Here is a 57,671-nt window from a genome sequence, read left to right on the forward strand (position 1 = left end):
AACTCAACGATGAGAGCCTGTTGCACTTCGCCCTCGATGGCGGCGGCGCGCCCGATTTCAGCGTCGACCTGATGACCTTCGAAACCGAACGTTCGCTGGTTGCCGCGGCCGGAAGCGTTTCGCTGGGCGTTGCCGTGATTCAAAGCACGGGCCACGATGTTTTCGCCACGGCGTTCAACTCCACAAACGGCGAGACGGCATTGTGGACCTACGATTTCGACGAAGGCTTCACGCTGCTCAGCGGTGCACTCGACGTGGCCGCCGACGGTTCGGTTGTTGTGGCCGGGGCGCGCGATCCGGTCGCCGAAACGACCTTGCTTGTCGTGCTCGACGGCGCCACGGGCGTCGAATTACGTCGGCTGGAACAAGCCGCCAACATCAGCACGGTTGAGCTTTCCGATGACGGTGCGCGCGCCGTTTTCACCGAAGGCGCGACGGCAAGCGTTGTCGACATCACGAATCTCTCAATGCTCTTTTCCTTTGCGGTGAGCGGCTCCGGCGGAAGACACGGAATCTCGCGTGACGGCAACGCAGTAGCTGCCGGCGGATTCGACGCGGCGGCATACGTGGAGACCGCCAAGGGATGGGAATTGGCCTGGAGCGAAGCCGAAGCGACGCAATGGTACGGCAACGGGCTGGCATTGTCGGGAGACGGCGAGACGCTCTTCGCGGTCAGCCGTAATTACTCGAACAACCTGGATTTGACCTACCGCGTGATCGACTTGGTATCCGGCGCTGAACTCGCTCGCGCCACGACCAACGGCACGGGTTCGTTTCAGGACTCTCCCTGGCGGGCCCGGGTGTCGGCGGACGGCGCGGTGCTGGCCATCGCCTCGTGGGGATTGGAAAACAACGCTCACCCCGAGGTGCAGATATTCGATCGCGCCGCGACGGTTATCGGCGGCGTCGACATGCCCGGCTCGCCCTTCGACCTCGACCTCTCTGCCGACGGTCGCTACCTTCTGGTCGGGGGCAAAGCGGTACACGCTAACGACATGGGCAGCGGCGGCGACGTGTTTCTTTGCGATATCGAAGCCTTTCCGACGAGAAACCGCTGACAATCTCGCACAGCGAGATATTTTCGCGGATTTTCCCGTGAGCCCGTCTTGTTCTCGTGCGGCGAGGCGATATACTGAACTGGAATGCACGTTTCTAACCGCAAACCATAACGTGAGGAGAGGACTACGATGAACGCTGTTGTTTTGCTCGTGTATCTGGCGATTGTCGTTCTTTGGGTTGTCGGCCTCTGGGTCGTGTTCACGAAGGCAGGCGAACCCGGCTGGGCGGCGATTATCCCCATCTACAATCTGATCGTACTACTGAAGATTACCGGCAAACCGGTGTGGTGGGTGATTTTGATGTTCATTCCGCTGGTGAACTACATCATACTTCTGCTCGTTTCACTCGCGATGGCGCGGGTGTTCAACAAGGGCAGCGGTTTCGGTGTCGGCCTGTGGTTGCTTCCCTTCGTATTCTATCCGATGCTGGCGTTCAGCGACGCCCAATACGCGGGGCCTGAAGCGGCCGCATAGACATTCTGCGGTCATAGGCAAAAAGCCTAATGCGCTCCCGCGCGCCCTTGGGTGCGTGGGGGCGTTTGTATATTTCCTGAGGCATGGCAAGTGAGAAAAGCGTTCAAAACCGGTTGCTTGTTGACGGCCGCGCTGCTGACTATTTTCGTGGCCGTGGCGGCGGTGCTGACCGGGCGCGCCTACCTCAAACGCAGCCGGGAAGCAAACAATCCGCCACCGGTTCTCGGCTGGGATTTCATCGATTTTCGCCCCGACTTACGCTACGTGCCCGAAGACGAATCCGATAGCGACCGCCACACCCTGGATCTCTTCCTACCCCGCGAAGGCGAAGGATGGCCGCTGGCTGTCGTCGTGCACGGCGGGTCGTTTTTGTTCAACAGCAAGGCCACGTTGGCCAACGTCGGCGTCGCGCTGGCACGGCACGGCGTGGCCGCGGTGGTGGTCAACTACCGGCTGGTGCCCAGCGCCTGGCCGCCGGGGCAGATGAACGACGTCAGCCGCGCGGTGGCGTGGGCGTTCCAACATGCGGAACAATACGGCATCGACCGGCAGCGGATCTTTCTGGTGGGACACAGTGCCGGGGCCTTTCTTTCGGCTTTGGCCGTGTTTCATCCGAAAGGCCTGGGCGGCGTCGGGATCGATCCGCGCGACCTGGGCGGCGTCGTATTGATATCCGGCTTCTACGATATCTATTCCGTGCCCTTGCCGCAGCGCTTTGCCTTTGGCTTTTCCCCGCGGAGTTGGCATGAGGACTCGCCGATAAATCACCTGACGCACAACACGCCGCGCCTGGTCATTGTTTACGCACAAGACGACATCGAACGGCCCGCGCCGATCGCCGAACAGAGCAATCGTTTTTTTGAAGCCGTGCGGGAGTTGGGTATCGACGCACAACTCATCAAGATGGCGGGCGAGGATCATCAGACGATCATGGGGCGCATCGGCCGCCAGCCAAGCGAAACCCTCAACCTACTGCTGGCGATGATGAAAGAGGATCAGCCCGAGACGCCCTTGCCTTCCAAGTAGGCGGCCATCGCATCCAGGCTGTTGAAATTCTGCTCGACGACTTCGAAATGCGGCACTTTGATGCCGAAGGTGTCTTCCAGGCTGACCACCAGATCCAGAATCTCCAGCGACGAAAGCACGCCGAGCACAAACATATCCTCGTCGTCGGCGAAATTCGGTAAATCGTCGTCCGGCTTGATTTGCTCGGCAATGATGGCGCGTAAGCGATCCTGGAGGCGCATGGTTATTGGCTTCGCCCCTTCTTTTTCAGTTGCTCGATTTTTTCCAAGTCGGCCAGCGCCTCTTTCGCGCGACCCTGCGCCTCGAATACCGCCATGCGCATCTGGTACAGGGCCATCGACTCCGGATACTCGGCGATCATGTCGTTGATGATCTGCAGCGCCGCTTCCGGCTTTTTCTGGCCGAGTAAAACCTTCGCTTTGTTCAACTTCGGTTCCGGCGCCTTGGGCGCGATGGCGATCGCGTGATCGAAATCGGCGAGCGCTTCATCCAACCGGCCCTGGGCTCCGTGAAGTTGGCCGCGCAGCGTGTAGCCCTGCCATTCGTCCGGCGTGCGGCGAATCAGTTCGTTGAGCGTGGCCAGCGCCTCGGTCGGTTTTTTCAACGTGCTTTGCACGAGGCTCATCATGACGTACCAATCAGGAATATCCGCGCAAACCTTGCGGGCTTCGACAAGCACTTTTTCGGCCTCGTCGATGCGACCCAAGCCCACCAGCAAGTTGGAAATGTTGAAATACAACTCGGCAACCTGCGGTGCCAGCGCCAACGCTTTGCGGTAATCGGCGAGGGCGGCCTCGTATTCCTTGTACGCTTCACGCACCGCGGCGCGACCGAGGTAACCGTAATAAAGTTCCGGCGCGATCTGCACGGACTTATTGATGTCGCGCTTGGCGTTGACCGGGTCGCCGCGCAGCACGTACAGGCTGGCCATCTCCAGGTATGTTTTGTACGGGCGCTTGTCGTTCTCCAGCGCGATTTTGAATTCGGCCATGGCCTCGTCGTATTTGCCGCGAATGCGAAAAATCGCGCCGCGGGCCCGATGGTAGTCCGAAATTTTCGGATCGAGGGCCAGCGCGGCCTCAATATCGGTCATGGCGCTATCGACTTTTCCCTGGGCCAGAAACACAATGGCCCGCCCATAGAGCGTGGCCGCGTTTTGATTCAATTCGACCCCGCGGTCGGCGTGTTTCTTGGCCAATTCAACGGCCCTTTGGCGGGCGTACACCAACGCGAGCAACGCATGGGCTTCGGCGAGCGTTTCGTCTATCTCGAGCGCGGCTTTCAGATCCTTCTCGGCATCCAGAACCCGGCCCATTTCGAAATTGGCTTCGGCCCGTAGGTGCAGGCCGTCGACGGAGCTCGAGTCGCCTTCATTTTCAATCGTTTGCAACGCTTTGATATATTCTCGCGCCTGGATTTGCGCGCGTGCGTCTTCGATCCATCCAGCCTGCGCTGCCGTTGTCGCCGTTAGTATTAACAGCGCAACGAGCAGTCCCAGTTTGGCTTTGCGCATGGCAGTCCCTCCCGAAATTTGCCGCGAGCTTAGCACGTTTATCGCGAAAAATAACCCGCTGCCGGGAATGCTCCGGCGTGGTCGATCCGGCTCAAAAAGGTCGAACTGCGCGCTGCGGAAAAAGATTTCCCAGACTGTAGAATTCGCTGACTCGTTATCTCGGCGGCCCGTCTACGGTCGCGCGTGTCGCCGCCGTTCCCCTTTTTTACACTCATCGTCTTTCCCGCTTTGGTGCGCCGGTGTTCTTCGCGTATGCAGCGCTTGGAAGCAAATCCGCTGTTGAATCGCACCGACGAAACAGATATTATCTTTATGGTTCCCGCGCCCGAGATTTTATGCAACGAAGATTAGCGGATAGGCCAGCCGCGAAATCGACCGAGGCGAGGAGCCGCGCTGAAAAAATCTGCCTGCCTGCGACGCGGCGGGGGGGAGCCTGCAACGACTGCAAGGCTTGGCGTTATGGAACCGAGGTGTCCAATGCGCAAGCCGTTTTGTTGTATTTCTTTTCTTCTCCTCATCATGGTTTTGTTTAGCCTCCTACTCTCTGCTTGCCCGCCCGATGACGACGACGTAATCGATGACGACGACGACCTAATTGATGACGACAATAACGACGACAACGACACCGCCGATGACGACGACGACACAATTGATGACGACGACGACGATGACGACAACGACGATGATGACGACAACGACGATGATGACGATAACGATGATGATGACGATAACGATGATGACGACGACGATGATGACGACGATGATGATGACGACAACGACACCGTGGATGAAATCGTATTCGAACGTCTCTCCGGCGATCACGTCGGTTACGAAGGATTCGACGTGGCAGCCGACGACGGCGCAGCGTACGCAATCGCCACGCGCGGCGCCAATGAAGACGCGGAACTGCTGTTATTGCGCCAACCGTTGGTGGAGGGCGCTCTCGTTGAGTACCACAGTCTGACCGTCGGAGCGGCCTGGCCCCGTATCGTGGTTGTCGAGGCCGGCGAAGTGTTCATCGTTTACTACGACCCAAACACCGACGCCTTGCTCGGCGTGAGCGGCGCGCCCGGCGCTTGGTCTTTTGAAACAATCGCCTCGGCTACGGGAACGGTTTCCCACACATCGATAGCGTCGGATACCGCCGGTCGGATTCACGTCGCCGGGTACGCGGACGAAGTCGGTTTCTTTTACGCCAAGCGTGACGAACAACGCGGTTGGTCGGTGGAAACGATTGCGGACGACGATTTTGCCGGCGCGCAATGTGAAATCACGGTGACACCCGAGGGCGTGCCGGTGGTCGCCTTCCAGCGTGACATGCCCGGCTTGCTCGCCGTTGCCACGCGGAAAGCCGCCGGTTGGGAAATTGCCTTCCTGGGCCCGAATTCGACGAAAGCGAAAGAACTCAGCCTGGCGGTCGACGAATTCGGCGCGGTACACGTAGCGTTCGCTTGCGGCTCGGATATGTGCCTGGCTGACAACGCCGACGGCGAATGGCGAACCGCGGTGATCGATCGGTATATACAAATCGGCGATGAAATCTTCGAACCGGGATTTCGGCCGACGCTTATGCGAGAGTTGGATGGCTCTCTGGTACTCGATTACTACATCAGGGTGACGGAGGACCCGTGGGAACACACCCTCCGCAGACAAGGAAGATTCGAAGGCGGGCATTGGACGCTGGGCAAGCCATGGTGGGAATCGGCTCCTAACTATACGCGTCGCGTTGTATCGGGTTCCCCCGCGAGCCCGCGAATTACCGCGGCGGTGAAGCAGTTATATTCCGTGAAATTCACCAGCGTTAACGGCAGTCTCGATTTCGAAACCATCACCGCGCACTGGCAAAATCGAGACGTCGCCATCGCTCATGGACCCGATGGACGGTTGGCGGCATTAGTGAACTGTGTGACCTACATGAAACAACTCGCGCCGGGCGTTTGGACGCGAGAGGATTTGACGAGCGAATACGGTTACGCGCCGGCGCTTGCCGTTGATACCGGCGGTTTGCCGCATATCGCGTACATCATACCGACTTATGACGTTTACTATGCCCATTTCGACGGCGCGAATTGGGCGCAGACATTGATCGATTGGGTGAATGTGAACCCCGTCGCGATCGCCCTGGATCCGGCGGAGCATCCGCACCTTGTTTACAAAGAGGCGTGCGTGGCGACCTCGGAAACCAATCTCATGCACGCCACAAACACCGGGAGTGGCTGGCAAGTGGAGCAAATCGCCGATATCGGCGACTACGGCGGCGGCGCCAGCTTCGTCATCGACGGCGATGGCGTTCTCCACGCGGCGTTTATTCGCTCGATCCATTTCGATTACGATTTCATGTATGGGAAGAAGCAAGGCGACCAATGGGAGGTGGAAAAGCTGCGTGATATCGCATCCGAACACGCTGCGACCGATATTGCCGTCGACCGCCAGGGAAACGTCTACGCCACAACCTGGGACGACCCCGACCTGGTCATCCTCACCGACCGAAGCGGCGATTGGGAAACGCTGACGTATTCATTTGAGAGCGACCCCTTCGTCGTATTCCAGTCGCTGCAAGTCGACAATCAGGGCGTGATACACCTCGTCTTTTTCGAATGGCACTATCCGTATTCGGGGTCGAGAGTCGTTTACCTCACCGACGACGGCGTAGGCGTTTGGCGCACCGTGGAAATCGGGGATTATCCGGAAACCGACCGAAGCTGGGCGAATATGCTGACCCTGCATCGCGGCGTGCTGCACCTGGCTTACAACGATGATACCGCCGCCTGGCACGTGGCATGGCCCGCGGGATACGCGCCCTAACACGCGACGTGCATCACATCTTGCGAATGACCACGCAGGAATTCGTGCCGCCGAATCCGAAGGAATTTTTAAGTAGAACTTCGGTTTCCTGTTCGCGGCCTTGGTTCGGCACGAAGTCAAGATCGCACTCCGGATCAGGGTTGTCCTGATTGATGGTGGGCAACACCCAGCCGCGCTGCATCGCCGCCAAAGCCAGAACGATTTCAATCGATCCGGTCGCGCCAAACGCGTGGCCGTGCATCGACTTTGTGGCCGAAATGGGAATCTGCGGCGCGCGCTCGCCGAATACCTGCTTGATGGCGCGGTTTTCGGATAAGTCACCCGCTTGGGTAGAGGTAGCGTGGGCCGAGATGTAGTCGACTTCCTCCGGCGTCACGCCGGCGTCGTCCAACGCCAAGCTGATGCATCGTCCCCAACTCTTACCGGTCGGCTCCGGCGCGATGATGTGGTAGGCGTCGTTGGTTTGCGCGTCGCCGAGTATCTCGCCGTAGATCTTCGCGCCCCGCGCCTCGGCGTCTTCCAGCGATTCGAGAACCATGATCCCGCAGCCCTCGCCCTTGATGAGTCCGGCGCGGTCCTTGGTAAAGGGCCGACAAGCCCGGGTCGGATCGGCCGTCGGATTGATGGCTTTCGCACCCGTCAGCGAACCATACATCGCCAGCCCGATCGCCGCTTCGGTGGACCCGGCCACGGCGACCGGCGCGCGTCCGTAGCGCACGTAGTCCGCGGCGATGGACAAGGTCGTGCCGCCGGTGGCGCAGGCGTTAACCACGCCGACATTGGGCCCGCGAAACTTATGTTCGAGCGCCACGAGACCGGCGGGCATGTTCCCGGAAATTTGCATGATCATGAAGCCCGGCATTTCGTGAGCGCGTTTCTCGACGAAGGCCAGGTGCATGGCGCGGTGCCACGTGTAGCTGCCGGTTACCGCCGTGCCGACGAGCACTGCGGTGCGGTCGCGCAGTTCAGTCGTAAATTCGATGCCCGCGTCGGCGATGGCTTCCCGGGCGGCCGCGATGGCGAAGACGACCTCCGGGTCGTAGCGATCGACGAACTTTTCGGGGATGTACTGGGTCCAGTCCAAGTCTCGGACTAGGCCGCCGACCTGGATGGGGATTTTCTCGCCGTATTCGCCCCACATGTATTTGTCGAGCTTGACGATGGCGTTTTTTCCGGCGAAGGCGTTTTCAACTGCCGTCGTGACATCGTTACCCAAAGGGCACACGAGCCCCATTCCCGTAATTACGACACGTTTTTTCATAAGCGCTTCCGTCCCTTTGCCGCCGGCAGCCCGCTAGCGCGTACGCTTGGGCATCAAGGCCACGACGTACACCGTATCGGCGACAAAATGAGTTTTGTGTTCGAAGGCGGCGTCAAACTTGATGGATTGACCGTTGGTTAGTTCGATTTTCTTGCCGTGGATGTCGATCGACATTTGTCCATGGAGGACCCAGGTCACTTGGTATTCTTCCTCGTGCCGGTGCGATTGATGGGCGCGTTGCCCCGCTTTGCCTTGGGCATAGACCAATGACAGGCCGGGGTAGTCAATCTTCCGCCGCCGCACGGGATTAAGAATATCCAAGGTCTCCTCGACCTCTTGGACGATGTACGCCGTCGCCAATTCGAGCATGTTGGCCGGCGTCATGCCGAAGAAATCGGCCAACTTTTTTAAAGTCGCCAGGTTCGGTTGATTGGCGTTGGACTCGATACGGGCCAGCGTGGAGAAGCTAATCCCAGTCGCTTCGGCCAGTTTTTCCAATGTAATTTTGCGGTCGGCCCGCAACTCGCGTAACACTGAAAAATCGTAATCTTTTGCTTCCTGGGCCATGGACTCCACCCTCGTGTTGACTCATCGAAAACGTATTACTCGGTCATCATATCGAGTCTCAAGGTTTTTTCCAGTCACTAGTGAAATAAAATCCTCTGATTTGTTTCATTTGTGCTCAGTTGTTAGCGAACTTCATTAATGATATATTTTATGTCACTTTGTACATTAGCGGGTCGCACGGCGCCCGTTTTTTACCGGAGGTTAATGCAATGTTCAAACAGTGGGCCGTTGTTGTTTTTTTGGTTGCGATCGCACTGGTTTGGGGAACAACCGCCGGCGCTCCTCCTCAAGCAGCGGCGCCGATCAAAGTCGGCGTTTCGCCGGTTGTTTCATCGGCGGGTTTCTATTTGGCCAAGCTGCGCGGCTATTTTGACGAACAGGGTGTAAATGTTGAGTTGTTATCCTTTGGCGGCAGCGGTCCGGAGATTATTCCTTTTGTGGCCAGTAACCAATTCCAGGTTGGCGGCGGTTCGGTTTCGCCGGGCATGTTCAACGCCATCGCCCAAGGCAACGAGGTAAAGATCGTCGCGGACAAAGCCAAAATCGATCCCGACGACGCCCACGACGCTTTCCTAGTACGGCAGGATCACATTGATTCCGGGCGCTACCGTACGCCGGCCGATTTGAAGGGCATGACCATTGGACTGGCATCGAAGGGGCGGACCAACATCCTGGTGATCGGCCTGGAGCGGATGTTGAAAAAGCACGGGCTGACGTTGAACGACGTCGAGCTCGTGGGCGCACCGTTCCCGACCCAACTTGCCGCGTTAAACGGAAAAAGGATCGACGCCGCATGTTCCATCGAGCCTTTTGTGGCCAAAGCCGAACAGGCGAAACTGGCCAAGCGTGTCTGGGGATACGAAGAGGTGACACCGGGGTTTCAGGTCGCGGTTGTCTTCTACAGCCCGAGGTTTGCCAAGGAACGTCGCGCGGACGCCGAGAAATTCATGATCGCCTACATCAAAGGGCTGCGTGATTACATCAACGCGTTTCGTTACGGTATCGGCACAGAGTCGGTTATCGCCGATTTGGCGAAAGTGTTGAAGGTCAAGGATAAAAGCCTTTACCGGCGAATGCGGGTGACGGGATTCGATCCCAACGGTGGAGTGGACAAGCAGAGCATCGCCGAAGCACAGGATTGGTTCGCGGCGCAAGGCTTGATTCCCCACACTGTCAAAGTCGACGGCATTGTGGATGACAGTTTTTGGAAAAAGGCCGTGGAAGTTTTGGGCGACTTTCAGCCGCCAAAATGAAAGGCGTCGGTCACTCTTTCTGTCAATAAGATAGTACAAATATCTCACTACTGATAAAGATGCTTGCCAAATACGTTCAGTTATGGGATAAAATCACCCATGATTGGTTTGCGGATCTGATGAACAATCCTATTGCATGTCGACGGAGGTTGCGGATGTCGAAAACAAAAGTCGTTACCACGTTCTTGGTATTCACGCTGGCCGTAATGTTTCTCGCGGTCGCCGGATTCGTCAGCGCCCAGCAGCAACCGACGATCAAAGTGGGTGTGGCGCCTACGACGTCGTCGTCCGGTCTGTATCTGGCGAAGCTACGCGGCTACTTCGAGGAACAAGGCCTGAAGGTGGAATTGGTCGGCTTCGGCGGCAGCGGAGCGGAGATGATTGCCTTGATTGCCGCGGATCAGTTTCAAGTCGGCGGCGGCTCGTTAACACCGGGCATTTTTAACGCCGCGGCGAAAGGCATGAAGGTCAAAATCGTCGGCGACAAAGCGCGGATCATCGCCAATCCCGATGAATCACACGACGTGATCCTCGTGCGGCAAGATCATGTGGATAGCGGCCGATACAAGGGACCGAAGGATCTGAGAGGCATGAAGGTGGCGATGGGCAGCCCCGGTTACACCAATTGCATGATCATCGGTTTGGACCGCCTGCTGGTAAAGCACGGCATGTCGATCGCCGACGTGGAAGTGATCGGCGTGAAATACCCGGCGATGATCGGAGCGTTGCGGGCCAAGCAAGTCGACGCGGCTTGTGCGCTGGAGCCTTTTGTTGCCAAGGCCGAGCAAATGGGTTTGGCGAAATGTGTCCAGGGTCTCGGCGAGACGATGCCGAACTTCCAGGTGGCGGTGATCTTCTACAGCCCGGATTTTGCCGAAAAGCACCGGGCGGACGCCGAAAAGTTTATGATCGCTTACGCCAAGGGCTTGCGGGACTATAAGAACGCCTTTGAACACGGCGTGGGTACCGAGGGCGTCATCAACGACCTGGTTAAGGTTCTCAAAGTAAAGGATCGGGACCTGTACAAAAAAATGCGGGTCGTGGGTTTCCATCCGGACGCTTGTCTGGACATGGAGGACATCGCCGAAGCGCAGGAGTGGTACAACGCACACGATCAGGTTCCGAATAAAGTGAACCTCGACGAACTGGTTGACAATTCCTTTTGCGAGCACGTTCGTAAAACGTTGGGCGAGTTTAAGCCGGGCGAATAAATATTCCATGACGCTAGGCGGCTCGCGGAAGACAAGTCCGCGGGCCGTTTTTTGTTTACGAAGCCCGTTACAGGCCATGTCTTCTCTATTTGCTTCCTTTCCAAACCCTGTATAAAATGAAAATCACGGTGCATTAGCGACCATTGCTTGTATATTGTGATTTTGGGGGTGCGGGATGTTGTATCTCATTTTGGCCTTGGTGATCGTCGTGCTGACGAGCCTCGTCTACTTGTTGTTTCGCCTCAAATCGATCGGCCGGGATGTCCTGCAGCGCTCGCTGGACAGAGCGAAAAAGCTGGCCGAACAAGGGCGGGCTAACGACGCACTGGGTTTGCTGTATCGTTCGCTTCGCGCGAACGGTTGGGATTACGACGGCTATAAGTCGAGGCGCAGACCCGACCAAAAAACGACAATCAGCAACATGGAACCGACCTTCACCCAGATCGCCCGGTTGCTGCACGCCATGCCGCGCAACAATTTCCACTGGGTTGCCGAACATCTTTATTATCTGTCCGAACTCTACAAAACTCTGGACATGAAGCAGGACTTGGCTCGCTTGATGCTCGATTTGCGCTCCTTCGTGGAGAAATTCGGCAACGCCCTCAATCGTATTCACCGCGCCGACTTGCTCAGCCGCGTGAGTCACGAGCAAGCGTTGATCGAAATGGAAGAGCGAAACTTCCGCAGCGCCATCCACATGGAAGCGGCCGCGTACTTGTATCGAGTCGAGCAGTATCATCACGAGGGCGACGTCGAACGACTGCAAAAACTGGTTCCTTATAAACCAAGCCAAATCATGCAGGACGCGCTCGGCGCGATGGAGCGTCTCGATGACCTTGAGGATATCGGCAAAATCGTCGAAGGCGGCATTGTCGACAACGGCGCGCGCGTCGATGTGCCGCGGGTGTTCCGTGATTTGGACGACGCCCTCCGGGGTCGCCAGACGAAGACCTCGCGTGACCGCGAAATGGCGAAGATGATCTACCAGCGTGTGTTGGAAAAATCCGAAGGAAACTAAAGCAAGGATTTCATCGGAATCCATTCTCGATATCGACATTGTCGACAGTGTGGTAAGTTGGAACTCGACCGAGCCCGAACGGTGGCATGGGCTCGGCGCTTCAAATCAAAACTCGTAAGAAACAAACAGTCGATGGGGAGGCCAATATGGGAAACATAGACCTCGAAAAAGCGTTTTCGCACGCGTGGGAAACTTTCGCCAAACATCCGGTGCCGATGATCGTAGGTGGGTTGCTGATGATGCTTGTCAGCGCCGTGAGCGCGTTTTTGCTCTACGGCGTGATGGCGGGCGGTATGTTCCTGATCATCAAGAAAGCCTTTGAGGGGCAGGAACCGCAAATCGGCGACGTGTTCGGCGGTTTCTCTTTGTTCGGCAACTTGTTTCTGGCGTATCTGTTCGCCGCGCTGGTGGGAATTGTCGGCTTGTTGCTCTGCTGCGTCGGCGTGATATTCACGATTCCACTCGTCGTGTTTTTGTTCCCGTTGATCATCAACGGTTTCACTACCGGCGAAGCAATCAGCAAGAGCTGGGAAGGTTACAAGAAAAACTTCGTCGGCTGGTTCGTCGTTTCGTTGATCAGCGGCGTATTGGTCAGCGTCGGCAATATGATCGCTATTGGATGGATTTTCACCATCCCCTTCTCGATGTGCTTCACCTACGCCTGTTTCCTCCAGGTTTTTGCCGAACCGGAAGCGGCGGCCATGCCACCTGAAGCGCCCGCGCAACCGGCGCCCCCAGTGGCCGAAGAGATGGCGGCCCCGGTAGAGCCGGCGGCGCCCGTTGTCGAGCCGACGACGGAAGAACCCGCGGGCGAAGACGAAAAGCCAAGCGAATAATTCGACATTGTTTCGGGGCCGGGTTTCCCGGCCCCGAAACTTTCTAACAGCCGTCGCTGCGAGTGAGCGGACCTCTCGTGGCGGCCGGACGTGTCGGGTTGAAACGCGTGAGCGAGTTTCGCTTATCGCGATGCTAAGTCTGTTAGCTTTATGGACCGAATGACTCAACCAAACGATATGCTTCAACCGACAACGGGGCGTCTGGATCTGCATGCCGCCGCCGGTGACGCGCTTGTCGTGTTTTTCGCCCGCGGCTGGGTACTTTGGGCGGCATCGTTGATTGTCGTGTTGTTGGGCGTGCCAAGCATGGGAATCCTCTTCGGCCCGTTGTTTGGAGGCTTGTTTTTGATGGCCGCCGCGGCGCTCGATGGGAAGCGGCCCCGCGTTCGAGACGTATTCGGCGGCTTTCGTCATTTCGTCCGGTTCTTTGCCGTGGCGGCGATATGGTCGATCGCGCTCATACTCGGCACGATGGCTTATGAAATCGGTGCGGTGTTGTCCAACGCGCTCACCTTGTTGTTGTTTCCGGCGATTGTCGACGAATGCGGCCCCGCTCTCGCGTGGAAACGCAATTGGCGGGCCTTCGTCGCGCACCCGGTCGTGTTTTTGTTCGTCTGGCTTTTGGAGTGCGGTTTGATTGTGCTGATCAACCTCACCGCGCGCTCGACGTGGATTTTCCCGGTCCTGTTGTTCGCGATTGTCTTGCCGCCCTTGGCATTATTCAAAATTGGGTTATATCGACTGCTCTATCCGAGCAACGGGGCACCGGCATGAACCGTATCGATATCAGTGAGGCGATGGCGAACGCATGGCGCGTGTTCACGCGGAACTTAACACCGCTCGTGATCGGTATGTTGATCTCCGGCGTGGTAACGCTGATTAGTTTGGGGCTCTTATTCGGTGTGATGAGCGCCGGATTCTACGTCATTGTTCGCAAATCGTTCGCCGGGCAAGAGGCGAGCGTCGGCGACGTGTTCGCCGGCTTTCAGGATTTCTGGCGCTATTTTTGGGGCGGCTGGCTCGCCGCACTGCTTGGAGTGGCGGGGCTGTTTATGTGTTGCGTGGGCGTGTTTCTCACCGCGCCGATCATCCAGTTCATGTACGCATTGCTGGTGCACGGATGCGGCCCAACCGAAGCTGTCAGCCTGAGTTGGAGCAAGTTCAAGACGCACACCGGCGGATTCTTCGCCTTGTTTTTCCTCTGCTACGCGCTGAATGTCGTCGGCGGATTCGTGCCGCTGGCCGCGTTTTTCACGGCGCCGCTTGGCGTTTGTTTGACTTACGCCGGATACGTGCAACTTTTCGGGGTGGGCGACCCGCATCTGCCGCCCGCGGTTTTGATCCCAACTGTCGCGGAGGCGCCGCAGTACCCGTCGTCGACTTCGTCGCCAGAGTAAGCAAGCTTACACGCCAACACCGGCGCGCAACATAAGTCGGTCGCGGCGACGTCTTTTATTTTGTAGGATTCACGCATCATGCAACTAGGCAAAATCGGCCCGTATCGCTTGCTTAAGTCGCTGGGCAGAGGCGGCATGGCCGAGGTGTTTGTTGCGCGTAAAGTTGGGTCGCTTGGCGCCAGCCAGCCGGCGGTGATCAAACGCATCTTGCCGCATGAAGCGAAAAACCGCGATTTTGTCATCGCCTTCATCGACGAAGCGCGTCTCGCCAGTCGCCTCACGCATCCGAACATCGCGCGGGTGTTAGATGTGGGCGAGCACGAGGGCCAGCCGTACATCGCCATGGAATTAGTAGACGGCGTCGATTTGGAACGGTTGCTCGACAACCTCGCCGAGCAATCGCGCCGGTTGCCCGCGCCGTTGGTTGCCTATCTCGGCGCGGAGACGCTGCGCGGTTTGGCTCACACGCACGACTTGCGCGACGAAAGCAATCAACCTTTGGAGGTCGTGCATCGCGACGTGAGCCCGCCCAATATTTTGATCGACCGGCACGGCGCGGTGAAATTAACCGACTTCGGTATCGCCAAGGCGCGGGGGCGGTTGACGCGAACGCGCGTCGGTTTACTCAAAGGCAAGCCGCCCTATTTGAGCCCCGAGCAAGCGCGCGGTGAATCGTTGGACCACCGTTCGGATCTGTTCAGTCTCGGCGTCGTGCTTTGGGAGTGCCTGGTCGGCCGCCGTTTGTTCGACACCGGCGACGACTTGCGCAACCTGGAACTGATTCGTGAAGGGCGCATCGATCCGCCCAGTAAGCACCACGCGGAGGTACAGAGTGACTTCGAACGCGTCGTGTTGAAGCTGCTGGCCCGCGACCCTAACGAACGCTACGGCGACGCACGCGAAGCGCTCGATGACCTTGAGGCGACCGAAGCCTGGCGCCTGGCGCGAGCCGACGAACTCGGGGCGCTGGTGGAGGAAGTCGAGCCGGAAGAACTCAGCCGTTTGCCGCTACCGACAACGGAACTCGAACTCACGTTTCCGCTTCGGCCGGCGCGCAAATGGCCGCGGCTTGCGGCGGGAATCGCCTTTCTGCTGGTGGCGGTCCTCGTCTCTTGGGCGTGGCGAACCGCCGACCGACCGTTGCGACTGCCCTCGGCGGCGGCTTTTGGCGGCAACGTGGAGGGGGCGACGTTGATCCTGCAGCCGGAGCGGGCGGGAACGGTCGCGTTCTGGGACGGTCGGGCGATCGGCGCTACACCTTTGTGGCGGGAATTTCCGCTGGACGGCAAACGGCACGAGTTGGCGTTGACGGCGCCCGGCTACGAGCCGCTGCGCAAGTCCGTAACGTTTTACAAAACCCGCTCGTTTGACAAAAGGACGGGCCAACCGGCGTGGTCCGGATTGTATACCGTGCCGGCGGAGTTCGGCGAGGGTCTGACGATTGCGGGCAGCCGGTGGCAAGCGGGGCAGCAAATCCATTTGCCCGCCGGGCGTCATTTGGGCACAACCTCGGATGGACGGCGTGTGTGGATCACCACACGGCCGCGCTGAGGCGATCTAACTAATAATTCACGTAACTGGATATTGTTTCATGTTGACAGGCCTTGAGTTCGGACGCTAATCTCACGGCACGAAACGCCGGTAACTGTTCGAAAAGGGGCGAGTTTGCCGGATACGCCTACCAAAATAAGACATCGAGTCGCCTTCGCGCTTCCCTCATTCACTATAAGGAGAACGTGACATGTATCGTTCCGTCGATGAGTTCATGGGCAATTATGTCATCAAGAAAAATCCTTCGGAGCCGGAATTTCACCAAGCCGTTCACGAAGTGATGGAGTCGATATGGCCGGTGCTCGAAGCCAACCCCAAATACCAGGCCGCCAACATTCTCGACCGGATTGTTGAGCCCGAGCGCGTGATTATGTTCCGCGTGCCGTGGGTCGACGACCAAGGTACGGTACACGTTCAAAAAGGTTTTCGCATTGAAATGAACTCCGCCATCGGCCCCTATAAAGGAGGCCTGCGCTTCCACCCCAGCGTGAACCTGGGCATTCTTAAATTCCTGGCTTTCGAACAGGTTTTCAAAAACAGCCTGACCACGTTGCCCATGGGCGGCGGTAAAGGCGGCAGCGATTTCGACCCGAAAGGCAAGAGCGACGGCGAAGTGTGGCGTTTCTGTCAAGCGTTCATGATGGAACTTTTCCGGCACATCGGCCCGAACACCGACGTGCCCGCCGGGGACATCGGCGTGGGCGGCCGCGAAATCGGCTTCCTGTACGGCACGTACAAAAAACTGCGCAATGAGTTCACCGGCGTGCTGACCGGCAAGGGTATCAATTGGGGCGGCAGCTTGGTTCGGCCCGAGGCGACCGGTTACGGCTGTGTCTATTTCGCCCAGGAAATGCTTGCGACGCGCGGTGAGTCGTTCAAGGGCAAGAAGGTCGCCATTTCGGGTTCGGGCAACGTGGCGCAATACGCGGCGCAGAAAGTCATCGAACTCGGCGGCATCGTCGTCACACTTTCGGATTCCAACGGCTCGATCCACGATCCCGACGGCATCGACGCGGCCAAGCTCGCGTGGATCATGGAACTCAAGAACGTGCGCCGCGGCCGCATCAAGACCTACGTCGAACAGTATCCCAACGCCGAGTACATGGAAGGTCAACGGCCGTGGAGCGTGCCGGTCGACATCGCGCTGCCGTGCGCGACGGAAAATGAGATCAGCGCCGACGAGGCGAAAACCCTCGTCGCCAACGACTGCTTCTGCGTGACCGAAGGCGCCAACATGCCCTCGATGCCCGAAGCGATTGACGTATGGATGGAAAGCAAGATTCTCTACGGTCCGGGTAAAGCTGCCAACGCCGGCGGCGTCGCGGTGTCCGGTTTGGAAATGTCGCAAAACAGCATGCGCCTGAATTGGCCGCGGGCCGAGGTCGACGGGCGGCTGCACGAAATCATGAAAGCGATCCACCAAATGTGCGTCCGGTACGGCAAGGATGGTGACTTCATCAACTACGTCGACGGCGCCAACATCGCCGGCTTCATCAAGGTGGCCGACGCGATGATCGACCAGGGCGTCTATTAAGCGCCATTCCTATCGACAAGCGGGCGGGGGTGTCGTTAAGATACTCCTGCCACTTTTTAGGGAACCGTGAATGACACCGCAGCAAAAACGACGCGTCTTGAAATTTCGGCGCTATCACAACCTGATGCCGCACCGGGTACGGGAAGTGTTGCTCGTGTCTTCACTGTACGACGCGTTCATTCTGCAGGAAGACGGTCACCTGACCGAGCAAATCTTCTTGGAGTACAAGTCGCTGGCGCTTTCCAGCGCGCCGCGTTTTACGCACGTGACCGGTTCCCAAGCTGCGTTGGACGCGATGGAATCGCGGCGCTTCGACGTCGTGCTGGTGATGCCGCGCATTCAAAACCTGGACTTGATCGATTTCGGAAGACAGGTCAAGGAGAAGCGGCCGGGTCGTCCCGTCGTCGTGCTGGCCTTCGACAATCACGAATTGGACGAACTGCGGGTGCTGAACGAGTCGCCGTATATCGACGCCGTGTTCAGTTGGAACGGCGACGCAACGATTCTTCTCGCGATCATCAAATACATCGAAGACCGGGAAAACATCGATCACGACATCGCCGTGGCCGACGTGCGTGTGATCTTGCTGGTGGAGGATTCGATTCGCTTTTACTCGGAATATTTCGCCCGCTTGTACCCGGAACTCATGCGGCAATCCCAGCGACTTTTTTCCGAGGGCCTCAACCGACTTCAGAAACTACTGCGCATGCGCACGCGGCCGAAAATCCTCCATACGACGACCTATGAAGGCGCCGTCGAGTTATTTGAGAAATATCGCGACAACCTGGTCGCGGTGATTGCCGACGCGGGCTTTTATCGCCACGGCCGGCATGACAAACGCTGCGGCTTGGACCTAGTCCGCGAATTCCGCAAACATGTGCCGAGCTTGCCCATCCTATTTCAAACCGCCAACGAAGAGATGCGCGGCGAAGTGGGCGAGCTGGGAGTCCGTTTCCTCAATAAAACCTCGCCGCAGTTGCTGAACGATTTGCAAACCTTCTTGGAAGAGAACGTCGGCTTCGGCGACTTCGTGTTTCGCATGCCGTCGGGGGAGGAAATCGCTCGGGCTACCGACATTCGGGCGTTGGAACAATGTCTCGTGACGATTCCGGCCGCGTCGTTGGAGTATCACGCGGGACAAAACCACATTTCCAACTGGTTGATGGCGCGAAGCGAATTCGAGCTCGCCGCGAAAATCGGTTCGAAGAAAGTCAGCGACTTCAAATCGGTTGAAGACGTGCGCCGCTACTTGCTCACGGAATTGCGCCGGTTACGCAAGGGCACCCGCGAGGGGATCATCAGCGATTTCTCGGTAGAGAATTTCGACCCCGACAGCCTCTTTCAGCGCATCGGCGCCGGGTCATTGGGCGGCAAGGCGCGCGGCCTCGCGTTCATGAACTTGTTACTTACCTCGCACCAATACCGCGGCATGGTCGGCGGCATGCCGGCGCAGATTCCGCAGACCTTTGTTCTGTCCACCGAAAATTTCGACCGCTTCATCGAAGAGAACGACTTGCATCACTTCGCGTTCGCGCCGACCGAAGATGAGGAAGTTAATCGCCGTTTTTTGCGGGCCCGTCTGCCGCATCAGGTTGTCGAGGCGCTGGAAAAAATCATCGAGTTCCTAGACTGCCCGCTGGCGGTGCGCAGTTCGAGTTTGCTCGAGGACGACATGTCGCACCCCTTCGCGGGGATCTACCGCACGATCATGCTGGCCAACAACGCGCTGTTCACACAGACCCGCCTGGACCATTTGTGCGATGCGGTGAAGCTCGTGTACGCCTCGACCTTTCACAACAATGCCAAGGCCTATATCGAAAACACGAGTCACCGCGTCGAACAGGAAAAGATGGCGGTGGTCATCCAGCGGGTCGTCGGGCAACGCTACGAAAAACGCTTTTATCCGCATTTCGCCGGTGTCGCCCAATCCTACAACTACTACCCCGTCGGACCGCAAAACGCCGAGGACGGCGTCGTACAAATGGCCCTGGGGTTGGGGCGGATGGTTGTTGAAGGCGGGCACATCTATCGATTCAGCCCGCATTATCCGAAGCTCGCGCCCCAGTATCCTTCGCCCGCGATGATGCTGAAAAATTCGCAAAACCGTTTCTACTCCCTGGACCTCACACTCGGCGAAGAAGAAACGCAGCATTTCGAAGACGCGCTCGGGGATATCCAAGCCTACGATCTGACGGCCGCCGAACAAGACGGCACGCTGCAAATGGTCGGCAGCCGCTACGACGCCGATAACGACCGCTTAACCGAAGGCCCCGAAGCCGTCGGCCCCTGGGTGGTCACGTTTAGCAACATCCTCAAGTACAGCAGCGTGCCGCTGCCCGACGCGCTCTGCGACATACTCGATCTCATGGCCGACGGTATGGGTTGCGCGGTAGAGGTCGAATTTGCCTGCGACATGGGCGACTACGGCCGGAGGTTGGAACGCGGTCGTAAACGCCGCGCGCCGCCCACAATGTATGCGTTGCAGCTACGGCCGATTGTCACGTTGTCGGAACTGACGATGGTGGAAAACGGCACCTTCACCGACCAGGAAATTATCTGCCGGTCGATCCAAGCTTTGGGACACGGCAGCTATGAAAATCTGTTCGACGTGGTCTACGTCAAGCAAGAACGATTCAAAGCCGCGGAATCGACACAGATTGCCAAGGAAGTCGGTGACATCAATCGCAAGCTGCATGCCGAAGGACGACCGTACATTTTGATCGGCCCCGGGCGATGGGGATCCAGCGATCATTGGCTTGGCATTCCGGTCGCCTGGTCGCAAATCTCGGGGGCGCAGATCATCATCGAGGCGTCGCCCAAAGACTTCCACGTCGACCCGTCGCAGGGGTCGCACTTCTTTCACAACATCACATCATTGGGTTTGGGGTATTTCACGGTGCCGCCGGGCGCTACCGCGCCGCAAGACGACGACGCCGCTTTCCTTGACTGGGCGTGGCTTGATTCCCGCCCGGCATGCGAAGAAACCCAGTACTTGCGGCACGTGCGGTTGGATCGTTCGCTGACGGCCATGATTGACGGTCGCAAGGGGCTGGGCGTGATTGCCTGCTGTCAGGGCGGGTGCGTGTGACAGCGAATTTCATTTTTCGCGGCTTGACGAATCTAGGCGGTCGGCGACGTCGTCGGAACGCTCTCGGCCAATACAGACAACAGAGCGGCGTGTTTGACAATTCAACGCCGCTTCTTATTTTGTGGACCGGGTTTCGGCCCGTGGAAATGCGCATTTCTTCGATTAAAAGGAGTTGAGTAATGGCTACCAAGTACGTCTACTCGTTCGGCGACGGCAAGGCTGAAGGCAACACGAAAATGAAGAACCTGCTGGGCGGTAAAGGAGCCAACCTCGCCGAAATGAGCAGCATTGGCGTGCCCGTGCCGGCGGGGTTTACGATCACGACCGAGGTTTGCACTTACTATTACCAGAACAAAGACACGTACCCGCAGAGTCTGGAAGCAGACGTCGCCAAGGCCATCAAACGCATCGAGCGGGCCATGGGGCGTACCTTCGGCAATACGGCCGACCCGCTTTTGCTCAGCGTTCGTAGCGGTGCCCGTGAATCCATGCCGGGCATGATGGATACCGTCTTGAATCTCGGCCTGAACGACCAGACGGTTCAGGGCCTGGCGGCCACGGGTAACGAGCGTTTCGCATGGGACAGCTACCGTCGCTTCGTGCAGATGTACGGTGACGTCGTGCTCGACATGAAACCGCGGGAGAAAACCGACATCAATCCGTTCGAGGAAATCCTGGAGGAAGTCAAAAAGAAGCGGAAGATCGAACTGGATATCGACCTGACCGTGGACGACCTCAAATTGCTGGTCAAAAAATTCAAGGCCGCCATCAAGAAACACCGCGGCATCATCTTCCCGGAAGACCCGCATGAACAATTGTGGGGCGCCATCGGCGCGGTGTTCGGGTCCTGGAACAACCAGCGCGCCATTCACTATCGCCGCATGAACAAAATTCCCGACGAATGGGGCACGGCCGTCAACGTGCAGAGCATGGTGTTCGGCAATATGGGCGATGACAGCGCGACCGGCGTGGCGTTCACTCGCAACCCGGCCAACGGCGACAACGAGTTTTACGGCGAATGGCTGCTCAACGCGCAGGGCGAAGACGTCGTGGCCGGAACCCGCACGCCGCAACCGATCGTCACATTGAAAAAAGAAATGCCCGTCGCTTACCGGCAGCTCATGGACATTCGCGCCAAGCTGGAAAAGCACTACAAAGACATGCAGGATGTCGAATTCACCATCCAGCAGGGCAAGCTGTGGATGCTGCAAACCCGCACCGGTAAGCGCACCGGTTTCGCCGACTGCATTATCGCCGTGGACATGGTGCGCGAGCGGCTCATCACCCAAAAGACGGCCATCTGCCGCGTGAATCCGAATTCGCTCAACCAGTTGTTGGCGCCGATCTTCGACGATAAGGCGAAAAACGTGGCGATCAAAAACGGTGCCTTGCTGACCAAGGGCCTGCCGGCCGGTCCGGGCGCGGCGACCGGACGCATCGCGTTCCACGCCGATGACGCCGCCGACATGGCCAAAGACGGCGAGCCCGTGATCCTCGTGCGCATCGAAACCAGCCCCGAGGATATTAAGGGCATGGAAGCGGCCAAGGGCATCCTGACCGCCCGCGGCGGCATGACCAGCCACGCCGCTTTGGTGGCTCGCCAAATGGGGCGCGTTTGCGTCGCCGGCTGCGGAGCGCTCGAGATCGATTACAAAAAGGGCTCGATGAAGGTCGGTGGCCAAGCCTTCAAAGAAGGCGACTTTATCAGCCTCGACGGCACCGTCGGCGAAGTGCTCGCCGGGCAGATTGCCGTGTCGCCCTCCAAGGTGAAGGTGGCGCTTTTCGGCAAAGGCGCCGCGAAAACCGCGGCGAGGCGCGACCGCGTATTCCAAGCCTACGAGCTGCTGATGAAGTGGGCCGACAAGTTCCGCACGATGGAAGTGTGGACTAACGCCGACCAGCCCGACCAGGCGGCCGAAGCAATCGTCTACGGCGCGCAGGGCATCGGCCTGTGCCGCACGGAGCACATGTTTTTCGGCGGCGATCGCATCGTGGCGGTCCGGGAGATGATTCTTGCCGACGACACCGCCGGGCGAGAAAAGGCGCTCAAGAAACTGCTGCCGATCCAGCGCCGTGACTTCATCGGTATTTTCAAGGCGATGGGCGCGCGGCCGGTGACGATCCGCCTGCTCGACCCGCCGTTGCACGAGTTCTTGCCGCACACGAAAAAAGAGGTCGAAGAAGTCGCCAAAGTCATGGGTGTGTCGCCGAAGAAAGTCGTGGCGAAGACCGAAAGCCTCAGTGAAACGAACCCGATGCTTGGACATCGCGGCTGCCGGCTGGGCGTCAGTTATCCGGAAATCTATCGCATGCAGGTGCGGGCGATCGCCGAAGCCGCCGTGCAGGTGAAAACGAAAAACGGCGTCAAGGTCAAGCCGGAAATCATGATTCCGCTGGTCGGCACATGGAAGGAACTCCAGTTGCTGCGGCGCGAAGCCGAGGAAGTAATCGCCGAAGTGATGGCGAAGAAGAAGGCCAAGGTGAAGATCCTGATCGGCACGATGATCGAACTGCCGCGCGCCGCGCTGACGGCCGGTGAGATCGCGCAAGTCGCCGATTTCTTCAGCTTCGGCACCAACGACTTGACGCAAACCACCTTCGGCTTGTCCCGTGACGATGCCGGTAAATTCCTACCCGAATACGTCGACAAAGGCATCCTACCCGAGGATCCTTTCATCGCGGTGGACAAGACGGGCGTTGGCCGATTGATGTCCATCGGCGCCACCGAAGGCCGCGCCGCCAACCCGAAGCTGCAGGTCGGTATTTGCGGCGAGCACGGCGGCGAACCCAGTTCGGTCAAGTTCTGCCACGAGATCGGCTTGAACTACGTGTCGTGCAGCCCGCCGCGCGTGCCGATCGCCAGACTCGCGGCGGCCCAGGCGGCGTTGGAGAGCTAATCGCGCGAAGCAACAAGCGTTCGACGAACTTTCGGGGAGCCGCGCCGCGGTTCCCCGTTTTTGATTAATCGGCGGATCGCACTTGCCGCCAACCGCTGCAACTTGCTAAATATGACTATCTTTTTGCCGGTAGATCGGGGGGATCGAAATCATGAAGAAAGCGCTGTTAATCGTCCTCGTGTTGTTGCTGGCCGGCGGGTTCGCGGTGGCTTTGGCCGATCTCGCGCCGCCGCCGGATGCCTGGGGCGACGACATTGTGCTGGAATTGACCGCCTCGGACGGCGTGAAAATACACGGACGGTTCACTAACGCGCGGCGACACGGGGCGCGGGCGTTGATTTTGGTGCATATGCTCGGACGTACGCACGCCGACTGGGAGGCCTTTGCCGAAGCAGCGCGTGCCAGAGGTATCTGTACGGTGGCGATCGACCTGCGAGGGCACGGCGCGTCGAACCAAGACAAGAGCGGAAAGAAGCTCGTTTGGAAGAACTTCAGCGGCGAAGACTTCCGCAACGCGGTCAAGGATGTGGATGCCGCCTACCAGTACCTGGCACAGATTCCGCACATCGACAGGGATGCCATCGCCGTGGTCGGCGCGAGCATCGGCGCGAACCTCGCACTCAACTTCGCCGCTGAACATCCCGACACGATTCAAGCCGCGGTCTTGCTTTCTCCGGGCAAAAACTACAAAGGTGTCGCGACCGAGGCAGCTGCGAAATCCTATCCGGGCAAGATGTTGTTTTACGCGGCTAAAGGCGACTCCTATTCCTACCAGTCGACGAAGCAACTCGTCGCGCTGGCCGGCGACCGGGCGGTATTCCGCGACTTCCCCGGCAACGCGCACGGGACGCGGGCTTTTGACACGGACAAGAAATTCATCGCCGAAATCCTCGACTGGCTGGACAAGAACCTCTAAGGAAGAACGGAACTTACGTATGAGCCAAACCGCCAAAATCGCCGGCGTGCAACTCGCCGGCACGCCGGATATCGAACGCAACATTCGACGCGCAACCGAAATGATCGACTTAGCCGCACGGCACGGAGCGAAGGTAGTCGTGCTGCCGGAACTGTGGGCGTACCCGTGGTTCGTCGATAGCGTCGAAAACGCCGCGAAATCCATGGCCGAGCCGTTGACCGGTCCGTTGATCGGCGAAATGCGTAAACGCGCCGGCGAGACCGGCGTGTGCTTGGTGGTCCCGTTTTTCGAATCAACCGACGATGACGGCCCGTGCTACAACAGCGCCGCGGTGATCGATACGGCGGGCGAGGTCGCCGGTGTGTACCGCAAAGTCCACGTTCCGCAGGTGCCCGGTTGGGAGGAACGTCACTACTTCGCGCCCGGCGACAAGAGCTTTCCCGTATTCGACTCGCCCATCGGCAAAATCGGCGTGCAACTCGGCTGGGACATGCTGTTCCCCGAGGGCGTGCGATGCCTGGCGTTGGCGGGCGCGGAAGTCGTTGTGGCTCCCATGGCGGTCAGCGCCGACAACTCCGACCTTTGGCACCACGCGGTTGCCGCCGGGGCTTTCCTCAACGGCGTGTGGATTTGCCGCGTCGGCCGCGTCGGCAGCGAGCAGGGCATTCGCTTCGCGGGCAATTCGGCATGCGCCTTGCCGACCGGCGATTTCCTGGACGAACCCGCTTCGGATATTGAAGGTGTAACCTTGTGGGAATACGATCCGCGACTCGTGCCGTTAGTTCGACGCGATTGGCCGCTGTTGCGTGATCGCCGCCCGGAAATGTACGGTGCATTAACGGCCGCGCCGCCCAACGACCTGGCGGGTGCCGAAGGAGAATCGTCGCAATGAGGGATTTGCGCAAGCTTCGGAGTAAATACGAAGTCAAACTCGACAACCGGCACATCGCATATCTGCTGATCGCCGAGTTGGTGATCGTCGCGGTGTTTTTCGCCTTGGGCGTAGTTGTCGGCAAAGGCATGGGACAACTGGACCGGAGCGGCGCGATCGTCGCCGCATCGCCCACCCCGGAAGCCCCGACGCCGGTGGTTCTGGAAACTCCGACCCCGGAAATCGAATTCCCGGCAACTCCGATCGTCGCCGATGTCACACCCGAGCCGACGCCGGACATGACGCCGGAGCCTACACCCGAAGGCCCGATTTTAGACAGCGAGCAGCCGGTGGTTACTCCGACGCCCAGCGAGGCCGATTTGGCCCCCGCCGTCGAACCCGACCCGACGCAAATCGATATCGGGGCCCTGCCGCAACCAACAAAATCCGGCGACTACTGGACGGTGCAGGTCGGTTCGTACCCGACCAAGAAAGAAGCCAAGGCGATGTATGACCGCATGGCGGCTTCCGGTAACGTGGCGGCCATCGAAACCGCCGACCTGGGCGACCGCGGCACCTGGTATCGGATTAGTGTGGGCCAGTACGCCACCGACGCCGGAGCCCGTGCGGTGGCTTCCGCCTTGCGGCAGCGTGAAAACATCGACACCTGGGTGCGCTATGTCCCCTGACGCGGAGAAACCGATGCGTAAACTCAAAGGTCTGATCCTGGCCGGCGGCAAGGGAACGCGTCTGCGGCCGATTACCCACACGAGCGCCAAACAACTCGTGCCCGTCGCCAACGAACCGGTGCTTTTCTACGGCATCCGGGCGATCCGTGAGGCGGGCATCGAGGAAATCGGCATCGTGGTGGGTGACACGGCGGCGGAAATCAAAGAAGCGGTCGGCGACGGTTCCGCCTTCGGCGTCAAAGTGGAGTACATCCACCAGAGCGCGCCCCTGGGGCTGGCGCACGCCGTACTGGAATCGCGGGACTACCTCGGCGATACGGCGTTCGTGATGTATCTGGGCGACAACCTGATTTTGCGCGGCATTCATGAGTTGGTGAACGAGTTTCGGTCCGGCGACGCCGACGCGCAGATCATGCTGGCGGCGGTGCCCAACCCGAGTTCCTTCGGCGTGGCTTACTTGGACGAAACCGGCCGGGTGACGAAACTCGAAGAAAAACCGCCCGAGCCGATGAGCAACCTGGCGTTGGTCGGCGTGTACATGTTCGACCAGCCGATTTGGGAAGCCGTGCGAAGCATCAAGCCGTCCCAGCGCGGCGAGTTGGAGATCACCGACGCCATCCAGTGGCTTGTCGACGCCGGCAAGAAAGTACAGAGCCACATGGTGACCGGTTGGTGGAAGGACACAGGAAAGTTGGAGGACATGCTGGAAGCCAACCGCATGGTGCTCGACACCTTCGAGACCAAGATCGAAGGCGAAGTGCAGGGCAGCAACGTGGAGTTCAAAGTCGTCATTCAACCGGGCGCGCGAATCATCGACTCGACCGTGCGCGGTCCGGCGATCATCGGTGCAAACACGGTGATCGAAAACAGCTACGTGGGGCCGTTCACCTCGATCTACCACGATTGCCACATTCGCAACTGTGAGATCGAGCACTCCATTGTCCTGGAAAGCAGCCGGCTGCACGACCTGCGCGACCGCATCTGCGACAGCCTGATCGGCCGCGACGTGACCGTGGCGCCCAGCGAGCTAAAGCCGCGAGCCATTCGCCTGATGCTGGGCGACTCTTCCGACGTGCGGTTGTTCTAACCATGCGAGCCTTGGCCATCGATGTCGGAACCGTGCGCGTCGGGTTGGCCGTCTCGGACCCCCTGGGACTGACCGCTCAACCTCTGGTTGTCATACGACGCGGCAAACCGGCGGCCGATTTAGAGGCAATCCGCGCCGTCGTTACGGAAAAGGAAGTCGATATCCTGGTTGTCGGCCTGCCGATCAACATGGACGGCAGCGAAGGACCGGCGGCGACAATGGCCCGCGATTTCGCGAAGTTACTTGAGCCGCTGGGGTTGCCCATCGAGTTCGCCGACGAGCGTTTATCCAGTGCCGTGGCCGAACACGTCTTGCTGGCCGCCGACATGCGTCGCGACAAGCGCAAACAGGTGCGCGACAAAGTTGCGGCGGCGGTCATTTTGCAGGCTTGGCTGGATGGGCGAGGGCGCGGAAATCTCGCGTAATTTTCACACGCTGGCCCCAAGATGTGCCCGGAACGCCCTTGTAAGCAAAAAGCGATCTGGTTATGCTACGCGTAATGTACGCCGGGTAGTCTTGAAGTCGGCCGCGTACCCACACGGCCCGGTGATCGGCTATCCGCGTGTTTTCGCGATTCGGCCGCGACGGCAAAGCGTCGTGCCGCTACTCGGGAGAAGTGCATGGGCAAAGTGATCGCCATCGCCAGCCAAAAAGGCGGTGTTGGTAAAACGACGACGACGGTCAATCTCGCAGCCAGTTTGGCAACGATGAAACAGCGCTGCCTCGTTCTGGACCTCGACGAGCAAAACGCCGTCAGTTTCGGGCTCGGCTTGTCGCGCCAGAAAATGGAGCACGGCCTTTACGACGTGTTTCTCGGCCGCCGCAAACTGGGACAGGTCATTCAAGGCACCACGCTTCCTTATTTGAAGGTGATCCCTTACGGCAAAGGCACGTTGACCGACGAGTTCGAGAAATTCGTGCGCCAGCAGGGCAGTGCCGCGCTGTTGAAAAAGTACGTCCAGGCTTTGCGCAAGAGCTGTGATTTCATTCTCATCGACTGCCCGCCGGGCATGGGTGACTTGACGATTTACGCGCTTAGCGCTTCCGACAGTGTGCTGGTACCGATGCAGTGCGAGCCGCTGTCACTCAAGACCCTTACCCAGATCCTCAAAATCATCCGCAAGGTGCGGCGGCAAATCAATCCGGAACTGGTCATCGAAGGTTTGCTGATGACCATGTACGACGAGAATTACCGCATCGCGCGCGAGGTTTGCCAGAATGTGTGGGCGAACTTCCCGGAAGAAGTCGTGTTCCGAAATGTCATTCCGCGCATGGAGGAGTTCTCCACCGCCTTCGCCGTCGGACGTCCGATCATCACTCAGGATCCCGAGGCGGAAGTGGCCAAGGCGTACCTGCAGCTTGCCAAGGAAATCCTGGCCAAGCGCAAAAAGGAACTGACCGAGAAGGCCGCGGCGGGTGGCGAGGACGATTCCCAAATCGCATCGTCCTAGATATTCAACACATCCAACAACGTCATAACCGAAGCGCGACCCCGCGATGGGTCGGCGCTGCTGAGGCCGTCATTTCCGGCCGTTGATGACCTTGCCCAATTCTTCGCTTTTCTTGGCGGCCGCTTCCACGGCGTCCATAACCGTGCTGCGAAAGGTTCCCTTTTCAAGCGCCTTGAGCCCCGCGAACGTCGTTCCGCCCGGGGTGGCGACCAGGTCGCGCAGTTCGCCGGCATGCCGGCCGGTTTGCATGAACATTTTGCCCGCGCCGTATACCGTTTGCGCCGCGAGCAAATTGCTCACTTTGCGCGACAACCCCATTTGCACCCCGGCATCGGATAAGGCTTCGATCATCATGAACACGAACGCCGGGCCCGATCCGGAAAGACCGGTCACCACATCCATCAATTCTTCGCTGCGGATGATGACGGTTTTGCCGATCGTGTGAAAAATCTTCTCCACGAGCGCGAGGTCTTGTTCCGTGGCGTGTAACCCGGGGCACAACGCGCTCGCGCCCGCTTGCACCAGCGCCGGAGCGTTGGGCATGACGCGGATGATGCGCAAATCCTTTTCGGGGAAGTGCTCGGCGAGATAGCTCGTCGTGATGCCCGCCGCGATGGAGATGAGCAACGTGGACTCGTCGATTGCTTCGAACAGTTCGAGCAGTACCGTGTTAATGTTCTGCGGCTTGATGGCCAGGATGATGATATCGCTGGTCACGCACATGTCGGCATTCGACGCGCCGACCTCAATGCCGTAGCTTTCCTGAATCATCTGGCGGCGTTCGAGCGTCGGCTCCGTGGCGCAAAGATGCGCCGGGTCGACCGCGCCCGCATCCAGCAGGCCGCGAATCAGTACCTCGCCCATATTGCCGGCGCCGATCACGGCGATTTTCTTATCGATCACGTTTTCCTCCCATCACGAAGATGTTGCGCGCGCTCACTGTAGCTACGCCACAGGGGCCATCGCAAGGCCGTGACCCGAACCAGTAAGTTGACCAACGCGAAAGCGGCGCGCGGCAAATCCAAATGTCGCAGTGCCCGCCCGCATGCTGGCCACAAATTTCGGCAAGCGACGAGCGTTAGGGCTCCCGTCGCTTGGCCGTGAAGCAGGAGGGCCCGCGCGGCCGCTCGGTTGTGTCGCCAAGCCTGGCGCAGCACGCCGCGGCAATCGTCGCTGCGGGCGTGGTCGACTATGGCATCGGGCCGGTACGCGAGCCGCCCGCCCCGGGCGCGCAAGCGCAGCGACATCTCGACGTCCTCGCCGCAGGAAGTGAAGTCGGCATCGAAATTCCCCGCTTCGCGCAGGGCGGCGACACGAAAGGCGACACACAATCCCATGACCATCCAGTCGTCGTCGAGGGGTTCCAAGCCGTGAGATTGCGGCGTGTGCGCGGCGCGCCAGCGGTCGGCAAACGTGGCATGCGCCGCCTCAACGCCGCGCCCGCCCACAGCGGCGACATCGTTGTCAGTGAACGGCGCCAATAGCGCGGCGGCCGTGCCGGGTCGGGGGATGGCGTCGGCGTCGAAAAAAACGACGATATCGGCATCGCATACGCCGAGCAACGTGTTGCGAGCTGCGCCCAAACCACGCGGATGATCGTGCCGCACGAGTGTCGCTCCGGCGCGACGCGCCCGCTCGGGTCCATCGTCGAGGCTGCCGTCGTCGCACACCCAAACCTGTTGCGGCGGCGGCTTCTGCGCCAGCGCGGCACGCACGACGTGCGCCACCGTGGCCGCGTTGTCACGCAGCGGAATGCCGATCTCGTATTTCACGGCTGCTCGCTCCCCCGTCGCAGGTGGGCCGCGAGGTCGTCCTGAATGCGGTGATCGTAGCCGACGCCGCGCTGCAGTTCGCGCCACGCTTTCGCCGAAGCCGCCAAGCCGCCAAGCGCCGCCGCCCAGGCTTCCGCCGTGTTGGGGGCGACGATTTTCGCGCCGCATAGCGCCGGTGTTTCAGCGAGGCCGCCCAGGTCCGAAACCAGCACCGGGGTGCCGCTTTGTGCCGCCTCCAAAACGGCCAAGGGAAGATTCTCCGGCCACGTGCTGGGTACGGCGACGACATCGACCGCGCCCAAAATCGCGGGCAACTCATGGCGATCGAAACCGCCGGCGAATTCCACTGCCGCACCGGCGGCGCGTTGTCGCAGCGACGAGACATAATCCGGGTCGCCGTCACCGGCGATACGCAGGCGAAAAGCGGGTTCGAGACGGGTCGCGTCGATTAGCGTTTCCAAGCCTTTTTCCGGCGCCAAGCGGCCCAGGTAGCCAACTACCAACGGTTGGCGCGGGCCTTCTCGGGGTATCGGCGAACTCGCCGGTAAGCCGTAGGGAAGATAGACGAGGTTGGCACGCTCGAATCCGTGACGGCGGTGCGCTTCAAGGACGGCGCGGCTGGGCACGAACACCGCGTGCGCGGCGCGGTAGGCGCGTCGCAGCAGTAAATTCCGCCAGGCGAATCCGACCGCGTGGACCGGTTGCCACAGGATGCCGGGCCAACTGTTGTATTCCGGCTTGCCGCAAGCCCGGCACGCCACGCCGCGCTGCGGTCCGTCGCACGGCACGCCGCCCGGCTTTTGGAACGTGATGCGATGACAAAACGCCCAGTAATCGTGCAACGTGGCCGTCACGCCCAGATCGTTTTGGCGGGCCCACATGGCCACGCCGGCGCTGGTCATCAGGAAGTGATGAATGTGCAGGTGATCGGCACCGAAGTCCGTCAGCAAGCTCGTGATGCGGATGTAGGCCGCCGGGTTATCGAAACTCTCCTGGAAGCGAAAGCGTTTGCGCGGCTGCATGAGCGCTTGGGCGTCGAGCACGGCGTAACGAATGCCGTCGTCGACTTCTTCGCGAACCTCCTCTCCCTTGCCGTCACCGCGACAAATTACCAACACCTCGTGCCCGGCATCGCGCGCGGCTCGCGCTAAATGCCCTGCATAGACTTCCGCACCGCCGAAACGGTCGCGGGGGTCTTGGTGGATGAGATAGGCCAATCGCATGGGTCAAGGAAAGCACAAGCGACGCGGGCGGTCAAAGCGAATCAGCGGTGGCGCGCCAGCCACTGCTTGGCTTTACGTACGTAGGGGCGGGCCTGCTTCATGTTGAAGCCGGGCAGGCTTTTGGCTTCTCGGACGGCCCGCTCCAACTCACCGCGCGCCTCGTCGGTTTGGCCGGTGTCGGCCAACAGAAGGCCGTAGCGCACGCGCGTCTCGGTCAGGCTGGATTGCTCCAGCACCTTGCGAAACGCCTTGAGAGCTTCTTCCCGATGTCCGGCGGCGGCCAAGCTGCGTCCGTAGGCGAGGTAGGCGTCGCCGAACTTGAAACGCGGATCCTCACGCACGATCGGGGCGAGAAGTTGAGAAGCCTCTTCGGGTTGGCCGAGTTTTTCGAGAGTGACGGCCAGCCAATAGGCGGTTTCGGGCTCGTCGTCGTGTTGCAGAGCGTGGCGGAGCATTTTTTCAGCCCGCTCCGGGTTACCGCGACGGTACAGCAATTCGCCCAATTCGGCAGAATCGCGGGGCAGGCCCATTTCCTCGACCTTCAGTTCGAGTTCTTTGACACGTCGCCGTTGGTCGAAGCTCAGTGATACGCGATGTTTGAGGGGCCCGGCGCTGCTGAAGCGCGGCAGGATAACATTGACAACCAGGTAGGCGAGCGAACCCAGCGGCCCGAGAAAAATGATGACGAAAATCCAATAGGTGTCGGGCCGCGTGACGAAAAAGTGAATAACCGCAACTAGTGTCAACAGACCACCGAGCCAATAAGGCAGCGATAACAAAGTAGCTCCCAGCATCATGCATCCTCACGCGTTGGATTGCCGCAACTTACCAAAGTTGTCCGGGCGAGGCAAAAGGGTGAATTGCGAAAGATTTATGCCTTGGCTTCGCCGCCGCGATACAGCGCGAAGCGCAGCATGATCGGGCCGATAAGCTGATTGATCGCGATCACGGCGATGATCAGAGTACGCAAATCGGTGCCGATATCCGGCACAACCCGGCCGATGATCGTGGCCAGGCCGAGCGTGATTCCCGCTTGGCCGATGAATCCCATCCACGTCAATCGTCGATCTTGGACGCTGCCGCCGACCAAGCGAACGCCGAAGTACGTGCCCAGGTAGGTAAACAGCAGGCGCGCGGCGATCAACAGCAAGGCGATCTGCCACATGTCCCGCAGCAAGTCGATGTTGATCTTGGCGCCCGCCAGCGTGAAGAACACGATATATACCGGCAGGCTGTAGCGTTCGATTGCTTCGATCATCTGCTCGCCGTGGTCCGTGAAATTCTCGATGTAAAAACCCGCCGACACGCAAATCAGAATGCCCGAGAGTTGCGTCTGCGCGCCCAGCTTCATCGATAGGAACGACAGCGCCAGGATTAAACTGGGCAACTCGCGCCCGATGTAACGGATGTAGAACCCGATCGCCACACCCAGCAGCAAGCCGATCACCAGCGAGCCGAATATCTCCCAGACAACGTGCAGCAGCACGGCGAAATCGAGGGCCGACTGCGGGTGCAGCAACTTGCGCGCCGCCACCAGCCCCATCGAAAACACGATTAACGTGACCACGTCTTTGAGTACCGTCACACCCATCATCGTGGTCGTCATCGGGCCCTTGGCCCCCACCTCGGTGATGACCGCAATCGTGGTCGAAGGGGATGTCGCAGTGGAACAAATCGCCAGCATCAGCGCCGCCGCCAGCACCAAGCCGGCGGGCTGGCCCGCGGTGAAAGGCAGGTACGGCGCCATCACCCACAAGACGGCGATAGTGCCCAAGAGCACAATGCCGGTTTGCAGGCCGGTGATGGCGCCGATCATCCGAAATCGCGTCCGCAGTTCGCGCAGCCGCAATTCGCCGCCCGCCGTCAACGCGATGAGCCCGAGAGCCAGGTCGTCCACCAAGCCGAGTTGGTCGAGCACTTCAGGAGTGAACACGGTCAGGTCGCCGTGCAGGCGGCCCAGCACGTGGGGACCCAGCACCAGCCCGGCGAGTAAGTACCCGGTGATCATCGGCATGCGGGCGCGGCGAATCATCCGCCCGGCGATGAACGAGGAAAGCAACACGAAACCCAACACGAGGATGGCGCGGTCGCCGTATAGGTGCGGGAACAGCGCCTCCATGAGGTTTAGGAAGAACGTGAAGACAACGAGCACGGCCAGGACGAGCACGTATCTCATCTCCGCCCCCCGGGAGTCTTCGGCGGGCCGAAGGGGATGAACGCCAGACCGGGACCGATCAATTCGTTGATCAACACGCCGACAATCAGCACCGTCATCACCGTCGGGGAAATCGGCGCTTCATACGTCCAGGCGTAGTTGAGGGCCATGGCGATGGCTAGGCCGCCTTGACCGAGCATCGCCAACCCGCCGAAGCGCTGCCGCGGTTGCTGCACGCCGATGAGCGACGCGCCCACGATTCCGCCCAGCACCTTACCGGCGGCCCGCACGCCCAGGTAGAGCAGGGTCAAGGCCAGCAGGTGTTCGGCCGCGGGTGCCCAGTGGCAGCCGACCAGGACCAGGAACAAGACGTAGATCGTCTTTTCGGAACTCGCCAGCAATTCGAACACGGTTTCTTTGCGCCCGGTCGTGTTGGCCAACGTGACGCCCGCCACCGCTCCGACGAAAATCGGCGACAAGTGAATGAACGCCGCTGCGCCGGCGCCAAAAGCGATCAGACCCATGACGACCACCAATTGGACTTGGGTATCTGTGGCCATAATGGTCAACGATTTCATCATCAGCCCGAGGACGACGCCGATCAAAATCGAAAGCAGAATCCAGGCGGGACCCGAAAAAACGCCCGCCGCAGAGATCAGGTCGCCCGGCAGCAACGCGAACATCACGCCGAAGAGGATCAGCCCCGGCAAGTCGTCCAACGCGGCCGAAACGCGGATCGCTTGCGCGATGTCCCCCCGGAACCAGGGGCGCCCGTTGAGCGCGAAAACGCTGGCTGGAGCGGTACCCGCGGCGCAGGCGGCCAACGTAAGCAAAGCCGCCCATTTTTGGGCTTCGCTCCCTTCGCAGGTAGGGCACCAGCGTGAGAAAAACAGCCACGAGGCCACCAGGACCATGACGAGTGTCAGCAGCGATTCGCTCAGCGTTGCTGCCCACATGCGGGCGGTCAAGCGGCGCAGGCGTTTCCACTCGAGGTGCACGCCGAATAGGAAACCGATCCAGCCGAGACAGAAAAAGACGATCGGCCCGGTTTGCTCCAGGATGCGGTCGTTGATCATGCCCACGCCCGCCGGTCCCAGGGCGACGCCGAGCATCAAGAATACGAGGCCGGAATCAAACAGGCGGCGCACCACCGGCGGCACGCGCCAACGAGACTGCATGGCGCGCGACCCGGCCAGGGCGATCAATCCAATCAGCAGTAGAGACAGCAGCAGACGCAATCAAGGCTCCGGGTTTCGCGCGCTGTTTTATCAGGAACGCCGCGGCGGCGCAAAAAAGTGCGTGACCGGGAGAATGAACATGACGCCCCGGGGTGTTTCGGGTTCCTCGAACATGACCTCTTTGACCAACTCGACCGCTTCGTCGAGCATCGCATCGTCCACGACGGTGAAAATCGTGCTGTTGAATGAGCCCGCGCCGCCCCACAAGTTGCGAAAACCGGCGAAAATCGGCATTTGCTCCGAGACGATTTTCCCCATGCCTTGGCTTTCGATCACCGTGGCGGTCGTAATGCCCACTTCCATGAACGCGGCCAGTACGTCATGGACCATTTGTTGGTCGTTGACGACCAAAATCATGCAGTGGCGGCAGGCTTCAGTGATGACGTTTCTCCACGTCCTGCAGCGCCGCGAGCACTTCGTCTGGCTCGTGGGCGTGCCGCAATTGATTGTCGAACTGTTCGTCTTTCAGCATCCGAGCGATGCGACTCAGAATCTGAATATGCTGCGCCGGCACCCGTTTGGGACCGAGCAGCACGAAAATAAGGTCCACTCGGTCGCCGTCGGGAGCGCAAAAATCAATTGGCTGCTGCGTGCGGCACACGACCACCATCGGTGTCTTTAGCTTGTCGAAATACGCATGCGGAATCGCCGCGCCGTGGCCGACAGCCGTGCTGCAGAGCTTTTCCCGCTCGGTCAATCGCGTGAGGAGTTCGGATTGGTCGTCTCGGTCGACAATACCCGCCTCGACCAAGCACCCCGTAATCCTCTCCAACACGCCGACCTGCGTCTGCGCCTCCACGTCCAGAAAAATGCCGTTTTTCAGTACCAGTTGCGATAGCCGAATCATCCTCATCCCCTCTTATCCGCGTAGAATAAGCGCGGAATTCCCGACACGCAATGCGGGGTCACGCGTCGCGCAGCACGCGGCGCAAACGGGCGCAGACTTGTTCCGTTTCGTCGCGGCTCATGTGCGAATACAACGGCAGCGCCAAAGCGTCGGATGCCGCACGCTCGGTAACCGGCAACGGCGGCTCCGGCGGTGGGAAGTCGCGGTAGGACCCCTGCCGGTGCAGGGCGGGATAGAAATAGCGCTTGGTTTGCACCTGAGCCGCGGCCATCCCGCGCCACACATCATCGCGGTCATAGCGGTCGGGATCGAGAAATACGACGAAGTAATTGTGACTGGAGCGCCGCCCCTCCGGAATCGTCTGAAAATGCATACCGGGGATGCCCGCCAGGAGCTCGCGATAATGCGCCACGATGGCTTCGCGCGCCGCGATCAGCTCCTCGACCCGCCGCAAGTTGGACAAGCCCACGATGCTGTGGAATTCACTCAGCCGGGCCGACAAACCAAAGCTTTCCACGTCGGTGCCATCGGAGCTTTTTCCGTAATCGCGCATATTGCGAAGCTGTACGGCCAGTTCGTCATCGTTGGTCGTGACCAAGCCGCCCTCGACGGCCGTGACAACCTTCGTGGGCGAGAACGAAAAAATCTCCGCCGCGCAAAGGCCGCCGCCGATACGGTCGTTGTACTTGGCGCCGATGGCCTGCGCGCTGTCGCAGAGCAGAACGATGCCGGCTTCCTCGGCCACTTTGTTTAGCGCGTCCATGTCAGGATAGAGACCAAACGCATTGGCGGTCATAATCGCGCTGGTCGCGGGGGTGATGCGTTGCGCGACGTCTTCCGGATCCATCGTGTACGTGCCGGGTTCAATGTCGGCGAACACGGGCCGCAAGCCGTTCCAGACCACCGAGTGTCCCGTGCTGGCCCAGGTGAAACTCGGAATGATGATTTCGCCGGTCAACTCCAGCGCGCGAATCGCCAGCATGAGACCGCTGGTGCAACTGCTGACGGCGATGGCGTGGCGCACGTTCATCTGTTGCGCGGCGGCGTCTTCAAAGGCCTTGGTGTGCGGCCCCAGGGTCAGCCGGCCGCTTTCCCACACGGCGGCGAATAGGGGTTCGATTTCCCGCCAATCGGCGAGCGTCGGCTTGACCAAATCGATATTCTTGTCGGTCACGATTAACCCTTTCGAATTGCGTAGAAGGTTTCGCCGCTCGTGGAACGGTCGGTTGGGTCGCGCTCCTCTTCCCAACGCCTCAGGATTTTTTCGACCTGCCAATCGGCTGCTGCGGCGTCGAGTCGGAATTCATCGGCGTGGTACCAATGGAAAACGGGGCGCGGTTTCATCAAGCGCGCGCTTTCGCCGACGTGGCGCACGAAGGCGTCATTCTCCTCCAGTTCATGCGGATTGTAAAAACGCCGCACGAAGTTCGCCACGAGGAAATACGCGCCGTACATCGGGCTGCGTTCGATCGCATTGGTGGAAACAATGGCCACGCCGGGTTTCATGACGCGGCCGATTTCCCGCAGTACCTGCCGGCGCCTAGCTTGCGGTCGCACGTGCCCGAGCAGTTGACCGACCATGATGACGTGATCGAATTGCTCGTCGGCAAACGGCAGGCTGTCGGCGTTTGCTTGACGTACATCGATCGTGAGGCCCCGCTCTTTTGCCGCAGCGGTGCAGGCCTCGACGAAGGCGGGCGTGTAGTCGACGGCGGTAACCTGGAAGCCCCGTTCGGCCAGCGCCAATGCTTCGCGCCCGCCGCCGCAGCCGACATCCAACACACTCGCGCCGGGTTGGAAATACGTGTCGACCATCCCCGCCTCACAGGAAAACAAGCCGGCGCCGACCAGATCCCGACCCCACTTTTGGCGTTGTGCTTCGTCATCGTAAAACTGGCGCATGTCGTCGCTCATCGCCCGCTCCGGTACGGTGGGAAGAAACTCGAGTCGTTCATTACCACGCCGGCGGCTTTCGCTTTGCCGGTCAGCGCGGATACGGCCGTCTCGTCATGCACCACGCGGCCGACGAAAAACGGTGACCGCTGCGGCGAAAAGTGAGATTTGAAATCGAACAGCGAGTCTTCGCCCCGATAACCGCCGCCGAGATGAAACTGCGTGAGACCGGCATCGCGGGCCATCACTGCGGTTTCGATCAGCAACAGATTCACCGCGCGCGTGTGACTCATCGCTTCTGCCGTACAACTCAGGTGATAGTGGAGCCGCTCGCCGTGTCGCAGGCAAAGTGCGTACGCGCAATCCGTTCCGTCCAGATGCGCCCGCACGAGCCGGAAGTCGTCACCAAGTCCGTCGGCCAGCGCCGCGAAATAGGCCTCGTCGAAAAAGTAGTAACCCGTTGCGTCCACGCGGGTCATGGTTTCCTGATACAAGCGCACAAACGATGACAAATGTTCCAATCCCACTGATTCCACTTTCACGCCTTGCCGTTGGGCGTAGCCCGCATCCCGGCGACGCGACTTGCTTACCGTCTGCCACGGATCGTCGGCCAGGTCCATCCAGATCGTCCGCCCGGCCTGCGTGATGTCGAAAAGGCCCGCGCAAGCGGCGTGATTGGCCAGCAGCGGGTGAAAGCGCACGAACTCGGAGACGATCCCCAGTTGCTGTGCCGCGTCCGACCAGCGATCCCAAAACACTTCGGCGATTGCCGGCGATTCCAACACGGGCCCGGCGTAGCCGTAGGGTGACACGGCGTCGAAACCGTCGCGAAACGCGTGGGGGAAGGGCAGGTCGGCCAACGGGCGCTTGAGCACGGCGTGCAAGCCACGTCCCTGCTCACTTTCGAAAACGAAAAGCAGCGGCTCGCCCTCACCGCGCGCGGCTAACGTCGCCAGGTAGCCGGGGTGATGATATACGTCACCCAAATGCGTGTCGGCCAGCAGCGCGCGCCACGCTTCGTGATCCTCTGTGGTGAGTAGCCTAGTGATCGCCATCGTCGAACTCGTTGAATTTGTCGTTCTTGCCGGCGTCGGATTCGTACAGCCCCTCGCGCCGAAAGACGACCGGGATCGTCTTTACGATTATCACTAAATCGCGCCACCACGACCAGGTGCGGGCGTATTGCACGTCAAAGGCTAGTTTTTGCGGCCACGTCAGGGCGTTGCGGCCGCTGATCTGCGCCAAGCCGGTCAGGCCGGGGCGAACGCGCAGTCGCTCGCGTTGCGTCTGATCGTATTGCTCGACGTGTTCCTCCAACACCGGACGTGGACCGACCAGCGACATGTCGCCAAGCAGGACATTGATGATTTGCGGCAATTCGTCCAGCGACCATTCGCGCAGCCAACGGCCCAAGCGGGTGATGCGCGGGTCGCGCTCACCGACATTGAGGCCATTGCCCAGGTCCGCCGCGCCCGTCACCATCGTGCGGAATTTCCACATTTGGAAGGCGCGCCCGTCGCGACCGGTCCGCCGCTGTCGGAAGAATACCGACCCGCGCGAATCGACTTTGATCGCCAGCGCCGTGACCAGCAAAAATGGAGACAGCAATACGAGCGTCAGCGCCGCGCCCAGCATGTCGATCAATCTCTTCAACGCCGGTTCGAGCCCGCAGGTTTTCTCCAACTGGGACGTTTCCAACGTGTTCAAGACCTCGGTGGCCAGCTTGCCGCGTTCGAAACGTTCGCTGAGACGGCGGGCGTTGCGTCCGAGCGCGGCGCGACGTTTTGGGTCCGCCGCGAGTTCGGCTACTTGGCGCGCGGCGTTTTCAGGATGTCGCGGCAGCAGCAGGCCGGCTTCGTTCTCGGCGAGCAGTTGCGCGGTCCAGCCGTTGGTATTGACCAGCACCGGCAGCCCGGCGGCCAGGTAGTCGAAAAACTTGTTGGGGCTGTTGGTCTTGAGCACCGGCACGTCGGCAAACGAGACGATGCCGAAATCCGCCGCCCGCACGTAAGCCGCCGTCGCCGCGCGCGTCACCGGCCCGGCGAACACGACGTTGGTCAGTCCTTCGCGCTCGCAGCGACGCTCCAAATGGGAACGCCGGCTACCTTCGCCCAGCAGTAACAATCGCAGACGGTGCTCGTCCGCTTCCAGCCAGCCCCGCGCTAGATTGAGCAGCCAATCTCCGTCGTTGGAGGGGCCCAGGTTGCCTGCGTGAATCACCACGACATCCTCGTCGGCCAACCCGAGTTCCTCGCGCACTTGGCCCGCGTCGGCGTCGGCGAACAAATCCAGGTCGCAGCAATTGGGCACCAATACGATGTCGTCCTCGGGCTTCCCAGCGTCGAGGACCCCCTCGACCATGCCGGGACTCAGGGCGACGACTTTCACCGCCGTTCGGTAAAACAGCTTTTCCGCCGCGCGGGCAAGGGCAATGGCCATTGGATTTTTAATGGCACCCATTTCCATCGGGGCGCGCGGCCACAAATCGCGTACCTCGAATACGAAGGGCGTGCCGCGCAAGCGACTGATCAAAACCGCGGGCACGCCGACGGTCAAAGGTGTGGAGGAGGCAAACACCACGTCGTGACGGGCCGTGAATAGGCCGACCAACGCCGCCCAAAACATAAAGGCGAGAAACGCGCGCAGGCGACCGGCCACGCCCATCTGCTGAGCATACGGAACCCGCACGACGAGCACGTCGATGCCGTCCACGTTCGTGCGGCGCAGCAAGCGCCGTTGCGGCTCCATATCCAGATGGCTGTAGCGACTCGTGCCGCACAGCATCGTGACTTCGTGCCCGGCTGCAACCCAACGCCGGGCGAATTCGTAGCCGCGCGTGCCGCTGATGCCCTGGCGCGTGGAAAAATACTGGTCGATGTACAAAATCCGCATCAGTTCAGCAACTCCTCGACGGCGGCCAACACGCTCTCGGGCGTGACGGCGTTCAGACAATGACTGTGCGGGTAGGGACAACCGGAGTAATCGCCCAGGTCGAAGCATGGCGCGCAAGGACGTTGGGCGACCACGATCCGGCCGCGAGGTCCGAACGGCCGAGTGCGATGGGCCTCACTGGGCCCGAACACGGCCACGGTCGGTACACCCGAAGCTGCCGCCAGGTTCATCAGGCCGGAATCGTTACTGACGACAATTTTGCAGCAGGCGATCAGCGCCCAGGCGTCGGTGAGGTCGCCCCAGCCGTCCAGGGCGTGCACGGGAGTGCGGGCCAGTTGCGCCACTCGGCGGCCGCTACCCGGTTCGCCGGGGCCGTCCAGGACAACCGCGCTTAGGCCGTGCTTCTCGTAAACGAGTTCCGCGAGACGGGCGAAATGATGCTCCGGCCAACGCTTCTCGACCCAGCGGCCATCACAACCCGTGTGCAAACCCAAATGCAATTGCAACGGATCAACACCGTGTTCGGCTAGATAATTGCGGGCCTTGTCCTGCAGTCGAGCCGACGGAAAAAACACCGGCCACAACGCGGCGGGGTCATGCGGCAAGCCCAGGTGCTCCGCGAGTTGCAGGTTGTGTTCCAGGTCGTGGGCGCGGCGCATCGTCGGCAATGCCGCGGTGAGATTGCCCGCGGCGCGTCCCACTTCCGCATAGCGATGGCCGATGCGTGCCGGGATGCCCGCGGCGCGGATGAGGCGGTAGGCGTTGGCCCCCGAGGGAAAGGAAAACACCGCCGTGTCGTAATGCCGGCGGCGCAATTCGGCCAAGAGTCGCAGGCGGCCGCGCCACCCGGTATACGAGGCGTCGTCGGCGGCGATCACGTCGCGCACGAAGGGAGCGTGGGCCAACACCGGTACAGCCCGGGGTGAGAGGGTCAGTAGGTCGACGTCATGGCCGCCTTGGCGCAGTGCATTGGCCAGCGGCAACGCGAGCAGGGCGTTGCCGATTCCTTGCAGGCTTACGACTAGGGCGGCGTTAGCCATGAGCCAGTTCCTCGTACAAACTCAACAATCCGCGCGCATAACCGGCGAAGGTGAAATGCTGCGCCCGCACCGTGGCCCGCCGCCGCAGGGCGTCGCGCAGTTCGGTGTCGCGCACCAAGCGGTCGATGGCGGTCGCCAGATCGTCGCTATGATCCACCGGCACGACCAAGCCCGCGTCGCCGACGACTTCGGGCAGGCTGCCCGCGTTGCTGACAATCGCGGTCGACCCGCAGGCCATAGCCTCGACCACCGGCAGGCCGAAACCCTCGTGAAAACTCGGAAGAATCAGCGCCACGCAGCCGCGATAGAGGCTTAATAGCTGCTCATCGGTGGCTTTCGGCAGCAAAATGGCGCGATCCGGAAGCTTGTCGCGCAGCATTTGACGGGTTGTGTCGCGCATAGCGGAGTCGTCGCCTACCAACACGAGGCGAGCGTTGCCGGCGGCGTTTTCATGCACGGCGGCGGCGAAGGCGCGAAGCAGGCCCTCTTCGTTTTTCTGCCTTCCGAACTGACCGACGAAGAGGAAGAAGGGCTCCTTTTCCAGACCGATCTCGGCAAGCCAATCGTGGTCCGGCTCACCCGGAGTAAAACGCGGGTCGACACCCGGATACACCACCCGCACGCGCCGTTGCGGGATCTGAAGTTGACTGGCGATTTGCTCGGCGCTGAACTCGCTGATCGTGTGAATCATGTCGGCCTTGCGCGCCAGGCGATAACGCAGCCACGTGCGTCCCCACGAACGCGCCGACCGCCCGGAGGAACGTACGAACGACGTCGTGCGCCGCGCCAGGTCATACAAACTGAACAAGGTGCGCGCATGTTCGTCGTACACCGGCGTCATTTCCAGCGTGCAATGCAGAACATCGATGTTGTACTTGGTCAGGCATGAGCCGATGTGATGCCGGCGCGCCGTCTCCATGGCCAACGGACCCAGCCAAGGCCACGGCGAAATGCGTTCGTAGCGAAAGTTCTCCGGCATGGAATCCGGCGGCCAAACTTCGGGAGCGAAACCGAAAATGCGGTAGAGGTTCTCACGGTCCAATTCGAACTGTTGCGCCATCCCCAATTGCACGAGTCGCCCGGCGCCGGTCGGACGGGCGGCTACGAAGGGTGTGGCGTCAAAGAGTATCTGCATGGCGAACCAAAACCTCTTCCAACGCGGCCAGTACTTTGGCCGGAGCGATTTCCCGCATGCAAGGATGACCGACAACCGGGCATCGTTCGCAAGCGCACGGCGCACAATCCACCGCGTGCGACAGAGCCGTCGACGTGGCGGGCGCCCATCGCGCCGCGCGGTTGGTGCCGCTCATAAGCGAAATCACCGGCGTGCCGACGGCGGCCGCTAGGTGGCCGGGGCCTGAGTCGATGCCCACCAGCGCATCGGCCGCGGCAATCAACTCCGCCGTTTCACGCAGCGAAAAGCGTCCTGCCCAGTCGGCAACGGGAAGGCCGGCGGCGATCGCGGCGTTCGGTTCCCGGTCGCTTGCGGATCCGATGAGCGCCAGGCGCGTGGGGCGTTTGTCGCCGAGCATGGTAATCAACTCGCGCCACGAGGCAACCGGCCACATTTTGGCTGCCGTGCGCGCGACGGCATGCAGCACGATACGTGGGCCGTCGCCCGGTAGCTCGTCCCAAGCCGGCGGCGAGGCGGCGGCAAACACCGGCGGCGGCGGGTCGGCGGCGTCGATGTGCAGGGTCTCGCGCAGCAACGTGACGTGGTTTTCCGCTTCGGACCGATTTTCGAGCGGCGGCGACCCGGGATGGCTGGCGAAACGCGCCGCGTCGCGATGGTCGTAGGATACCAGCCAACGCGCCCCCAACCACCCGCACAGCAGTATGTCGCGCACGTCGTGGCGCAGGTTGACTACCAGGTCCGGACCGAAGGCCCGCACTTGCCGCCGATACGCCCGCAAACGGCCTTGCCCTCCGAGAAAAGGGCTGTCGAAACCGTACGTAGCGATATCGAGGGGATCTCCTTCGAACAGCGCCGCCGCTTCGGGATGGCAACCGATGGTGAGCGCGGCGTTTGGAAAGGCGGCGCGTAGGGCCGCCAGGGCCGGGCGGGCCAGGATGGCGTCGCCGAGGTGGTCGGGTTTGTGGACCCAGATTTTGTGCACTCGTTCCGGGCTGTAATCGGCGCGGCGATGCCTGCGCGTGGCGATCCACGGCGCGGTTGCCAGGCGAATCAAGGCGTACGCGGCGTTCATGATGGGGCCTCGTCGCCCGGTGGTGCGGTCGGTGCGGCGTCGGTGAGTTCGACGTCGGGGTCAACGATAACCCCGGTGCGAATCCGGAAGATCGCGGTACTCATAGCCCATAGCGTAACGATCAAGTACGAACTGTGGTGCGGTTTGAACAGAAAGGAGTCGAACAAGCCGCTGCCGAGGAAGAAAAGGAAACCGATGAACACGCCGCGCGAAAGCAGATGCATATCGCGGGGTAGATTCGCCCGGAGGTTGGTTTGCATTTGCCGCCACAAACGAATGATCATCGTCGCGTAAACCGAAAATCCGAGGATACCCGTTCCGGTGATGACATCCACGTACATATTGTGTGGACTGCCGTACATGCGCGTGATGCCTTCGACGATCGAGTACCGTCCGTACACGAAAGCGTAATTGTTGTAGCCCACGCCCAGCAAAGGATGGTCGATAATCACGTTGATGGCGCTGATCCATCGCACGATACGCGATTGCGCGCTGCTTCGCGAGTAATAGAAGAAATCGACCACCTGCTGTTCGACGTCGATTTCGCCGAATAACGATGTGGTCATCAGGGCGACGATGCCGCCGATCAGCAAGGCGCCGACCAAAACCCGCCGGCGTTCGATTTCGCCGAGAATCACCATCACCGTCAGGCCCAGTAAAATGCCGACCCAGGTGCCGCGATTGAAGGTAAACACAATGCACGTCATCACGGCGACCATGAATGCGATACCGCCCATCCGCCGCAGCTTCGTATTGTAAAAAGGCACGAAGTGCGCGCCCAGCGCGGCGATCACCGCGTAGTAAATGCCGGTGTAGCTCGTGGAGCCGGCGATACTGGCCATGCGCAGAACCTTCGTGCGCATGAAGATGTAAGCCGGCTGCATCGTGAGGATGTAGTACCAGAAGGGTGACAGCGTCAGATAAATGTAGGCGCTGACGGCCATCATCCATACAGCCCAGATCAGCAGCCAGAAAGTAAGACGCAACAGTTGCTTCTTGCTGTCGAGTACGTCGGTCATGACGACGTAAAACAGCAGCAGCAGCCACAACCGCATCAACTCCTTAATGTTAAACAGCAAATTACCCGGACTGATCCACGCGACTTTCGTCAAACACAGTACGGCAATGCCTGCGAAAATTAGAAACGGTATCAGGATGTTGTCGTTGCGCGGAATGATGTACTTGCGTTGAATGATTCGGCGCGTGAGGTAGCCCGCAAAAATCAACAACACGAACGCGTCTTGAATCGTCACGGCCCAGGGGCCGGGGATATCCAAACCAATATTCGGTACAGAAATCACGACAGGAAACAGGAAGACGATCGAATGCCGCCGGAAAAAGGAGACCAGAAACACGATCAAGCCGCCGACCATGATCAAGAAACCAAACTTGCCGCCGGCGATGCCCTTGCCGACGATCCACGCCATGGCAATGCCGATCATCACGCCGATCACTTCCCGTGCGTTGCGGTGAGTGACGATGCGCTGAATGAATTGCTCAGTCGAGGACATCGCCATCGTCTCGCTCCAACGCCATGACCAGCGCCTTCTCCAGCCGACGCGCCACGGCGTCGTCCGTATATTTTTCATGCGCGCGCTCACGACCGGCGTCGCGTAGGCGCTGCGCCAAGTGGTCATCGCTGAGTTGCGCAAGCGTAGCGGCAATGGCCCGCGGGTCGTTTTCCGGAACCAACAGCCCGGCCTCGCCGACGACTTCGGGGATCGCTCCGCAGCGCGCGGCGACGACCGGCACCCCGGCCGACATCGCCCATGCCAGCACGTGGCCGAACTGCTCAACCCACCCCGGAACCGACCGGCTCGGCAACACCAGAGCGTCGGCTTGCGCCAACCACGAAGGCACGTCTCGATGCGGCACCGCGCCGACAAACCTAACACGTTCGGCCAAACCCAACGATTCGACCTGCCGCTGCAGATTATCGCGCTCGTCGCCGTCGCCGACAATCACCGCGCGCCAGCCCGCGACATGGGGCAGGGCGTCCAGCAGCAGGTCGGCCCCTTTTTTACGATCGAGCCGCGCCAGGAACAGAGCCGTTTTTGTGCCGCCCTTTTCGGCTGCCGGGCGGGAGGCGCTCGGGACAGGCACGCCCACTTGCGGCACCACGGTGACCGGCCCGCCGTAACCGGCCCGCCAGGCGGTTTGCGCCGCACCTTGTGAACCGACGAGCAAGCGGCGGGTCGCCGTATACACCGGCCGGGCCGCCCATGCGGAGCGCCCGGTAAGCGGTAGGTTCTCCCACGCGAAAGGCAGCAGCGACAGCCCGAGACTCACCGCCAGAAGCGCCGCCTGCCATGAGGCGACACCACCCGGTTCGGTTTCGGCCACGAGCACGTCGACCCGTCGGCCTCGCACCGCGGCAAGCAGCGAGCGAAAAGGGTACCCGTACCGTCGAACGTGGCCGTGACCCGGGCAGGCGAAGGTGTGGGCTTCGATGTCCGTCGCCACCTCGAAGGTGCGCAGGCCGAAATCGGTTTCCCGCCATTGGTGCGGCGAAAACAAAATCACTTCGTGACCTCGCGCCGCCAGCCGTCGCCATTTGCCGCGATTGGCGTCCACGACGTAGGTATGGCCGAGCACCGCCACGCGCATCACGACACCCCCGCATCGCGGTACAGCGCGTCGAACTTGTCGGCGACGGTTTCCCACACGTACTCACGCCGGACGTGCGGGGCGACCTCTTCCCGAATGTGGCGACGCACGTGTTCGCCATCGGACATCGCGCGAGTGATGACTTCGCTCAGAGCAGCGGCCGTCACGTCGCCGGCCAGGTATCGGTCGTCAGCCACCGCCAGCACTTCAGGCAGTGATCCTGCCGGGGTGGCGGCGACCGGCGTGCCGCAGGCGGCGGCTTCCAGCACGATCAGGCCGAAGTTCTCCTCCGCCCGCGTGGGTACGACGAACAAGTCGGCGGCGCGGTACAAGCGCGGCAGGTCCTCGTCGGGCACAAAACCGAGAAAGCGGACGCGGTCGGCGATACCGCGCTGCCGGGCCTGCTCTTCCAGGGCGTCGCGCAGGGGGCCTTTGCCGCCGACAAGCAGCCACACGGGCCGCTCGGTTTTCAGGTCGGCCACGGCGTCAATAAGCAGGTCGATACCCATGCGTCGCACGAGCCGCCGCAGCGTGAAAACAACGAAAGCATCGGCGGGCAGGTCGAGCCGGCGGCGCATTTCCTCGTCGCGGGGGCCCGGCGTGAAGCGCTCGGTATCGATCCCGCCCGGAATTTTCTCGACGCCGTATGTGCGATGCGGCGCGAGCCGGGCGATCCACTCGCGACTGAAATCGGAGAGAACGGCGATCCGCCGCACCCCATTGAGCAGCCGGGTTTGCATCCGCCGTTGCATCGCCATTTGGGCCCGCAAGTACGCGCCGTAAAGGAAACCCGACCGCGCGGGCATTTCCTCGACTTCGACGGAAAATTCGGCGTGCCACGGCCCGTAGAATGAGTACACCGAAGGCAGCTCGCGTGGCAGCGCCGAAAGCGGGCCCTGCGACGCCAACGTCAGATGATAGTGCACGAGATCCGGCTTTTCGTGGCGCAACAACTCCGCGGCTTGTCGCTTGCCGTGCCGGTAACTGGTCAAATACACCCACGGCGCGAATCGCGTCGCGTGGCGATAGCGCACGACCCGAATGCCGTCGGCGCGGTCTTGGGTGAGGGGGGCGTCGGCGACGGCCTTGGTGAGTACGATCACTCGGTAGCCGCGACGGACCTGGGCGGCGGCGAGACATTCAACGACGCGCTCAACTCCCCCGGCTTCCGGTGCGAAAGCGTCGGTAACGTGCAGGATCGTGCCGTTCAAATCCACCACTCCCTACAAACATTACACGGGTCGAGCCAGTCCCATTTGCCTTCCGTGTGCAGGCGGCGGATACCCTCCCAGCGTTTGCCGTGCCATAGGTCGATCAGCCGCTGATCGCCCGCGTTGCCGACCGCCAGTTTGTACAACACGTCTTTGCAGCAAACCGTCACCAGACCATCCCAGCCGATGGACATGTCTTTCCACAATTGCCGGCATGCGTAGCGATCGGCCGGTTCCCGCCGCTTCTGGCCGGTCAGCCGGCGGTCGGATACCTGCCCGCCGAAGGTGTCGACTTCCTTGATCAGGATACGGTCGCTTAGGCCGAGTTCCGGCACCCATCGTTCGCAGAACGCCTCGAGTTCGGAGGCGGTTTCGTCCATGTAGAGAATTTGCAGTTCGATTTCCGGTCGCCGCAAACCGCGCTTGCGTTTGGCGCGCAACAGCCGTTGGACGCCGCTTTCGACGGTTTCATAGGGTTCGCCGGGTCGCACTTTTTCGTAGGTTTCCTTGCCGCCGTCGATCGAGAGGATGAGCTGGTCGAACACCGCCGCATCCAACACTTCGTCCACTAGGTCTTCGGTGAACTGGGTCGAATTCGTGCTCGTGTAAATCCGCCCGAGACCGGCGGCTTTCGCGTGGCGGGCGAAGTCGATCAACTCCTTGTGCAAGAAAGGCTCCCCGAGCCCCATCAGCGCCACCGATTCGATGTAGTGCCGGTATGGCCGAAGTTCGGCGACGATTTTTTCAAACAGCTTGCGATCCATGAAGCCGACGTGGCGATCCATACCGGTTCGCGGGCACATTACGCATTGCAGGTTGCAGGCGTTGGTCACTTCGATGTGGATCGCCTGGGCGAAAGGCATCGTTTCGTGCGGGTGTAGGCGGCGGTGCAGCTTACGGCGCAGATCGTTACGGACGCCTGCGGGGCCTTTGTCGAGGGCGTTACGCACGCGGCGCAGCCCGCCGCGCCAGCCGCCGCCGCTGGTGTCAGAGAAAAACACGACCTTGTCGCCGAAACGCGCCAGATTCATGGCGCGTCCTTCTCGACCTGCAGCACGACGGTGATGTCCCGCGCCGGCAGAATCCATGCCCAGTGGAACTCGTAGAAATCAAGAAGGCGGTTGGCCAGCCAGGCAAAACCACACCAGCGCCAGATGCGCGGAAACGAAAGAGACACCGAGCGCCGCGTAAACGAAGGAACTCCGGCCAGCGGTTCGTAGGCAAAGCGATGCTCGAACAGATAGTGTGCGGCGATCTGCGCCGTGTTAGGCCGCCACGGCGGCGTCCCGGTGATCAGGTCGAAGGCGCGCACGGAGAGAGCGCGGCGATGGGTCGGATCGGCATAGGCGCAGCGATTCGAAAAATGCGGTGTGACGATTTCCACCTGCGCACCCGGCGCGGCCACGCGGTGGATCTCCTTCATGAAGGCGACCGGATCGGCCACATGCTCGATAATGTGATGCGCCACGATGCGCTCGTAGGCGCCGTCGGCCAAGGGCCAGGGCAGGGAGTCGAGGTCGTGAGTCAAATCCACGCCTGTGAAATCGTACCGGTCGACCCCGAACGCTCCCGGCGTTTTATTCGCTCCGCAACCCAAATCGAGAATCGTCACGAGGGACTCGCCCCTTTCAAACGCTCGCGTAAACGACGGTAATCATCGCGCAAGGCGCGGCCCTGTGCGAGTAATAACAACGCGGCTGCCGCGCCTGTGAACAATGCCGCCTTGGCCAGTAACCGCCACACTACGTCGTCCACGGGCCACACGTACAACACTCCCCATGCCACGCCGCCGGCAGCCAGGCAACAAACAATCGGCACGACAATCAGCCGCGCCGCGTCAATGTTAACATGCGGGCGAAGCGACCGATAGGCCAACACGACGCCCAGCAGCATGACGAGCCCGACCGCGATCGCCGCGCCGACGGCTTCTAAGCCCCACACCAGCGGCGGTGTGATGACGATCACGGCGGCGGCCTGGGCGATTTGAATGCGGCTGATTTTGCGCGGGTGGCCGATGGCGGTAAACAACTCACCCACGTCGTCGAAAATCGGCCGCAGCAGCTCGTAGAGCATCAACCAACGTACCAGGGGAACCATCGGCAGCCATTTGGCGCCGAAGACGACCAACACGAATTCCGGCGCGACGTACGCCAGCCCCACTGCCGCCGGGGCCGAAAGCAGCACGATCATCCGCAACACCGTGCCGAACGCCTCGGTGAGCTTTTCCCCGTCGTGCTGCACGTTGGCGTAGATCGGAAAAGCGACGCGCGCCACGATGTGGGTGATCATTGTGGTGGGCAGCACGGCCAGGGCGTAGGCGCGGGCGTAAAAGCCCAGCGTTTCTTTGTCGATGAGCGTGCCGACCAGAAAGTCGTCGAATTGCAGTACGGCGAATGTCGCCAGCCCGGCCACCCAGAGCGGCGCGCCGAAGCTCAAGTACCAGCGCGCCAAGCGCAGGCTCGGACGCGCCAACTTCATACCCCGGTTGAGCCGCCAATAGCCGATGGCGCCCGTCAGTTGCGCCGCCACCAGGCGAAGCGCCAACACCCACACGTTGGGCCACAACAGCGCCGCGAGCACCGCCGCCGCATTGACGCCCACCGTCACGCCGAGGTTGAGCAGTTGCAGGTTGCGGAACTCGACGCGCTTTTCGAGCATGATGCGCGGCGTGTACCCGGCACTCTCGAAAGCGGCCCCCACGGCCACGATCACCAACACCAGAGCCGTGATGCCGTCGTAATGCACCGCCACCAGCGGATAGCAGATCGCGGCGAGCGCAATCACCAGTGCGGCGCTGGTCAGGTGCAGAAGTAGATGGGTACCGGCGGCGGCGGGCAGTTCCTCCTGCCGGTGCACCAGGGCGTGATTGAAACCGAAACCGACCAGCTTGCGGCCCAGCGTGGCGAAAAATACCGCCAGCGCCAGCACGCCGAAGGCTTCCGGGGCGATTAGCCTCATCAGCGCGACGTTGGCAAAGAAAGCGACGAACTGGCTGGCGTAGGTCGTCACCGCGACCCAGAAAGTCGCCCCCACGGCTTTGCGCGCCAGGCTCATGGCAGCTCCTTACGGAACCTGCGGAAGAAATGAATGCGACCGAGCCCCGTGGCGATGCCGCCGAACAAATTGACAAACGGCGTCAGCCAAATGTGCGGCCCGCGGCCGACCCCGCCCAGCGCGCGCAAACGCGGTACCCGAAAAAGATCGATAAAAAGCCACTTTACCGGCGATAGCGCAAGTGCGCGAGCCAGGGTCAGGACGTTCTCGTCTCCCTTTTTCATGCCGAAGCGAACGGTGCTGCCGCGCCGCCACATGGTTTGCAGGAAAGAGCGTAGGTCGTCGACCTTCAAATGGGTCACGTGGGTCGCGGTCGTGCGGCGCAGGCGGAATCCTTGGGCGAGTAGGCGGCGCGTCAGGTCGGCGTCGGCTCCGTGCACGAAGCCCTCATCGAAGCCGCCCACGGCATCGAGCGCGCTCCGGCGCAACGCCATGTTGTTGCCGTTGAGGCAGATGCCCCGGTAGTCGCCGACGAGATCCGCGGGGCGCTCGAATTCTTCGATGTACCGAAGCACTTTTGCCAGTTCCACCACCGTGCCGCGTGAGGGGATCAGGTTGCCGCCGACACCGTCGCACGAGCCCAGTTCCGCCATGGTGTTTTCGATCCAGGTGGGAGGCACGACACAGTCGGCGTCGGTAAACAGCACGACTTCGCCGGTGGCCAGCGACAGCCCTTCGTTGAGCGCGGCGCTCCTACCGCGGTGGGAGATGCGATGTACGCGCACGCCCGCTCGCTGGGCGGCGGCAGCGGTGGTGTCGTCGGAGCCGTCGTCCACCACGATGATTTCGGCGGCGTCGGCACCCCGGCAGGCCAGCAACGAATCGACCGTACGGCCGATCGTGCTCGCGGCTTGATATGCCGCCACCACGATGGAAACCTTCGTCATCACTTCGTTTTTTCCGTTGGCCTGCGGGTTATGCAGGCAGTTTGCGCGAAGTGGCCCGGCGCGGTCAAGCCAAATTGACTCAGCCGCCCAGGCAAACTAGAATCCGCCGGTACGTTGGAAATATGGAGAACAACATGAAAAAGAATTGGTATTTGCTTCTGAGTGTTGTTTTCGTGGTCATGGCGATGACCTTCGGGGTCACGTGCGGTGATGACGACGACGACGACGACGACGACGACGACGGCGCCGGTGGTCCGTGCGCCGAGTTTTGCAGCACGATCAGCGAATGCGGCTTGGCTGGATTGATCGGCGCGGTGAACATGGACGACTGCCAACAGTTCTGCGAATTCGACCTTGCCGCGGATGTCGGCAATTGCGTCATGAATGCGGAGAATTGCGCGGCGGCCGAGGCCTGCCTGGAAACAGCGGACGACGACGACGACGACACCGCCGGCGACGATGACACGACCGGGGACGATGACACCGGCGGCGACGATGACGACGACGACGAAGGCGCGCCGGTAGTCAAAACGCCGGTGATTTCTCTTGCGGCCGACGGCTTCAGCCAGCTCATTTGGAGCGAAACGAACTTCATGCGTGAGTTCAATGAAGTCGAACAGGTTTTCATCGGTTTGTCGGTAACCGATTTGGAATGCGACCTGAACGGCGGCAAGATGTACTACAGCCTCGATGAAGGCGGGTCGGTCGAATACGACACGATTCCCAGTTACATCAAGTGCAGCGAGGCGCAAGCCGGAACCAACATGTTCGGCTACTACCTCAACGAAATCGAAGGCGCGATGGAGCGTACCGACAGCAAGGCTCCGCACATCTTCCGGATGTGGGTGGAAGACTCCGCCGGGCACATGAGCAACCAGAAAACGTACTCCTACGAAGTACAATTTTACAACACGAATATCGGCGGCACGATGTCCGCCTTTGAAACCGAGCCTCTGCTCGACAAGGACGGCAACGAAATCAACTTGTCCGACCTAAGCGGGAGGATCGTCGTCTTCACCTCCTTTGCCAAGTGGTGACCGTCTTGCAGTAGCGAGGCAGGTGACCTCGCAGAAGACGCGGCAGAGTACGATTCGAATAGTGATCCGGTCACCATCATCGGCTTGATGGGTCAGACCAACAGCAGCTACGACGTGGAAGCAGCCGACCTGGCCGATTGGGATTCCGATCACGGTTGGGACGCCTACGACAACATCTACTCACTCGACGACGGCGGCTTTACCAACGCCGACCCGTATAACATCAACCAATTCATCCCCTACAACTGGATCATCGACGGCGACGGCGTGATCCGCTTCAAAATGGTCGGCTACGGCACGATCGGGGGCCTGAGCATCACCGATTGGGTCGTGCAGCAATTGCTGGACGAAATGAAATAGCCGTAGGATCATTCAGCGTAACACTCACCGGTCGGGCCTCGCGCCCGGCCGGTTTTTTGTTTGCGCCGCACTCCGCCTGCGGCTAACGTACGACCCATGACTCGCAAAACCGCGACACAGCACGCCGCCTGGCGCGCCGCCGAGATCGGCGAACCGCTACCCCAACGCGGGTGGGGGCGGGCGGTTGCCGTCTACCCCGGCCCTTACAACCTGGCCATGGCGAACCTCGGCTATCAGTGGTTGATGCACGCCTTGGCCAAAAACGGGTTGGCGGTCGCTCGCGCCGTGTGGCCGGAACGTGGCTCCAGCCCGGAGACGCTGCGCTGTATCGACGACGACCGTTCAGCGGCCGACGCGGACATCTGGTTCGTCTCGGTGTCGTTTGAAAACGACTTGGTGCACTTGGCGGCGATGCTGCGCCTTGCCGGGTTGCCCGTGCGCGCGGCGGAACGACGCGAACGCGATCCACTCATTGTGGCCGGCGGCGTCGTGCCGACGATGAATCCGGAGCCGATTTCCGAACTGGCCGACGTGTGCCTGCTCGGCGAAGGCAACGCCGCGCTGGCGCCTTTTTTGGAGCACTGGCGAGATGAAGCGCCGCGTGACCGTGCGGCCTGGCTGGCGAGTCTCGCGCACGTTCCCGGCGCGTACGTGGGGCGCTTCTATCACTCGCGTTACGAAGGCGAACGACTCCAAGCCCTCGAAGCACAAGCGGGGTTTCCGGCCCAGGTCAAGGTGGCGCGGGAAGCGGCCATCAACCCGGTCGAAAACCGCACTCACCTGCGCGCGCCGGGTGCCGTGTTCGGCGATTCCATGCTGGTGGAAGCCGCGCGGGGCTGCACGAATCGCTGCCGGTTTTGTGCCGCCGGACATGTGTTTCTGCCCTATCGACCCGCCGCGCCGCCGTCGGAAGTGCCTTCCTTGGGCGAAAACGTGCTCGGTCTGGTCGGGTCGAATGTTTCGGGGCATCCGGACTTGGCCGCCTGGCTCGAGTTCGCCGGCGACCGCCGCGTGGCGTTGTCTTCCATTCGCCGCGACACGCTGGATGAGGAAACATGGCGCGCGTTAACGGCGCGCGGCTTGGTATCGGCGGCCATCGCTCCGGAAGCGGGCAGCGAAGGTTTACGCCGCGTCATCAACAAGCCGGCGACCGATGAGGAAATCCTGGTCGAGGTGCGACGCGCCATTGACGCGGGCGTCCAGAATTTGAAGCTGTATTTTATGGTGGGCCTGCCGGGTGAAAGTGGCGATGACGTGCAATCCATTGTGTCCTTGGCGCAACGGTGCCGCGACACGGCGATGGACGGCTGGAAAAAAAAGGGTTGGGCCGGGCGCATTACGCTGAGCGTCAATCCATTTGTCCCGAAACCGCACACGCCATTCCAATGGCACCCATTCGGCGCCGAATCTGAACTCAAGAAGAAGCTCCGGATGATCGCCCAAGAACTACGCCGCACGCCGAACCTCGAGATGCAAAGCGAAAGCCTACGAGCCGCGGTGTTGCAGGCGCTGCTTTCGGTCGGCGACCGGCGGGCCGGGGAGTTGGCGCGCCTGGTTGATGCCGAGGGGAGTATTCGCCCGGCGTTGCGGGCGTGGCAACCCAACCACCAAAGTTTGTTGGCCGCGGCATTTCAATTCGACGATGCGCTGCCGTGGGACGCGGTGGACATGGGCATCCGGCGTTCCTACCTCGAGCAAGAGTATCAAGAGGCGCTCGCGGGGCGCACGACGCCGCCGTGTCGGCCTGAGTCGGGATGCCGTATCTGCGGCATTTGCGGCTGAGCGACGCGTCACAAGCGGCGTTGAGGTGCGAGCGGGCGTCTTGTTCTCGGCGGCGCGAATGTGCTTAGATTGCCGCCATCTCATCATTCGGCGGAGGAACCATGGCGCGATGCCAATCTTGCGGTGCGGAAATCAGCGAAGGCATCAACTTCTGCCCCTACTGCGGCGCAGCCGACCCGGTGCGCACGGCGTCCGCGGAGTCAGGTAGCCAAGTTGTCAAGGTTGACGACAACGGCGGTTTGAGTTCGAAGAGCGCGGGCGGATCCGGTTTCGGCCGGGAGATGAAAACCTTTTCGTGCAATTCCTGCGGCGCGAAGGTGAGCTACGACCCCGCCCTCAAGACGCTGGCCTGCGCGTACTGCGGTTCGACCTATGTCATCGAGAAAGAGGCGAAGGAAGAAACCGAGCGACCCGGACGCATCGTGCCGTTTATGCACAATCAGCACAAAGCGGAAGAGCTGTTTTGGACGTGGTTGGGCAAGGGGTTTTTCCGGCCGCGCGATCTGACGAAAAAGAGCGCGATCAGTGAAATACGCGGCATGTACATGCCTTTTTACGCCTTTGATGCCGACGTGGATTCCCAGTGGTCGGCCGACTCCGGTTATTTCTATTACGAAAAAGAGCCGTACTCGACAAAAGACAGCGAGGGACGCACCGTCACCAAGTATCGCGATGTGCAAAAGACGCGCTGGCAACCGGCAACCGGTCAGCACGCCGCTCATTATGACGAGTGGCTCGTGTCGGCTTCCAAGGGGCTGGACCAAGAATGGGTGCACAAAATCAGCCCCTTCCCTATGGCGGACGCGAGATCGTACAACAGCGACTACCTGGCCGGTTTCGCGGCGGAGAACCCCTCGATCGTGCCGCGGGACGCGCAACAGACCGCGGGCGCCGAAATGCAGCAGGCGGAGAATGCCGCTTGCGACAACATGGTCCCGGGAGACACCAGCCGAAACCTGCGTGTGGACTCGGTGTTCCGCCATTGGCATTACGACTTGGTGATGCTGCCGTTGTGGATTTCGGCCTACCGGTACAAGGGGAAAGTCTTTCGTTTCCTGGTCAACGGCCAGACCGGCGAGGTGCAAGGCAACGCACCTTTCTCGTGGCTGAAACTGATTCTATTGATCCTCGGCATTGCCGGCGCGGCGGGCGTCATCGCACTGCTCTACGACCTTTTCGGCCACTAATTACACGAAGTTACAATACGTAAAACCCGACCCTTAAAAGTTGGTGCCTGGCCCCAATTTTTGAACCCTCTATTCTTGTAACTTATTGAATAATAAGAATACAGGTTTAAGAAAACCTTGGTGCCTGTCCCCAACGAATTGGTTCATTATGGACCACATTCACTCGATGCGTTCGTGGTTAAATTTACAAAAATAAGGGAAAAAGGCAGGTCAGAACTCGAATGGAGCCGTCATGAATCGTTTGGCAAAAGTGCTTGTTTTCATCGTCGCCATCGGCTTGTTCCCCGGCGTGGCGGGTGCGACGTGGTTCGCAAATACCGAAACCGGTGTCGTGTTTTCCGGCTACAACGACGCCCAAATTCCCGGCGACGTCGGTACGCGGTTTTCGTTCGTGGACGACCTCCGCACAGCGCCGCACCCTTATTTTCGGCTTCGCGTCGGCAAAACGATCGCCCGGCGGCACACCATCGCCGCCCTCTACGCACCGCTGACATTGTACGCCGACGGCGAGTTCGATCGCGCCACGCGGTTCGACGAGAAAACCTATCCGCCTGATACCTCGTTGCGCGGTACCTTCCGGTTCGACTCGTACCGTCTGACCTACCGCTACGATTTCTACCTATCGGAAAAACTCGAAATCGGAGCGGGTTTGACGGCGAAAATCCGCGACGCCGAAATCGCCTTGGGCAGCTACGGATACACAAACACCGGTTTCGTGCCGCTGGTAAACCTGCGACTCAAGTGGCGTTTCGCAGACTCCTGGGGGTTGCTGTTGGAGGGCGATGGTCTCGTCGGTCCGCAGGGCAGGGCGGAGGATTTCCTGCTCGCTTTCGAAGCCGATCTCAACGAACACGTCGCCGTCAATTTCGGCTATCGTATTCTAGAAGGCGGGGCCGACAACGACAAGGTTTACACCTTCAGCCTGTTGCACTATGGAGCGCTCGGCGTCACCGCCCGGTTTTAGTTCCGAGGCCGTGCCTGCCCCCAGGTCATCGGCCATAACCTATCGAAATAATCCGATTTAGTCCCCGTGCCTGTCCCCGCGTTGCGGGCTACTTGCCGCCCCCGGACAAAAAGTAGAGGCAGTTCACAAACAGTTTCAAACCGGTTTGCGTGAAGATCGTCGGGTCGGATTGATAACCCCAGAAAATCACGTTGCCGTCTTCGATGGCCACGGCGGAAAAGCCCGAACCGGCCGGCCGTTCCAGCGGGGCGATCACTCCGTACGGTGGAATGATAAAATCGTGGTAACGCAACCACACACCGAAAAGGTAAATGTCGAGAAAGGAGCTTTGGGCCGCCGCGAGGTCGTAGGGTTTGTTGAAAATATCTTCTTGGTAGAGAGCAACGACTCCCTGGCTGACGTTGGCCTCGTCGAAACCGCCCGCCCAGCCAGCTTCTTTGCCCAATTGGTTGAGCAATTCGCCGCCGCCTTCGTAAATGCCCAGGATCGGAATGCCCTGCGCGGCGATGTGGCTGTATTGGTTGATGTTGTACCAAGAGGTGTCGGATTCCACTACGATCACGTCAATACCCGCGAAGTCGTTGGCCGTGACTTGGTCTTCTCGAATCGGCACCACGCCCACGCCGAAATCGGGCAGCAGGGATTGGTAGTCGCCCACGAACGCGTCGCTGTTGAAAATGTAGGCAATCGTGATGTCGGTTCCTGCCGTGTCGTCGTCGCCGGCGGTGTCATCGTCGGTCGCGTCGTCGTCGGCCCCACCGCCGCCGTTTCCGTCACCGCCGCCGATTCCGCCGATTTCGGAATCATCGGCG

At 60.6% G+C, this 57,671-nt stretch carries 52 protein-coding genes (1 of these 52 running past the window's edge); 25 read left to right on the forward strand and 27 right to left on the reverse strand.

Going from position 1 to position 57,671, the window contains the following annotated elements; translation table 11 throughout:
• From P9L99_08750 to P9L99_08760, 3 genes are all read left to right on the forward strand, one after another.
• Positions 1–1,058: hypothetical protein (locus P9L99_08750; GenBank protein MDP8223434.1), on the forward strand; the 1,058-nt coding region annotated here is incomplete at its 5' end.
• A gap of 129 nt (positions 1,059–1,187) precedes the next feature.
• Complete coding sequence (locus tag P9L99_08755; protein ID MDP8223435.1) at positions 1,188–1,532, forward strand: DUF5684 domain-containing protein; 345 nt, start codon at positions 1,188–1,190, stop codon at positions 1,530–1,532.
• Positions 1,533–1,622: 90 nt separating this feature from the next.
• Complete coding sequence (locus P9L99_08760) at positions 1,623–2,558, forward strand: alpha/beta hydrolase (GenBank protein MDP8223436.1); 936 nt, start codon at positions 1,623–1,625, stop codon at positions 2,556–2,558.
• On the opposite strand, the gene P9L99_08765 is transcribed toward P9L99_08760, so the two are convergent.
• Together P9L99_08765 and P9L99_08770 are read right to left on the reverse strand one after the other, a co-directional pair.
• Positions 2,528–2,779, reverse strand: coding sequence for a phosphopantetheine-binding protein (locus P9L99_08765; protein MDP8223437.1), 252 nt, complete (start codon positions 2,777–2,779; stop codon positions 2,528–2,530). The two genes, P9L99_08760 and P9L99_08765, sit on opposite strands and share 31 nt — an antisense overlap.
• Before the next feature lie 2 nt (positions 2,780–2,781).
• Positions 2,782–4,071: a tetratricopeptide repeat protein gene (locus P9L99_08770; protein ID MDP8223438.1), complete on the reverse strand. Its 1,290-nt coding sequence runs from the start codon at positions 4,069–4,071 to the stop codon at positions 2,782–2,784.
• A gap of 477 nt (positions 4,072–4,548) precedes the next feature.
• Here P9L99_08770 and P9L99_08775 point away from each other — a divergent pair, with 477 nt between their 5' ends.
• The gene (locus tag P9L99_08775) at positions 4,549–6,876 is read left to right on the forward strand and encodes a hypothetical protein (GenBank protein MDP8223439.1); all 2,328 of its coding nucleotides are present in this window, start codon (positions 4,549–4,551) and stop codon (positions 6,874–6,876) included.
• A gap of 13 nt (positions 6,877–6,889) precedes the next feature.
• Here P9L99_08775 and P9L99_08780 read toward each other — a convergent pair whose 3' ends face one another.
• Positions 6,890–8,137, reverse strand: coding sequence for a beta-ketoacyl-[acyl-carrier-protein] synthase family protein (locus tag P9L99_08780; protein ID MDP8223440.1), 1,248 nt, complete (start codon positions 8,135–8,137; stop codon positions 6,890–6,892).
• 33 nt (positions 8,138–8,170) lie between these two features.
• Positions 8,171–8,704, reverse strand: coding sequence for a helix-turn-helix domain-containing protein (locus P9L99_08785; protein MDP8223441.1), 534 nt, complete (start codon positions 8,702–8,704; stop codon positions 8,171–8,173).
• Positions 8,705–8,913: 209 nt separating this feature from the next.
• Here P9L99_08785 and P9L99_08790 point away from each other — a divergent pair, with 209 nt between their 5' ends.
• From P9L99_08790 to P9L99_08865, 16 genes are all read left to right on the forward strand, one after another.
• Entirely contained in the window at positions 8,914–9,957 is a 1,044-nt protein-coding gene (locus tag P9L99_08790; protein ID MDP8223442.1) for an ABC transporter substrate-binding protein, read from the forward strand.
• A gap of 155 nt (positions 9,958–10,112) precedes the next feature.
• Entirely contained in the window at positions 10,113–11,168 is a 1,056-nt protein-coding gene (locus P9L99_08795; protein MDP8223443.1) for an ABC transporter substrate-binding protein, read from the forward strand.
• 175 nt (positions 11,169–11,343) lie between these two features.
• A complete protein-coding gene (locus tag P9L99_08800) occupies positions 11,344–12,186 on the forward strand; it encodes a hypothetical protein (GenBank protein ID MDP8223444.1) in 843 nt (280 codons plus the stop codon).
• 146 nt (positions 12,187–12,332) lie between these two features.
• Positions 12,333–13,022, forward strand: a complete 690-nt coding sequence (locus P9L99_08805; GenBank protein ID MDP8223445.1) for a hypothetical protein — start codon at positions 12,333–12,335, stop codon at positions 13,020–13,022.
• A 177-nt stretch (positions 13,023–13,199) separates the two neighbouring features.
• The gene (locus P9L99_08810) at positions 13,200–13,796 is read left to right on the forward strand and encodes a hypothetical protein (protein ID MDP8223446.1); all 597 of its coding nucleotides are present in this window, start codon (positions 13,200–13,202) and stop codon (positions 13,794–13,796) included.
• Positions 13,793–14,419, forward strand: a complete 627-nt coding sequence (locus tag P9L99_08815) for a hypothetical protein (GenBank protein MDP8223447.1) — start codon at positions 13,793–13,795, stop codon at positions 14,417–14,419. The genes P9L99_08810 and P9L99_08815 overlap by 4 nt, the downstream gene beginning before the upstream one ends.
• Positions 14,420–14,497: 78 nt before the next feature.
• Complete coding sequence (locus tag P9L99_08820) at positions 14,498–15,970, forward strand: serine/threonine-protein kinase (GenBank protein MDP8223448.1); 1,473 nt, start codon at positions 14,498–14,500, stop codon at positions 15,968–15,970.
• A 190-nt stretch (positions 15,971–16,160) separates the two neighbouring features.
• Positions 16,161–17,504 carry an NADP-specific glutamate dehydrogenase gene (gdhA, locus tag P9L99_08825; protein MDP8223449.1) on the forward strand — a complete coding sequence of 448 codons (1,344 nt, stop codon included), beginning with the start codon at positions 16,161–16,163 and terminating at the stop codon, positions 17,502–17,504.
• A gap of 70 nt (positions 17,505–17,574) precedes the next feature.
• Positions 17,575–20,592 (forward strand): PEP/pyruvate-binding domain-containing protein, encoded by a 3,018-nt coding sequence (locus P9L99_08830; GenBank protein MDP8223450.1) that lies wholly within the window; start codon positions 17,575–17,577, stop codon positions 20,590–20,592.
• Positions 20,593–20,771: 179 nt separating this feature from the next.
• Complete coding sequence (gene ppdK / locus P9L99_08835; protein MDP8223451.1) at positions 20,772–23,489, forward strand: pyruvate, phosphate dikinase; 2,718 nt, start codon at positions 20,772–20,774, stop codon at positions 23,487–23,489.
• Positions 23,490–23,640: 151 nt separating this feature from the next.
• Positions 23,641–24,405, forward strand: a complete 765-nt coding sequence (locus P9L99_08840; GenBank protein ID MDP8223452.1) for an alpha/beta fold hydrolase — start codon at positions 23,641–23,643, stop codon at positions 24,403–24,405.
• 19 nt (positions 24,406–24,424) lie between these two features.
• Entirely contained in the window at positions 24,425–25,297 is an 873-nt protein-coding gene (locus P9L99_08845) for a nitrilase-related carbon-nitrogen hydrolase (protein ID MDP8223453.1), read from the forward strand.
• Complete coding sequence (locus P9L99_08850) at positions 25,294–25,965, forward strand: SPOR domain-containing protein (protein ID MDP8223454.1); 672 nt, start codon at positions 25,294–25,296, stop codon at positions 25,963–25,965. Before P9L99_08845 ends, P9L99_08850 begins: the two co-directional genes overlap by 4 nt.
• Before the next feature lie 13 nt (positions 25,966–25,978).
• Positions 25,979–27,052 (forward strand): glucose-1-phosphate thymidylyltransferase, encoded by a 1,074-nt coding sequence (locus P9L99_08855; protein MDP8223455.1) that lies wholly within the window; start codon positions 25,979–25,981, stop codon positions 27,050–27,052.
• Positions 27,053–27,054: 2 nt separating this feature from the next.
• Complete coding sequence (ruvX, locus tag P9L99_08860; protein ID MDP8223456.1) at positions 27,055–27,477, forward strand: Holliday junction resolvase RuvX; 423 nt, start codon at positions 27,055–27,057, stop codon at positions 27,475–27,477.
• 195 nt (positions 27,478–27,672) lie between these two features.
• The gene (locus P9L99_08865) at positions 27,673–28,503 is read left to right on the forward strand and encodes a ParA family protein (protein ID MDP8223457.1); all 831 of its coding nucleotides are present in this window, start codon (positions 27,673–27,675) and stop codon (positions 28,501–28,503) included.
• Between the two features lie 69 nt (positions 28,504–28,572).
• On the opposite strand, the gene proC is transcribed toward P9L99_08865, so the two are convergent.
• The 22 genes from proC to P9L99_08975 form a co-directional block, all read right to left on the reverse strand.
• Positions 28,573–29,406, reverse strand: a complete 834-nt coding sequence (proC, locus tag P9L99_08870; GenBank protein MDP8223458.1) for a pyrroline-5-carboxylate reductase — start codon at positions 29,404–29,406, stop codon at positions 28,573–28,575.
• Complete coding sequence (locus P9L99_08875) at positions 29,403–30,275, reverse strand: glycosyltransferase (GenBank protein ID MDP8223459.1); 873 nt, start codon at positions 30,273–30,275, stop codon at positions 29,403–29,405. The genes proC and P9L99_08875 overlap by 4 nt, the downstream gene beginning before the upstream one ends.
• The gene (locus P9L99_08880; GenBank protein MDP8223460.1) at positions 30,272–31,498 is read right to left on the reverse strand and encodes a glycosyltransferase; all 1,227 of its coding nucleotides are present in this window, start codon (positions 31,496–31,498) and stop codon (positions 30,272–30,274) included. The genes P9L99_08875 and P9L99_08880 overlap by 4 nt, the downstream gene beginning before the upstream one ends.
• Before the next feature lie 41 nt (positions 31,499–31,539).
• On the reverse strand, positions 31,540–32,292 hold the full coding sequence (locus tag P9L99_08885; protein MDP8223461.1) for a tetratricopeptide repeat protein: 753 nt from the start codon (positions 32,290–32,292) through the stop codon (positions 31,540–31,542).
• Between the two features lie 77 nt (positions 32,293–32,369).
• On the reverse strand, positions 32,370–33,674 hold the full coding sequence (locus tag P9L99_08890) for a cation:proton antiporter (GenBank protein MDP8223462.1): 1,305 nt from the start codon (positions 33,672–33,674) through the stop codon (positions 32,370–32,372).
• The gene (locus P9L99_08895) at positions 33,671–34,891 is read right to left on the reverse strand and encodes a cation:proton antiporter (protein MDP8223463.1); all 1,221 of its coding nucleotides are present in this window, start codon (positions 34,889–34,891) and stop codon (positions 33,671–33,673) included. The genes P9L99_08890 and P9L99_08895 overlap by 4 nt, the downstream gene beginning before the upstream one ends.
• Positions 34,892–34,921: 30 nt before the next feature.
• Positions 34,922–35,248, reverse strand: a complete 327-nt coding sequence (locus P9L99_08900; GenBank protein ID MDP8223464.1) for a hypothetical protein — start codon at positions 35,246–35,248, stop codon at positions 34,922–34,924.
• A 16-nt stretch (positions 35,249–35,264) separates the two neighbouring features.
• Positions 35,265–35,738, reverse strand: a complete 474-nt coding sequence (locus P9L99_08905) for a PTS sugar transporter subunit IIA (GenBank protein ID MDP8223465.1) — start codon at positions 35,736–35,738, stop codon at positions 35,265–35,267.
• 58 nt (positions 35,739–35,796) lie between these two features.
• Positions 35,797–36,912 carry a DegT/DnrJ/EryC1/StrS family aminotransferase gene (locus P9L99_08910; protein MDP8223466.1) on the reverse strand — a complete coding sequence of 372 codons (1,116 nt, stop codon included), beginning with the start codon at positions 36,910–36,912 and terminating at the stop codon, positions 35,797–35,799.
• A gap of 2 nt (positions 36,913–36,914) precedes the next feature.
• Positions 36,915–37,652 (reverse strand): class I SAM-dependent methyltransferase, encoded by a 738-nt coding sequence (locus P9L99_08915; GenBank protein ID MDP8223467.1) that lies wholly within the window; start codon positions 37,650–37,652, stop codon positions 36,915–36,917.
• Positions 37,649–38,686, reverse strand: coding sequence for a GNAT family N-acetyltransferase (locus tag P9L99_08920; protein MDP8223468.1), 1,038 nt, complete (start codon positions 38,684–38,686; stop codon positions 37,649–37,651). Before P9L99_08920 ends, P9L99_08915 begins: the two co-directional genes overlap by 4 nt.
• Positions 38,673–40,523, reverse strand: coding sequence for a sugar transferase (locus tag P9L99_08925; protein MDP8223469.1), 1,851 nt, complete (start codon positions 40,521–40,523; stop codon positions 38,673–38,675). Before P9L99_08925 ends, P9L99_08920 begins: the two co-directional genes overlap by 14 nt.
• Complete coding sequence (locus P9L99_08930; GenBank protein MDP8223470.1) at positions 40,523–41,563, reverse strand: glycosyltransferase family 9 protein; 1,041 nt, start codon at positions 41,561–41,563, stop codon at positions 40,523–40,525. Before P9L99_08930 ends, P9L99_08925 begins: the two co-directional genes overlap by 1 nt.
• Positions 41,556–42,698 carry a glycosyltransferase family 1 protein gene (locus P9L99_08935; GenBank protein MDP8223471.1) on the reverse strand — a complete coding sequence of 381 codons (1,143 nt, stop codon included), beginning with the start codon at positions 42,696–42,698 and terminating at the stop codon, positions 41,556–41,558. The genes P9L99_08930 and P9L99_08935 overlap by 8 nt, the downstream gene beginning before the upstream one ends.
• Positions 42,682–43,770 carry a glycosyltransferase family 9 protein gene (locus P9L99_08940; GenBank protein MDP8223472.1) on the reverse strand — a complete coding sequence of 363 codons (1,089 nt, stop codon included), beginning with the start codon at positions 43,768–43,770 and terminating at the stop codon, positions 42,682–42,684. The genes P9L99_08935 and P9L99_08940 overlap by 17 nt, the downstream gene beginning before the upstream one ends.
• Positions 43,767–45,359, reverse strand: a complete 1,593-nt coding sequence (locus tag P9L99_08945) for an O-antigen ligase family protein (GenBank protein ID MDP8223473.1) — start codon at positions 45,357–45,359, stop codon at positions 43,767–43,769. Before P9L99_08945 ends, P9L99_08940 begins: the two co-directional genes overlap by 4 nt.
• Complete coding sequence (locus P9L99_08950) at positions 45,268–46,377, reverse strand: glycosyltransferase (GenBank protein MDP8223474.1); 1,110 nt, start codon at positions 46,375–46,377, stop codon at positions 45,268–45,270. Before P9L99_08950 ends, P9L99_08945 begins: the two co-directional genes overlap by 92 nt.
• Positions 46,377–47,588, reverse strand: a complete 1,212-nt coding sequence (locus tag P9L99_08955; protein MDP8223475.1) for a glycosyltransferase family 4 protein — start codon at positions 47,586–47,588, stop codon at positions 46,377–46,379. The genes P9L99_08950 and P9L99_08955 overlap by 1 nt, the downstream gene beginning before the upstream one ends.
• On the reverse strand, positions 47,585–48,619 hold the full coding sequence (locus P9L99_08960; GenBank protein MDP8223476.1) for a radical SAM protein: 1,035 nt from the start codon (positions 48,617–48,619) through the stop codon (positions 47,585–47,587). The genes P9L99_08955 and P9L99_08960 overlap by 4 nt, the downstream gene beginning before the upstream one ends.
• Entirely contained in the window at positions 48,616–49,200 is a 585-nt protein-coding gene (locus tag P9L99_08965) for a methyltransferase domain-containing protein (protein MDP8223477.1), read from the reverse strand. The genes P9L99_08960 and P9L99_08965 overlap by 4 nt, the downstream gene beginning before the upstream one ends.
• Entirely contained in the window at positions 49,197–50,642 is a 1,446-nt protein-coding gene (locus P9L99_08970) for an oligosaccharide flippase family protein (GenBank protein ID MDP8223478.1), read from the reverse strand. Before P9L99_08970 ends, P9L99_08965 begins: the two co-directional genes overlap by 4 nt.
• Entirely contained in the window at positions 50,639–51,529 is an 891-nt protein-coding gene (locus P9L99_08975) for a glycosyltransferase (GenBank protein ID MDP8223479.1), read from the reverse strand. The genes P9L99_08970 and P9L99_08975 overlap by 4 nt, the downstream gene beginning before the upstream one ends.
• 134 nt (positions 51,530–51,663) lie before the next feature.
• On the opposite strand from P9L99_08975, the gene P9L99_08980 reads away from it, so the two are divergent.
• The 5 genes from P9L99_08980 to P9L99_09000 all read left to right on the forward strand — a co-directional run bounded on the left by P9L99_08980 (position 51,664) and on the right by P9L99_09000 (position 56,859).
• The gene (locus P9L99_08980; protein ID MDP8223480.1) at positions 51,664–52,566 is read left to right on the forward strand and encodes a hypothetical protein; all 903 of its coding nucleotides are present in this window, start codon (positions 51,664–51,666) and stop codon (positions 52,564–52,566) included.
• Positions 52,567–52,653: 87 nt separating this feature from the next.
• Positions 52,654–52,926: a hypothetical protein gene (locus P9L99_08985; GenBank protein ID MDP8223481.1), complete on the forward strand. Its 273-nt coding sequence runs from the start codon at positions 52,654–52,656 to the stop codon at positions 52,924–52,926.
• Between the two features lie 96 nt (positions 52,927–53,022).
• Entirely contained in the window at positions 53,023–54,708 is a 1,686-nt protein-coding gene (locus tag P9L99_08990) for a radical SAM protein (protein MDP8223482.1), read from the forward strand.
• Positions 54,709–54,809: 101 nt separating this feature from the next.
• On the forward strand, positions 54,810–55,895 hold the full coding sequence (locus P9L99_08995) for a zinc-ribbon domain-containing protein (protein ID MDP8223483.1): 1,086 nt from the start codon (positions 54,810–54,812) through the stop codon (positions 55,893–55,895).
• A gap of 232 nt (positions 55,896–56,127) precedes the next feature.
• Positions 56,128–56,859 (forward strand): hypothetical protein, encoded by a 732-nt coding sequence (locus P9L99_09000; protein MDP8223484.1) that lies wholly within the window; start codon positions 56,128–56,130, stop codon positions 56,857–56,859.
• Between the two features lie 88 nt (positions 56,860–56,947).
• Here P9L99_09000 and P9L99_09005 read toward each other — a convergent pair whose 3' ends face one another.
• Positions 56,948–57,671: the 3' portion of a hypothetical protein gene (locus P9L99_09005; protein MDP8223485.1), read on the reverse strand. It continues 101 nt past the right edge of the window; the window shows 724 of its 825 coding nt (coding positions 102–825); the start codon falls outside the window, past its right edge; the stop codon is at positions 56,948–56,950.

The sequence above is a fragment of the Candidatus Lernaella stagnicola genome (assembly GCA_030765525.1).
Classification (GTDB): Bacteria; Lernaellota; Lernaellaia; order Lernaellales; family Lernaellaceae; genus Lernaella; species Lernaella stagnicola.

What these genes read in the sequence shown, in the direction of transcription:
- P9L99_08755 (MDP8223435.1), top strand. Translation starts at nt 1,188, where the DNA reads ATGAACGCTGTTGTTTTGCTCGTGTATCTGGCGATTGTCGTTCTTTGG.
- P9L99_08765 (MDP8223437.1), bottom strand. Translation starts at nt 2,779, where the DNA reads ATGCGCCTCCAGGATCGCTTACGCGCCATCATTGCCGAGCAAATCAAG.
- P9L99_08770 (MDP8223438.1), bottom strand. Translation starts at nt 4,071, where the DNA reads ATGCGCAAAGCCAAACTGGGACTGCTCGTTGCGCTGTTAATACTAACG.
- P9L99_08775 (MDP8223439.1), top strand. Translation starts at nt 4,549, where the DNA reads ATGCGCAAGCCGTTTTGTTGTATTTCTTTTCTTCTCCTCATCATGGTT.
- P9L99_08780 (MDP8223440.1), bottom strand. Translation starts at nt 8,137, where the DNA reads ATGAAAAAACGTGTCGTAATTACGGGAATGGGGCTCGTGTGCCCTTTG.
- P9L99_08785 (MDP8223441.1), bottom strand. Translation starts at nt 8,704, where the DNA reads ATGGCCCAGGAAGCAAAAGATTACGATTTTTCAGTGTTACGCGAGTTG.
- P9L99_08790 (MDP8223442.1), top strand. Translation starts at nt 8,914, where the DNA reads ATGTTCAAACAGTGGGCCGTTGTTGTTTTTTTGGTTGCGATCGCACTG.
- P9L99_08795 (MDP8223443.1), top strand. Translation starts at nt 10,113, where the DNA reads ATGTCGAAAACAAAAGTCGTTACCACGTTCTTGGTATTCACGCTGGCC.
- P9L99_08800 (MDP8223444.1), top strand. Translation starts at nt 11,344, where the DNA reads ATGTTGTATCTCATTTTGGCCTTGGTGATCGTCGTGCTGACGAGCCTC.
- P9L99_08805 (MDP8223445.1), top strand. Translation starts at nt 12,333, where the DNA reads ATGGGAAACATAGACCTCGAAAAAGCGTTTTCGCACGCGTGGGAAACT.
- P9L99_08810 (MDP8223446.1), top strand. Translation starts at nt 13,200, where the DNA reads ATGCTTCAACCGACAACGGGGCGTCTGGATCTGCATGCCGCCGCCGGT.
- P9L99_08815 (MDP8223447.1), top strand. Translation starts at nt 13,793, where the DNA reads ATGAACCGTATCGATATCAGTGAGGCGATGGCGAACGCATGGCGCGTG.
- P9L99_08820 (MDP8223448.1), top strand. Translation starts at nt 14,498, where the DNA reads ATGCAACTAGGCAAAATCGGCCCGTATCGCTTGCTTAAGTCGCTGGGC.
- gdhA (MDP8223449.1), top strand. Translation starts at nt 16,161, where the DNA reads ATGTATCGTTCCGTCGATGAGTTCATGGGCAATTATGTCATCAAGAAA.
- P9L99_08830 (MDP8223450.1), top strand. Translation starts at nt 17,575, where the DNA reads ATGACACCGCAGCAAAAACGACGCGTCTTGAAATTTCGGCGCTATCAC.
- ppdK (MDP8223451.1), top strand. Translation starts at nt 20,772, where the DNA reads ATGGCTACCAAGTACGTCTACTCGTTCGGCGACGGCAAGGCTGAAGGC.
- P9L99_08840 (MDP8223452.1), top strand. Translation starts at nt 23,641, where the DNA reads ATGAAGAAAGCGCTGTTAATCGTCCTCGTGTTGTTGCTGGCCGGCGGG.
- P9L99_08845 (MDP8223453.1), top strand. Translation starts at nt 24,425, where the DNA reads ATGAGCCAAACCGCCAAAATCGCCGGCGTGCAACTCGCCGGCACGCCG.
- P9L99_08850 (MDP8223454.1), top strand. Translation starts at nt 25,294, where the DNA reads ATGAGGGATTTGCGCAAGCTTCGGAGTAAATACGAAGTCAAACTCGAC.
- P9L99_08855 (MDP8223455.1), top strand. Translation starts at nt 25,979, where the DNA reads ATGCGTAAACTCAAAGGTCTGATCCTGGCCGGCGGCAAGGGAACGCGT.
- ruvX (MDP8223456.1), top strand. Translation starts at nt 27,055, where the DNA reads ATGCGAGCCTTGGCCATCGATGTCGGAACCGTGCGCGTCGGGTTGGCC.
- P9L99_08865 (MDP8223457.1), top strand. Translation starts at nt 27,673, where the DNA reads ATGGGCAAAGTGATCGCCATCGCCAGCCAAAAAGGCGGTGTTGGTAAA.
- P9L99_08880 (MDP8223460.1), bottom strand. Translation starts at nt 31,498, where the DNA reads ATGCGATTGGCCTATCTCATCCACCAAGACCCCCGCGACCGTTTCGGC.
- P9L99_08885 (MDP8223461.1), bottom strand. Translation starts at nt 32,292, where the DNA reads ATGCTGGGAGCTACTTTGTTATCGCTGCCTTATTGGCTCGGTGGTCTG.
- P9L99_08890 (MDP8223462.1), bottom strand. Translation starts at nt 33,674, where the DNA reads ATGAGATACGTGCTCGTCCTGGCCGTGCTCGTTGTCTTCACGTTCTTC.
- P9L99_08900 (MDP8223464.1), bottom strand. Translation starts at nt 35,248, where the DNA reads ATGATTTTGGTCGTCAACGACCAACAAATGGTCCATGACGTACTGGCC.
- P9L99_08905 (MDP8223465.1), bottom strand. Translation starts at nt 35,738, where the DNA reads ATGATTCGGCTATCGCAACTGGTACTGAAAAACGGCATTTTTCTGGAC.
- P9L99_08915 (MDP8223467.1), bottom strand. Translation starts at nt 37,652, where the DNA reads ATGAGCGACGACATGCGCCAGTTTTACGATGACGAAGCACAACGCCAA.
- P9L99_08920 (MDP8223468.1), bottom strand. Translation starts at nt 38,686, where the DNA reads ATGGCGATCACTAGGCTACTCACCACAGAGGATCACGAAGCGTGGCGC.
- P9L99_08925 (MDP8223469.1), bottom strand. Translation starts at nt 40,523, where the DNA reads ATGCGGATTTTGTACATCGACCAGTATTTTTCCACGCGCCAGGGCATC.
- P9L99_08930 (MDP8223470.1), bottom strand. Translation starts at nt 41,563, where the DNA reads ATGGCTAACGCCGCCCTAGTCGTAAGCCTGCAAGGAATCGGCAACGCC.
- P9L99_08935 (MDP8223471.1), bottom strand. Translation starts at nt 42,698, where the DNA reads ATGCAGATACTCTTTGACGCCACACCCTTCGTAGCCGCCCGTCCGACC.
- P9L99_08940 (MDP8223472.1), bottom strand. Translation starts at nt 43,770, where the DNA reads ATGAACGCCGCGTACGCCTTGATTCGCCTGGCAACCGCGCCGTGGATC.
- P9L99_08945 (MDP8223473.1), bottom strand. Translation starts at nt 45,359, where the DNA reads ATGAAAAATATACGGACGACGCCGTGGCGCGTCGGCTGGAGAAGGCGC.
- P9L99_08950 (MDP8223474.1), bottom strand. Translation starts at nt 46,377, where the DNA reads ATGCGCGTGGCGGTGCTCGGCCATACCTACGTCGTGGACGCCAATCGC.
- P9L99_08960 (MDP8223476.1), bottom strand. Translation starts at nt 48,619, where the DNA reads ATGAATCTGGCGCGTTTCGGCGACAAGGTCGTGTTTTTCTCTGACACC.
- P9L99_08970 (MDP8223478.1), bottom strand. Translation starts at nt 50,642, where the DNA reads ATGAGCCTGGCGCGCAAAGCCGTGGGGGCGACTTTCTGGGTCGCGGTG.
- P9L99_08975 (MDP8223479.1), bottom strand. Translation starts at nt 51,529, where the DNA reads ATGACGAAGGTTTCCATCGTGGTGGCGGCATATCAAGCCGCGAGCACG.
- P9L99_08980 (MDP8223480.1), top strand. Translation starts at nt 51,664, where the DNA reads ATGAAAAAGAATTGGTATTTGCTTCTGAGTGTTGTTTTCGTGGTCATG.
- P9L99_08985 (MDP8223481.1), top strand. Translation starts at nt 52,654, where the DNA reads ATGGGTCAGACCAACAGCAGCTACGACGTGGAAGCAGCCGACCTGGCC.
- P9L99_08990 (MDP8223482.1), top strand. Translation starts at nt 53,023, where the DNA reads ATGACTCGCAAAACCGCGACACAGCACGCCGCCTGGCGCGCCGCCGAG.
- P9L99_08995 (MDP8223483.1), top strand. Translation starts at nt 54,810, where the DNA reads ATGGCGCGATGCCAATCTTGCGGTGCGGAAATCAGCGAAGGCATCAAC.
- P9L99_09000 (MDP8223484.1), top strand. Translation starts at nt 56,128, where the DNA reads ATGAATCGTTTGGCAAAAGTGCTTGTTTTCATCGTCGCCATCGGCTTG.